Source organism: Xenorhabdus sp. SGI246 (genome assembly GCF_040838225.1).
GTDB classification, from domain to species: domain Bacteria; phylum Pseudomonadota; class Gammaproteobacteria; order Enterobacterales; family Enterobacteriaceae; genus Xenorhabdus; species Xenorhabdus indica.
In genome coordinates this window covers 1-57,671 of record NZ_JBFPEZ010000039.1, presented here as the reverse complement: position 1 = coordinate 57,671, position 57,671 = coordinate 1, and the positions used below count along the sequence as shown (strand labels likewise).

Genomic DNA, 57,671 nt, shown 5'->3' with positions numbered 1-57,671 from the left:
TTCATAATGGTAAATTTGTTGCCAAAGAGCGCGTTTTGCATCCCCATCAAGGGATAAATCATTTAATGCAGGGCTTCTCAAAGAAATCCCCTGTATTGATAAGGTAATATCAACCCCCAACAGCCAGCATGGGCAGTGGATTGATTCCGAAAGTAACTCAACGTCTTTTGTCGTGATGCAATAAACTGATGAGACATTAATCCCCATGGCTGTGAAAATATCAGCAAGTAATGAATGACTTAAGTCAATGTTATCATGGCTAATGATCAACAGACGGGTTGAGTCAGGGATGAGGACAGATAATTCACCTCGCAGGGTCGCAGGGCTACGCAAAACCCATTGGGTAATGCCCAATCGAGTAAGTGATCTGTCACGCTTTGTCATCGTGTTTTATTCCATCTGCCATAAAAAATAACAGGTAATATATACCTAGTAGATTTCAAGTTACAGTCAACAAAACGGCAACTTGAAAGATGAAAGGTATATTATCAGAGGGCTTATCTCTGCGCCAATCAACACGGCATCTCAGATTTGCCCACAGATAATTATTACTAAATAAAGATTTATAAGGAGCTAATCATAGATGTCAGTATTAACACCGGCCAGTGAGGTTATCCTGCGCCATCAAGAGCAATTCAGCTCCCATCATCTGCTTTTTGCTGGTGACCTTCAGGATACTCTGGCAACGGAAATTGAAGCTGCAAGTGTGCGAGTACATACTAATCAATATCATCACTGGCAGTCGCTGATCCGCACACTGGGTGATAATGCCTCGTTTGGTCTTACGGCGGACAGCATATTTGTCAAAGGATGTGATACGCTGATTTATTACTGGCCCAAAAGCAAGCATGAAGCACGTTTCCAACTCCGCAGTCTGTTTTCCATCCTGCCTGTCGGAACCGATGTTTTTATTGTCGGCGAAAATCGCAGTGGTGTCCGTAGCGTTGATAAGCTGATGGAAGGTATTGCCACTTTCCATAAAATAGATACTGCCCGCCGTTGTAGCCTTTTTTACGGTCAACTGGAGCAACAGGTTCAGTTTGATCAGAACAATTGGTGGAACAGCTATCAAGTCGGCGATGTCACCGTCAATACATTGCCCGGCGTATTCAGTCAGGATAATCTGGATGTTGGCAGCCGTCTTCTGCTCTCTACGTTTGATACACCGATTTCTGGCAGCCTGCTGGATATCGCTTGTGGCTCTGGCGTCTTAGCTACGGTGTTGGGTAAAAATAACCCCGGCTTGTCACTGACACTCAGCGATGTCAATGCAGCAGCTCTCACATCCAGTAAAGCGACGTTGAAAGCAAATAAACTGGAAGGGAACGTCATTACCAGTAATGTTTACTCCGCTATCGAAGAAAAATTCGACTGGATCATTTCCAATCCGCCATTCCATGATGGCCTGAAGACAAATCTGTCAGCGGCTGACGATATGATCCGCATGGCCCCCAATTATCTGAAATCTGGTGGTAAGCTTCGGATCGTAGCCAATGCTTTTTTACCTTACCCTGCGCTGCTGGATAGCGCTTTCGGTAAACACGAAGTGATTGCTCAGACAGGTAAATTCAAAATTTATCAAGCCACCAAGAAGTAACGAATCAATTAACCATTGCCCTTCCCAAATGGATGGGCAATACCAGCATGTTGTTTTTTGCATCAATCATGCTTTCTTCCGATAAATAATGATTGACGTCAGCCGTAAAATCTCTAGAATGCGCCTCCATGCTATCTGTTTAAGTGGTTATCTGTTTAAATAGTATCTGAATTTGCGAGGGTGGCGGAATTGGTAGACGCGCTAGCTTCAGGTGTTAGTGTCCTTACGGACGTGGGGGTTCAAGTCCCCCCCTTCGCACCACTGTTAATATTTATCTGCTCATCTCTTATCTGTTTCGTACTGTCTGTCTGTTTTTTCCCCCGTTTCTTATTTCGGTTTTATCCCTGTGATACATCTCATCACTACTCTCAAAAATGAAAGTGGCCTAAGCAACGCAAGCCAGCAAACAGGCTACACGTCACAACAATCCCATCGCATTACGTATGGTAAAAAACAAATCGGTTTGATCCGTTAAACCAACAACATTGGCTGCATAAGGCCCATAAGCGGCAACACGTAATTGTGTTCCGGTATGATTTTGTTCGTCTTTTTCTGAATTGCCATAGCTTACCGTGATGACTGCACCATCTTTGGTAATCAATGAGCGGGTCAGTCCGGGGGATTTAACATCGGGTTCAATAATCTGGCTGGAATGGGCATGATCAGCCGTAACAATAACTAAGGTGTCTCCATGTTGCTTTGCAAATTTCAAACCCACTTGTACAGCATCATCTAATGCCACTGTTTCCCCAATTTGGGCACAAGGGTTAGCTTTATGATCTTGTTTATCAATCGACGCACTTTCCACCTGTAAGAAGAATCCGTTCTTATTAGTTTTCAATAAATCAATCGCTTTTTCGGTCAGTTGTGCCAATGTGGGTTCAGCAGAATTGCGATTAGTGTTAATTTTACACTTCACTGGCGCTTCATTAATGTTGCCATGATAAACCGCTTTTGGCCCTTCCCAGATCACAGCCATGTTGCCATCATTGAACAATCCCAACAGGGGTTTTTTCTGATTAGCCTCTTGAATACCATTTAATGACTTTATATCTGTTACCCATTGATACCCTTGTTCCAGGGCTTGTTGCTTCAGAATTTTTCCTTTATTAACGCCGAATAACGATTGTTGTTCAAAACTTTTAGCACCACCCCCCAAAGTAATATCGGGACGCACAACTAAAAGCTGTTCTGTGATAGAACCTTTACCACCGTTTTCTAAAGCATCAATAGGGCATTTTTCCGAGGTTTCTTGTGGCCCATAGCATTTACGGTTTGTGACATGAGCATACAGCGCGGCAGGTGTAGCATCCTGAATTTCGGCAGTCGTAACATTTCCTGTCGCTTTTCCGTTTTTCTTTGCTAACTCCAGTAATGACTGATGCGCTTTACCAAAAACATCAATGCCCAACGCACCATTATAGGTTTTCGTCCCTGTTGACCACGCAGTGGCAGAAGCCGCAGAATCCGTGACATAGTTTGGTTTCTTTGTTTTTTTATTCAGAGAGTAATGAGTGTATTGCCCAGTAAAAGGCAGTGCATCGATTCCCTTAAAAAAACCACCAGCACCTTGTGAATAATTGCGGGCTAATGTGATTTCAGAATCCCCCATACCATCACCGATAAACAAAATAACATTCTTCGCTTTCTTATTATTCAATGCTGTCTTAAGAGCATTCGTTTGGTCTTCGGCAAGACGGCGGGCACCGCCGAACTGGGTTATATCTCCATGAGCTAAACGGGATTCTGCCACGATGTTATCTGTATTACTGGCTCGTGCAGATAAACAGGTTCCTGACATGAATATAGCGATAATAAATAGGGTAATAGTAAGAGATAGCAAGCTTTTTGTGTAATTACGGAAGGGTATGTGGCAATAAAACATAGAGTGTTCCTTACTTTCAGGGAAATTAAACAAAACACCATGAATATGAATTTATTCCCCGAATAGTGAACACTTAATATGACATTACTGTGAAAGGTTAATAACACATTTATGACAATTTCTTACAATATGTCTTGTAACTCTAGGCATACCTGCAAATTGCAAGAAATAACCTGGCGATTAGGCTCGATATTTTTCAGGTTGCCTCATTGACACTCTCAGTGAAACAACCTGAAATCTGTTAGATATAAATGCCTGTTGCTATCAGTACCGCATCATGACCGATTTCAGTTCTGTGTAATGCTCAATGAACGCCTTACCAAACTCACGACCAATTCCTGAGGCTTTCATACCACCAAATGGAACTGCGGGATCAAGGAACGTGTGCATGTTAATCCATAAAATACCCGCCCGGATACGCGGGATCATGCGCATTGCCTTACTTAAATCGTTTGTCCATAAACTGGCAGATAGGCCGAATGGCGTTGCATTCATCATGCCAATCAGTTCTTCCTCATTATCATAACTGAGGAAAGCCCCTATTGGGCCGAACGTTTCTTCTTTCATTAATGTATCTTCGGCACTTTTCGCACGGATCACGGTTGGCATAACAAAGAAACCTTTCCCCTCCAGTGCACGTCCACCATATATGATTTCATTTCCTTCCTGACGTGCTTTTTCAAACAGAGACAGAATTTTTTCGTAATGCTCTTTGTTTGCCAAAGGTCCCATCTCTGTTGTTTCATCAAGGGGAGAACCAATCTTCATTGCAGACAAACGTTCAGAAAGTAACTTCAAAACCGCATCCATGTGAACTGAGGGAATATAGAAACATTCCGCCGCCGCACAAATTTGCCCCTGATTGACATAACCCGCTTCTAATACTCCTTCAACAATTTTCTCGACGGACATATCCGGCAGGAAAGCCGCTGCATTTTTGCCACCCAATTCCAGCGTCGTACGGAGCAAACGACCATGCTCCATGGCAGATTTACCAATCGACATGCCAACAGGGACTGATCCGGTAAAAGTGACCTTATCACATAGCGGATGGGCGAGTAGTTCCGCACCCACACCAGCACCAGAACCATTGACAATGTTAATCACACCATCAGGAATTCCGGCTTCTTTCGCCAGTTCTGCTACACGCAGCATAGTTAAGGGAGTATATTCACTGGGTTTCAGAACAATCGTACAACCACAAGCTAATGCCGCTCCCAGTTTCCAGATAGCGATCATAATCGAGAAATTCCATGGAATAATCCCAACTACCACACCAACAGGCTCACGGCGGGTAAAAGCGGTATATTGCTCCCCTTTGAACGATGGCAATGAAACATTCAGTGTTTCACCGCTTATTTTGCTCGACCAACCGGCAAAGTAGCGCAAGTATTCAGTAGAAGTACCCACCTCCAGCATACGTGATAACTGAATGGTTTTTCCTGAACACAGACTTTCAAGCTGGGCAAGTTCTTCACTATGTTTTTGCAGTAAATCTGCCAATCTAATCAGGCAGTTGCCACGCTCCATAGGAGAAGTTTGTGCCCATGAACCATGAAAAGCCGTTGATGCCGCTTCCATAGCGGCATTAACTTCTGCCTGACTTCCCCGGCTGACGGTAGCAATCACCTCATTAGATGCCGGGTTGACGACCGAAAAGGTTTTTCCTTTCTGACCACGAACAGCTTGTCCATTGATATAATGGCCATGAGAACGTTGCAAAAAAACTGTAACGGACTCTAGCAAAGTGATTTCACTCATTATATTTCCCTCTTGTCAGTCTGAAACCTGAGCATTGACACATGCCATATAGTGTTTAACGAAGCGTTCACTGGTGATTTCCCACAAGACTTCAGTGCCTTTCACTGCAAACCATGAGTCACCTTCATGGTATTCAACCATAACCCCCGTTTTGACATCCGTCAGTTTCACTGAGCCTTCATAAACTGTTGCCATTTCATCAAAGGGATAAACCATCTTAAATTTCCCTTTGGTACAGGCAAAAATACCGCAAGTCAGGTTATCCGTTGGCTCTCCGTGTATCATTGCACTGCTTGCCTGTGGATCGCCTTCTACAACAATAGAGCCAAGATGGGTGACACTACCAATCGGCATTAGTTCAGGAAGTGCTTTATCTAACAATAACGGCTTTATCATGACTTTTACCTTTCAGAATTTATTGTGCAAAAAAGTTCATGTGCAAAAGATAGTGAAAATCGAAAAATCAATAACACTAACGGCGCCCTTTCCAATAGCCTGACACTTGATGCCAAATCTTTCCGGTAGAAAGAATCAAATGCCTCAATTTATCTTTGCCGATAATATTAGAATGGGGGATAGAGCTTAGCAGTGAATAGCGCTCAGAGCCTTCACTCATACCTTCTGCCAGTATCTTGCAGATAATATGACTTGGCGTCACACCAAAACCGGAATAACCTTGGACGTAGAACACATTGTTATGTTTTGGCAAGGAACCTATTTGCGGGAAAAGATTGGCGCTACAATTCATAGGTCCACCCCATGCTAATTCAATTTTCACATCTTTCAGGTAGGGATAAACATCCAGCATCCACTTGCGATTCCATTCTTTTAAATCCGAAGGAATATATTCGAAATATCTTGTCGCACTACCAAATAGCAATCGGTTCTCTTTGGTGACCCGGTAATAGTTGATAACAGGGTTGATATCACTATATGCTCCACGGATCGGGCTGATTTTTTCTATCAGTTCATCTGAGAGTTCTTCTGTCATTAACTGGAATGCGTAAGTATTAATCGTTTTTTTGTAAATGGTTGGTTCAAGACCATTCAGAAAAGCATTGCACGCCCATAGCATTTTGTTTGCCCGCACAGAGCCCATTGCTGTATGAACGGTAACCCTTGGGCCATATTCCACACTCAAAACCTGGCTATTTTCAAAAATTTTGACACCATACTCTGTGACCGCTTTGGCTTCGCCCAACAATAGGTTCAATGAATGAACATGCCCTCCGCCCATATGTTTCAATGCAGAAGTGTAAAGATTTGAACCAATGACTTTCTTAACTTCTGAACCAGTATAAAGTTCAATCTCTTCATCAGGACTAGCTTCCCGAAATCCTTTCATCCAGCCACGCAGTGTCCTCTCTTGTCGGGAGTTACACCCCAGGTAACTATAACCCTGGCAGAAATCCGCCTTAATATCATATTTGGCGATCCGGTCACGAATAATTCCAGTCCCCATGTTGCTGATTTTAAATATTGTCTCCAGACCTTTCTTACCGACATGGTGTTTAATCCGATCCAAATCATGACCAATGCCAGTCATAACTTGCCCGCCATTGCGCCCCGTTCCACCATATCCCAGAGTCATTCCTTCCAAAATCGCGATATTGGTAATGCCTTTTTCTGCCAGTTCCAGCGCTGTGTTTATACCAGAAAATCCACCACCAATGATAACGACATCGACATCCAGATCTTCTGCCAATGTAGGGAAGCGAAGGTCATATTTTTTGGTTGCTGCATAGTATGTTAATGAATCGATCTGATTGTTCATATTACACCCCGTGAGCATCAGTCCTTTCCCTGATATGCCTGCCAACAGTTTTCTATTCAGGGACGCGTATCGCATTTATTTAAAATCGTTTATTCAAGTAATATTTGTTATTCAATTGAATAACAAAAGGATACGAAAATAAATTATTAATCAGTTAATAAAAATAAGAAAATCTCATCCAAAAACATTTACCCTACATATGAATCACATGCATTAGGAATGCTCAAATTATTTGTTATTAGTGTGTTAATTAAATCACAATAATTAAAGTTATTATTAATAAGTTATGATTTTTATCATGTTATTTTGTGATGGTCGGTAGAAGAATTTTTACTGATGGTGAATTATTCTTGATATGTATATTTGAGTACCGTAATTTTTAGGCACCGTAAAAGGAATAAATATGCTTCCTAAGAAAATTATCCTCGATTGTGATCCTGGTCACGATGATGCCATTGCCATGCTGCTTGCCCATGGAAACCCCGATATCGAACTCTTAGCTGTGACGACCGTTGTTGGTAACCAAACCTTAGATAAAGTTACCCGTAATGCGCTTTCCATTGCCCATATCGCTAACATCCACAATGTTCCGTTTGCTGCGGGATGCCATCGCCCACTGGTAAGAGAGATCAAAACTGCACCTGACATTCATGGTGAAACCGGTCTGGATGGCACTGAATTACCTGATCCTGTAATAAAATTGGATCCCCGACATGCAGTTGATTTGATCATTGATATCATCATGGAACATCCGCCTAAAAGCGTGACGTTAGTTCCAACGGCGGGTTTGACTAATATCGCCCTTGCTGCCCGAAAAGCGCCCCACATTGTTGAAAGAATAAAAGAAGTCGTATTAATGGGAGGTGGTTACCATATAGGTAACAGAAGCGCTGTTGCTGAATTTAATATCTTAATCGACCCTGAAGCTGCTCACATTGTTTTTAATGAAAAATGGCCACTAACAATGGTCGGATTAGATCTTACCCATCAAGCTCAGGCAACCCCAGAAGTGATTGAGGCAATCGCCCGGATAAAAACACGTTCAGCTCAGTTCGTATTGGATGCACTGGAGTTTTATGGAGAAAGTTATCGGATATGGCAAGGCTTCAAGTATCCTCCAGTCCATGATCCCTGTGCAGTTGCTTATGTCATTGATCCTACGGTTATGACTACTCAAAAAGTCCCCGTAAATATCGAGATGACAGGAGCTTTAACGACAGGTATGACAGTCGCTGACTTCCGCGCACCTCCCCCAGAAGACTGTCATACTCAAGTCGCCGTAAAGCTGGATCAAAACAAGTTTTGGCAGATGATCATTGATGCCCTAAACAATATTGGGGAGACAGCGCTCTGATAACATCATGCACTATATTCAATATCACCTTTGGGCATACCATTCACGAAGCCCAAAGGTGGTTTTACGCCACAGAGTTTAGACAGTCTCTTCTCATGACTAATGAGATAATTTGTAGAAATTTTAATTAGGAGTGACGGAAGTCTCAAAACTGAACAGTTCATTCAACTCAATTTGCAATCCATTCGCAATGACATAAATAATTTCTAGGGTAGGATTTCTGACACCACGTTCAATGCCGCTGACATAAGTTCGATCCAAGCCACATTTATCGGCAAAAGCCTCCTGCGACATCCCAGCTTCCTTTCTGAGATATCTAATTCTTTGTCCAAAAACGGATTTGATGTTGTTCGATGTTTTCATCCGATAAGTATCGATTCATGTTACTTATCCGACCACGGACTATGAGTCACATTTAAATCTTAGTTATGTTATTATATGTGACTCATAGCCTACAATTAATTCATTTCTTTTTAATTGAAAAATGACAGGTAACAGGAGAACTTAAGAATGGAAAATAAAGATTGGCATTCCGCTGATATCATCGCTGAATTGAAAAAAAGAGGCACAACATTATCAGAAGTATCACGTACTGCCGGGTTAGCATCATCAACACTTGCCAATGCTCTACAACGCCACTGGCCAAAAGGAGAACGTCTTATCGCAGCCGCATTAGGACTTACACCGGAAGAGATATGGCCTTCTCGTTATGAGAAAAAATAAGCAAAGATGAGACCCAGCATTATGCTGGGTTCATTGACAAATCATCAAACCTTACTGACAATCAACTGGTAAGTTTCAGGCCAATAATACCAACAATAATCAGGACAAGACTCAATATCCGGGCAAAATTCGCAGATTCCCCCAATACCATGATACCGAAGATCGCAGTACCTACAGCCCCAACTCCTGTCCATACTGCATAGGCAGTTCCTGCTGGTAAGTTTTTCATGGCATAAGCCAGTAATCCTACACTGACACTCATCGCACTGATAGTGATTAGACTCGGAACTAAGCGAGAAAAACCCTGAGTGTATTTCAGTCCCACAGCCCACACAACTTCAAGTAAACCCGCGATGAGAAGTATCAACCAAGACATGCCTTTTCACCTTATCTCTAATGGAAAATTATCCAATGAAAAGCGGGGCCGTCCCCAATCAGATGGCGTTTATCCAGGTCGTCCCAGATAACGATTAGAAATGCAACAGAATTATAACTATCAGATCAGAGAGTCGCAACGTGTAACAAAATCGAGTACAACAAAAAACCGCAACCTCTAGACGAAGAGGCTACGGTTTTTTTAAAATAACGATACGCGATTATTTAACGCGGGAAACGTATTCGTTAGAACGGGTATCAACTTTAATGACTTCACCAATCTGTACAAACAGAGGTACTTTCACTACCGCGCCAGTACTCAGAGTAGCGGGTTTACCACCAGTACCTGCGGTATCACCTTTCAGGCCCGGATCAGTGTCAACAATTTCCAGTTCAACAAAGTTTGGTGGAGTAACAGCGATAGGACGGCCATCCCACAGAGTCAGAATACATTCTGCCTGATCGATTAGCCATTTAGCATTGTCACCAACGGCTTTCGCATCCGCAGCTAACTGCTCGAAAGTTTCGTTGTTCATGAAATGCCAGAATTCACCGTCGTTGTACAGGTAAGTCAGGTTGATATCCATAACATCCGCACTTTCAACAGAGTCTGTTGATTTAAAGGTTTTTTCCAGCAGTTTACCAGAAATCAACTTACGAATACGGACGCGGGCAAATGCCTGCCCTTTACCAGGTTTAACAAATTCACTGTCAAGAATAGCGCACGGCTCGCCATCTAACATGATTTTAAGACCTGAACGGAATTCATTGGTACTATAAGTAGCCATGGAGATCCTCTAATTTTTAACGAAATGGCTTAGCCAAAAATGGCACACATTATAACCCATATTCACTCTGCCAGAGAAGTCTGGCTACAACAACTTACGGATGTTATTACTGATCCCAATGAGTTGTTGCAACTGTTGTCCCTGAGCACGCACGCCATATTAAAAGAAGGCAATGAAGCGCGGCGTCTATTTCCTTTACGTGTGCCAAGAGCATTTGTATCACGAATGAAAAAAGGTGATCCGCGAGATCCCTTATTATTACAGGTTTTGACTGCACGAGAAGAGTTTGATACTCCAACTGGTTTTTCTACTGATCCATTAGATGAACAACATCCAGTGGTTCCCGGATTGCTGCATAAGTATCGCAACCGTGCTTTATTACTGGTCAAAGGAGGCTGCGCGGTAAATTGCCGTTACTGCTTCCGACGCCATTTCCCTTATCAAGATAATAAAGGTAATAAAAACAACTGGCACGCAGCACTTAATTATATTGAACAGCATACTGAACTGAATGAAATTATCTTCTCCGGTGGTGACCCGCTTATGGCGAAAGATCATGAACTGGATTGGCTAATTACTCATCTTGAATCTATCCCGCATATTAAGCGATTACGTATTCATACCCGCTTACCTGTCGTCATCCCCGACAGGATCACTCTTTCATTATGCAATCGCCTGGCACAATCAGATTTGCAAGTGGTTATGGTAACTCATATTAACCATGCAAACGAAATTGATGATACTTTTCGCAATAGCATGATGCGATTGAAACAAGCAGGAGTAACGCTATTGAACCAGAGCGTCATATTGCGTGATGTAAATGACAATGCCGATACTCTGGCAGAGTTAAGTAATGCGTTATTTGATGCGGGTATTTTACCTTACTATATCCATGTGCTGGATAAAGTTCAGGGGGCTGCACATTTTCTTGTCACAGATGAAGAAGCAAAATCCATTATGAGAGAGTTACTGTCTAAAGTCTCCGGCTATTTGGTTCCGCGTCTGACAAGGGAAATAGGAGGAGAACCGAGTAAAACACCTCTGGATTTAGGCTTAGGGCAGCATTAATTCATCAAGATGATGTTCAGTCATCACTGATTCAACAAACTCACCGTCGAAAATATGTCATAATGGGCAGTGCACAGAAATTCAAACGATCAGGTCAATTATCGTGTTACAAAACGTTTTTCTGGACATTGCCCAAATTGCATCATGTTCTTTTGTTGTGCCTTCTTACTGATACCTAAGAACATTTATAGACTTGTCCAACCATTTTGCTATCAAGAGGAACAAAGCTACCCAACAAATTTTCTGATGGGCTATTTGCACCATAAATAACATTTCCCCCCATTGCAGCCGCTTTATTACGTAAATCATTAGCTGCACCACGCATAGAGCTGCTCTCATTACCAACACCATTGAACCAGTTGCTCTGAGTACCCGTCACTTCACCTAACCGCTGACATTCACTACCCGGCTGAGTATCCACAAAACGTACATTAGAGCCAGCGGAAGTTAATTGATTATTCGTTGTGCAACCAGCCAGCAGCAGTACTGACATTCCGAGCAAAATTTTAATTCGCATTTCTTCCCTCATCGGTTATTGGAACTTATACCACAATGATAAATATAACCTTTTGTATTTAATTAAAAGCAAAAAGTAAAAAGGCGAGTAGATATTTTCTGCTCGCCTTCAAACTTTTATACTAATGGACAGGTAATTCCATTATCAGGATGAACAGCACTACATCATACCGCCCATGCCACCCATACCGCCCATGCCACCAGCTGCGCCTAAGTCAGCTTTGTCATCTTTTGGCAGATCAGTGATCATCGCTTCAGTCGTGATCATCAGACCAGCAATAGAAGCTGCGAATTGCAGTGCAGAACGTGTTACTTTAGTTGGATCCAAAATACCCATTTCGATCATGTCGCCGTACTGTTCAGTTGCAGCGTTATAACCGTGGTTACCCTGACCTGCTTTCACGTTGTTCACAACAACAGATGACTCTTCACCCGCGTTGTCTACGATCTGACGCATTGGCGCTTCCATTGCACGCAGTGCAACACGGATACCTACGTTCTGATCTTCGTTGTCTCCAACCAGATCTGCAATAGCTGCCGCTGCGCGAACCAGAGCAACACCACCACCAGCAACAACACCTTCTTCTACTGCTGCACGAGTTGCATGCAGAGCATCATCAACACGTGCGCGTTTTTCTTTCATTTCAACTTCAGTTGCTGCACCAACTTTGATCACAGCAACACCGCCTGCCAGTTTCGCTACGCGCTCCTGCAGTTTTTCACGGTCATAGTCAGAAGTTGACTCTTCGATTTGTTGACGGATTTGGCCAACGCGCGCTTCAATTGCACTTGCTTCACCTACGCCATCAATGATAGTAGTCGTGTCTTTGCTGATAACGATACGTTTTGCCTGACCCAAATCTTCCAGAGTTGCTTTTTCCAGCTCCAGACCGATCTCTTCAGAAATCACAGTACCATTAGTCAGAATAGCGATATCCTGTAGCATTGCTTTACGGCGATCACCGAAACCTGGTGCTTTAACCGCTGCAACTTTTACGATACCACGCATGTTGTTTACAACCAGAGTAGCCAGTGCTTCGCCTTCAACATCTTCAGCGATGATAACCAGAGGCTTGCTCGCCTTAGCTACGCCTTCCAGAACTGGCAACAGTTCACGGATGTTGGAAACTTTTTTGTCTACCAACAGGATGTATGGGTTTTCCAGCTCAACAGAACCTGCTTCAGGTTTGTTGATGAAATAAGGAGAAAGGTAACCACGATCGAACTGCATACCTTCAACAACGTCCAGCTCGTCTTCCAGACCAGTACCTTCTTCAACGGTGATTACACCTTCTTTACCGACTTTATCCATCGCTTCTGCGATCAGTTTACCTACGGTTTCGTCGGAGTTTGCAGAGATTGTACCAACCTGTGCAATGGAAGTGGAATCAGAGCAAGGTACGGACAGTTTCTTCAACTCTTCAACCGCAGAAATTACTGCTTTATCGATACCGCGTTTCAGATCCATTGGGTTCATACCAGCAGCAACTGCTTTCAGACCTTCGGTGACGATCGCTTGAGCCAGTACAGTTGCAGTGGTTGTACCGTCGCCCGCTGCATCATTAGCTTTAGAGGCAACTTCTTTAACCATCTGTGCACCCATGTTCTCGAATTTGTCTTCCAATTCGATTTCACGTGCTACAGAAACACCATCTTTAGTAATTACAGGTGCGCCAAAAGATTTATCCAAAACAACATTACGGCCTTTAGGACCCAAAGTCACTTTAACTGCATCAGCCAATACATTCACACCACGCAACATTTTGCTGCGAGCATCATTACCAAATTTTACGTCTTTAGCTGCCATTGTGTCTTTCCTTTAAATTCGTTCAATTAAGAAGATCTAAGCGTAGTTTTTTCAATTACGCTTCAACAATTGCCAGAATATCGCTTTCAGACATGATCAACACTTCTTCGTTATCGATCTTCTCTGTTTTAACACCATAACCTTCGTTAAAAATAACGATATCACCCACTTTAACATCCAGCGCTTTCACATCGCCGCTTTCCAGGATGCGACCATTGCCAACAGCCAGAACTTCACCACGGGTAGATTTGCCCGCAGCAGAACCAGTCAGAACGATTCCGCCGGCAGATTTTGATTCAACTTCTTGACGTTTGACAATAACGCGGTCATGTAATGGACGAATTTTCATTGATAGATCTCCTATAAATAAAGTCCATATCAGGTAAGAGAATTGATACCAGAACCCAATAGAACCAGTACCATGAAGCTACAAATTGGGGCATATAAGCAGTACTTCAAGGGGGGATAGCAAAAAATATTTCACTTTTTTATTACCCTCTGAAATTTCAGACAACACAAGCCAAAATTATTTCTTGTTGTAACTATCATCATGGTGTTTTTGGTCATCATGTTTTTGATCATCACGAGTAATAGTATAGGAGGCATCATCTTGCTTACGCTGATACTCTCCTTCAAATGTTTGCCCGCGACCATTATCCTGACCATTTCCTCTACGGACATTCGTGCGGTACAAGGTAATATGTGGCAGTAATTTTGCTGTCAGTAATTTTTGCACGGGAGACAGCAACAACAATAACCCAAGAAAATCGGTAAAAAAGCCGGGGAGCATTAACAGGAATCCGGCTATCACTAAAGAAACACTTTTAACGGCTTCTGCCGCTGGGCTTTCTCCGGCAGCAATTTTCTGCTGCATTGTCATAAAATTTTTGATTCCCTGATTACGGACAAGGGAAACACCAACACAAGAAGTCAGAACCACCAATAACAGGGTTAGCAAGACCCCGACTTCAGAAGCAATGCGGACGAACAGAACTGATTCTATATAAACCAACAGGCATATCAGGATAAGAGGGAGCCAGCGCACGTTGTTCTCCTTTAATTGAGGCATAGTTTAGTTGAGGTATAGTTTAATTGAGACATAGTTGAGGCAACCTAAAAGATGAAGGGAATAAATTGGCATTTTCATCCGATTATAAATACAGTCTTCTTCCTTATGACCATGTTCATTAATAATAACTCTCCAGATGATACGTCCAGATAACATAGTGTGGGGATAACAATAACGGTTTTCAATACTTGTCCCGCTTGACTTTTAAGCTGAGTAACCGTGACCTTAATCACACATATGCCATTTCATTAAATAAAATCGTACTATAAAGTGATCCAGGTTCAAGGCATTTCTAACAAATCCAAATATGATCGCGCCAGCAATTTAGTGGTAATTAGTTAATATCACAGCAATTGCTATCGGCAACATTATCTCAACAAACACATAACAAACAGTAAAAACGTATCCAATCTTAAGAAGGTTCTCATGTCAAACAACATTCGTATCGAAGAAGACCTGCTAGGTAAACGTGAAGTCCCTGCTGAAGCCTATTACGGTATTCACACTCTACGTGCGATTGAAAACTTCTATATCAGCGACCGCTCCATCAACGACGTACCTGAATTCATCCGTGGCATGGTAATGGTGAAAAAAGCGGCAGCGCTGGCAAACAAAGAGCTCCATACTATTCCCGGCAAAGTTGCAGATATCATTGTCAAAGCCTGTGACGAGCTGCTCAACACTGGTAAATGTATGGATCAGTTCCCGGTTGACGTTTTTCAGGGCGGTGCAGGCACCTCACTAAACATGAATACGAATGAGGTATTGGCAAATATCGGTCTTGAACTGATGGGGCATCAGAAAGGTGAATATGAGTACCTGAACCCTAATGATCATCTGAACAGAAGCCAGTCAACCAACGATGCTTATCCTACTGGTTTCCGTATTGCTGTCTACAACTCAATCATGCAGTTGATCGATTCTATTGAATTATTAAAAGCAGGCTTCGACAAAAAAGGTATTGAGTTCGATGACATTCTGAAAATGGGCCGTACTCAGCTACAAGACGCTGTGCCGATGACTTTGGGTCAAGAGTTCCGTGCTTTCTCTATTTTATTGAAAGAAGAGACTAAAAATATCACCCGCACAGCGGAATTGCTATTGGAAGTCAACCTCGGAGCAACGGCTATCGGTACTGGTCTGAATACAGCCCCCGGCTACCAGAAACTGGCTGTGGAAAAATTGGCAGAAGTCACTGGTCTGCCTTGTGTACCCGCAGAAGACCTGATTGAAGCAACTTCCGATTGTGGTGCTTATGTCATGGTTCATGGAGCACTGAAGCGTCTGGCAGTAAAAATGTCCAAAATTTGTAACGATCTGCGTCTACTCTCTTCCGGCCCACGCGCTGGTCTGAACGAAATCAACCTGCCAGAATTGCAGGCAGGCTCTTCCATTATGCCAGCCAAAGTGAACCCAGTGGTTCCAGAAGTTGTTAACCAGGTTTGTTTCAAGGTTATTGGCAACGATACCTGCATTACCATGGCCGCAGAAGCAGGTCAATTGCAATTGAACGTGATGGAACCAGCCATTGGTCAGGCAATGTTTGAATCCATTACGATTCTAAGCAATGCATGCCGCAATCTGGTTGAAAAATGTGTTAATGGTATTACAGCCAATAAAGATGTATGCGAAGGCTTTGTCTTTAACTCTATCGGTATCGTAACCTATCTGAATCCATTCATCGGTCACCATAATGGTGATATCGTAGGTAAGATCTGTGCAGAAACAGGTAAAAGTGTTCGGGAAGTCGTTCTGGAGCGAGGGCTACTGACAGAAGCACAATTAGATGATATTTTCTCTGTTGAGAACCTAAAACATCCGACTTATAAAGCAAAACGTTTTGATAACTAATTAAATGATTATAATAACGAGTTCGTCTTAATTTTTAAGGCACGCTATTCCAACCGGAAGCGTGCCTTTTTAATTGGCAGCAAACACAAATTATTAACCATAGATTTTCATAAAATCAAATAAATGAAGGAGTATGCAACATGTTAGCCGTAGAATTGGTTATTGTTCTGCTGGCCATTTTTCTGGGGGCAAGATTAGGGGGAATAGGCATTGGTTTTGCAGGTGGGATTGGCGTTTTGATCCTTGCCGCCATTGGCGTCAAACCAGGCAGCATTCCATTCGATGTTATCTCAATTATTATGGCTGTTATTGCTGCAATATCAGCTATGCAAGTGGCTGGAGGACTAGATTATCTCGTCCAACAAACCGAAAAATTACTGCGCAGGAATCCAAAGTACATCACTATCCTTGCACCTATCGTCACTTACTTTCTGACTTTATTTGCGGGTACGGGAAATATTTCACTGGCAACATTACCTGTTATTGCAGAGGTCGCTAAAGAACAAGGCATCAAACCATGCCGCCCACTCTCAACCGCTGTTGTCTCTGCCCAAATAGGGATCACCGCTTCTCCGATTTCTGCGGCAGTAGTTTATATGGCCTCAATGATGGAAGAACAAGGTGTCAGTTATATTCATTTGCTCATGATACTGCTGCCAGCTACGTTTTTTGCCATCGTATTAATGTCATTCATTGTTTCATGGCTTTTCGATTCCAAACTGGCCAATGACCCTATCTATCAAAAACGCCTTACTGCTGGCTTAGTAGAAATGCGGGGCTCTGCTCAGTTCCAAATTAAACCTAGGGCAAAACTGTCTGTTTTGCTGTTTTTGTTAGGCGTTACTGGCGTCATTATCTACGCAGTTATCAATAGCCCTAGTGTGGGGTTGATTGAAAAACCGCTGATGAACACCACCAGTGCGATTCTGATTATTATGTTAAGTGTCGCAACCATTATCACCGTTATCTGCTCCACCAATACTGACGCCATACTGAACTCAAGTACTTTTAAAGCAGGAATGAGTGCTTGTATCTGTATTCTGGGAGTCGCATGGCTAGGGGATACTTTTGTTCAGGCCAATCTTGCTTGGATCAAAGGAACTGCGGGTAATCTGATTCATGCACAACCGTGGTTATTAGCTGTTATTTTCTTCTTTTGCTCTGCCTTACTTTATTCACAAGCAGTTACAGCCAAGGCATTGATGCCTATGGCATTGGCTTTACATGTCACACCATTGACTGCAATTGCTTCGTTCTCTGCGGTTTCCGGTCTATTCATTCTGCCAACCTATCCGACACTGGTTGCAGCAGTGCAAATGGATGATACCGGAACCACCCGGATTGGACGCTTCGTTTTCAATCACCCGTTCTTTATTCCGGGAACAATTGCTGTTGGATTAGCTGTAGCATTCGGTTTCCTATTTGGAGACATGGTCCTGTAATTTTCACACCTTGCTTAGTGTCAGCTCAGGGGCTTAAAAAGCCCCTGAATATTTTCTTTCTCATATTTACTACCAATAAACTTTCCTGAAAAAAACACCGCACTGTTTTAATATTAGGCAAGCAGCCTTTTGCCGTGGATCTCATCGGTAATAGCACTGATTTTGGTAACAGTACTGATTCTGGTAAATTTTCCCCATCAACCCTATAAAAAACAGGCAGGCAAAAGATATCTTATGATGAAACGTATTCTCATATTGTTTCTACTATTCAGTGCATTAGCTGCTTCTCCCATGATAGCTAACGCACTGTTTGAGCGCCCCGGACAGACTTCATATCTTCCCGTTGAACAAGCATTCATGTTTGATTTTCAGCAGAAAGGGACCCAACTCACACTGAGCTGGGACATTAAACCCGGTTATTACCTCTATAGAAAACAGTTCATCATCACACCAAACCAACAAGCTACCTTAGGTCATATCGATTTTTCCAAGGCGACAGCTCATGAGGATGAGTTTTTTGGCAAAACCGAGGTCTATTTCCAATCAGCACATATTTACATCCCCATTCTTGCTGCAACAAATGACTCTACTCTTCAGGTCTCTTATCAAGGCTGTGCAGAAGCGGGATATTGCTATCCCCCGGAAACACTTACCGTACCACTGCGTGCTGTCATTGCTTCCTCTTCACCAAATGTTTCTTTGAATGAACCTCTACTATACAAAGAAATACTCCCCAAAACTCATGAAGTTCCCTTTTCACCGTTATGGGCGTTATTGATTGGTATTGGTATCGCATTTACGCCTTGCATTCTGCCTATGTACCCGCTGATTTCCAGCATTATTCTGGGGCAACAGAGACCCGAAAGCCTGAAACGTATTTTCTGGCTGGCGATGAGTTATGTGCAAGGAATGGCTATTACTTATACTGTATTGGGGTTTATCGTCGCTACGGCAGGTTTACAATTTCAGGCCGCGTTACAAAATCCTTATATTCTGATAGGGCTATCTGTACTGTTTATTCTACTGGCGTTATCGATGTTTGGGACGTATTCACTACAACTCCCTTCTTCTGTTCAAACACGTCTGGTGAACTGGAGTAACCAGCAGAAAAGTGGCTCCTATTTGGGGGTATTTATTATGGGAATGCTGGCAGGATTGATTGCCTCTCCCTGTACAACCGCCCCACTTAGCGCCATCTTACTTTACATTGCCCAAAGTGGTAACACCGTGCTTGGTGGCCTGACACTTTACCTTTATGCACTGGGAATGGGGTTACCACTCATCGCTGTTACTTTATTTGGCCACAAATTCTTACCCCGCAGCGGCCCATGGATGCAATACGTTAAAGAAGCATTCGGCTTTATTATTCTTGCACTACCAATTTTTTTACTGGAAAGGGTCTTCGGTGAAACCTGGGGAATAAGATTGTGGAGCATGTTGGGTGTAGCTTTCTTCAGTTGGGCTTTTGTGTTAACACTCAACAATAAAAATGGTTGGTTACGTACCCTACAACTCATTCTACTAACACTGGCTTTAATCTCGTCACGCCCCTTGCAGGATTGGGTATGGGGAACTCAGGCTACAGCACAACAACAAGCATCTTTAAAATTTCAACAAGTCAGCGATTGGCAGGAATTGAGCCAAATTCTGGCTGAAAACCGCCATAAACCGATAATGTTGGATCTGTACGCAGATTGGTGTGTGGCCTGCAAAGAGTTCGAGAAATATACCTTCAGCGCCCCACAGGTGCAAAAACAGTTAAACAACTTCCTTCTGTTACAGGCTAATGTCACAGAAAATAGCCCCAATCAGAAAGAATTGTTGCAAAAATTGAAAGTACTTGGGCTTCCCACTATTTTGTTTTTTGACTCTCAGGGAAAAGAACTATCCGATTCACGGGTTAATGGATTTATGGATGCAGAACGTTTCAACCGCCATTTACAACATCTATACCCAATAGACTCCCAATCGGGATCAACAAGATGAAGAGTAAACAGAAATCATTTAAAAGGAGAACCGCTGTGCAACGTGAATATGTGCTTAGTCATAGTCTGAACTTACTTGAGCAACATGGTCTGTCAGCAACATTGGAGACACTTTTAACTCCCCTCAATATTGATATTAACCACATAAAACATTTCTGGCCTGATCGTGAGGCCCTGTTCTACGATTGTCTACGCTATCATAGTCAACAAATTGAAGCCTGGCAGCGCCACATCTTGCTGGATGAAACCTTAAGCCCGGAGCAAAAATTATTGGCCCGCTATGATACACTAAAGGAAAAGGTACGAGAGCAGCGCTATCCCGGCTGTTTATTCATTGCAGCTTGTGGTGCTTTTCCTGATACTGACCATCCGATTCACCAACTGGCTGAGTTACAAAAACAGAATTCTTTTCACTATACGATCGGATTATTACAACAAATTGGTATCGAAGATAGTGAACAGGTTGCCAAACAGATGGAACTTATCCTTGAAGGCTGTCTCAGCAAGCTATTGGTGAAAAGAGAACTTGAGGTTGTGATTACGGCAAAACTACTGGCTCAGGATATTCTGATCATTGCTAATTGCCGGAAAAACGGTGCTTTGAGCTGATAAAAAGCAGCCAAAGCTGAATAATCACACCAGAACAGTATAAAAATACATCCAATAACTATTTTTCACGTTTTTTTCGTAGAAAGTCGTTGACGGATTGGAGCTAATACGGTTTAATGCGTCCCCGTTAGCCCGGATAGCTCAGTCGGTAGAGCAGGGGATTGAAAATCCCCGTGTCGGTGGTTCGATTCCGCCTCCGGGCACCAAGATTTTAAAGCTAATTTGTTGAATACTATCAGGTAATTAACAAATAAGTTAAAATTTAGGGCTGTTAATTCAATGTTAAACAATTGATCGCACTCGTCTGCATACTCAATGTTTAAGAAAGCCGTAAATAAAGAATACAGGGTGCCTGCATTTGCAAGCACTCTTTTTTTTCATTTAAGGTAATGATTTCAGTAATTGATTCTGATGTCAAGTAAGGGAAAAACTTTACGGGATGCCAGATCGGTATTAGCCATTTTTCATACCATCGATATTGATGCAGGGCCGTTCACTAAGACCTCCACCTCCTAATCCTGTCTGAGACCTGCCCTGTCTTTTTTTACCTGATATTCTTACACCGAAATATCCAGATATATCGCCAGTTCATTCTCCAGCGTTTTACCCGCAATTTCCATATCGATATCAATATATTCCAGGGTGGTTGCCAGACTACGATGGCCCAGCAAACACCTGACCAGCTGCAAATTACGATCCGGTGCTTTCATCAGCTCTGTCGCCAGTGTATGACGAAAACGGTGAGGGGAAACGGCAAAACCACACTCTTTCGACAACCGGTTAAAGAAAGAACGGATATGCTGCCTTTCTTTATCCTGATCATACCGGTAACGGCTCATCCGTCCATGAGCGTGCAAATCCAGACGACTTAAATCAAACAGCGGATCATCGTCTTTCGCCCCGCAGGCTTTTGTCTGTTCAACCAGTTTCGCCAAACGGGGTTTAAGCTGCCGGATCATCGGTATCCGCCATTCACTGTGGTTTTTACTGCCCTCGACACGCAGAACAATATAATTGCTGTCCAGATTGATATCCCGCAACCGCAGGTGCAATAGCTGATTCTGGCGCATCCCCGTTAACCGGAACGTATCCAGTACCGTCAGCCAATATCCGGTCGGGTACAACGCACAGCGCCCTCCCCGGGGAGTCACCTGCATACGCTCCTCTTCCTCATACTGTCCCATCAGCAGATAGAGGCGGGTTATCTGGGATTTACTCAGGATTTTCTTTGTCTTCTTCTCTTTTTTCACTGCCGCCTCGTTAAACGGGTTTTCAGTGAGTGGCAGCAGTTTTCTTTCCATCACGAAATTAAAAATCGCCCGCAGGTGCGCCACCTTATTGTTCCAGGTGTAGCTCGACTGTTTTTTCTCAGTCAGAAGATGACGCCGCCACCGCAGTACATCGCGGTGAGTCACCTGTTCCGGCAACACCGTATCCCCCATAAACCCGATAAAAACCCGGGTCACCTTGCGATAACTCCACTCCGTAGCCGGTCGCAGCATATGCGAGAAAAAATATTCTTCCAGTAATTCATCCCAACCCATTTTTTCCTCATTATTGAACATTATAGTTTCCTTAGTGTGTCAAGTTGTGTCCCGGTATAGCCACGTCCCGTTAATAAACTGAAAATTAATTAACACGTTGAATTATTTTATTTTTCATATCATGACCTTTTGTACATTGCAGAAACAAGGCATTCTGACGCTGATACAGGGCGTTTGAACAATTTCAAATCGTTATTGTTATCATTTGTATTATTTCCCATCAGAATTTCACTCCGGTGTCTGAAACAAGGACAGTAATGTCCGGGTATCATCGCGAGTGTCGGGTGCCGGGACGGTTATTGGTGTGACAAGCGGAGTAACCGGAGCGGGTGATGGATGAGCGGTAGTCGTTTTCACTTCAGCAGATTCAACCGGCTTCAGCAACGGCGACTTCACCTGCTCAGCCGCTGACTGAAGCAGTAAATCCGTCAACGGGACAGAAGAAGGAGACCCGCCAAGATGCAACATCAGGCATTGCCACGCACCGGGGACTAAAGACAGCCAGGTGACCGCTTCCTCCGGTAACAAACGGGCAGCCAGCAGCGTTTTATGAGAAACAGACAGCTCAGACAGTGAGGTATGAAACCGGAAGCGGAAACGGCGGGCTGGCACCCATAGCCCCGGCAGCCAGGGGTGTCCATCATCCAGTTCACCTTCCAGTTGCCGCAACAAAGGCAGGTGGTAAAACAACGCCGCCCAGAATACCACGGCCTGCCACAACACGCTCTGCGCGGCCTGTGTTTCCGGCGCCACGCCGGGTGGCAGCATGTGCCCTTTCGCCAGCCGCACGGCACAGGCAGTAAATTGCAGGGTCAGATCAATAAACCCGCCACGATAAGACCAGATGCCCTCTGGTGTGGCTGGAATATGCTGTACACGGGCGCATAATTGCCGGAGCGGTTCCAGATAAAACTGCTGATACAATCCTGTGGGCAGCGCACTGTTTTCCCACAGTTGCCGGAGAGCCTGACAACGTTCTGCGTTTGCCAACAGTGCTTCCGCTGGCTGTGGCCGGAAATATCCCCGATTGTCGCGAAGGGTTTCCGGTTGTTGTCCGGGTGGTTTTGATGGTGTCATCGGCTGGCGGGTAAAATGCGATTTAAAACGTGTAAACATCACTTTTCTCCTTTTCAAGTTTGGCTCAGTGTCGGTGAATCCCACGCTTAAACAAGGAGAAACTCTTTTTGCGAAAATGAAAATTGTTTGTATGACTTACACTTAAGCGTAAAAAAAGCGCCCCAAAAGGCGCCATGAGTCGGAAGCAGAGTCAATGTGAAAAAAGGGTCATGCGGCTTGTTCATAGGCCTATAAACGCTGTGACCAGTTCCCCAGATAATGGGCCGGTGTGTATCGGGTTCGTTTACTGCCGCCATCATACAGAGCATCACCGATAGTGACCGCCGCCGGAATACCGGTCAGGGAAAGCTGGATATACGCCATCACCGCCGCCAGCGGATCGATATCAATCGCAGACACCCACATACTGGACAACGGATCATGTCCCTGCTCTCTTAATACCTCGGCGGCCGCCAGCATCATACAGGCCGCACCACAGCAAGGTTCGTGGAAAGTGACAAACGGCTGGGTCTGCAACAAGTCAGACACCTCATTCAACTGTAATTGTGCCATCACTCTGGCCACACTCCAGGGCGTAAAGAACTGCTGAAGTTCCTTATTGCCCAGTTCCAGCTGCATAAACACACTGCCGAGAAAATCACAGGGTTCTTCCGCCAGTGCCAGCACGGTAGTTGAGAACAGTTCCACAATCCGGTCAATATCTTCCCGTTCGTATTTGTTGATGGTTTTCAGATAGAACTGCTCCAGTTCCTCACTGAAACAGTATTTATTGTGAATGGCGGCCATTGTACAGTTGCAAAAATCCTGAAAAACCCGATAACGGGGACGGTAACGGGCGGTTTGGTTAAACAACGAAATAAAGTCTTTTTGGTAGTCAGGGCGAGAGGCCATAGCGTATTTTCCTGATAAAGAAAAAAAGAAAACACGCCCCGAAAGGAGAATGTGTTTCCCCTTTCGGTTGAAGTAAAGATAAGTGGATACTGCTTTGAACAAAAGTTACTGCCCGACGGCAAGCGCAGGTAATGCCGGTGCCGGTTCGGTTTTGTCTCCGTTAACCAGATACAGTGCCGGACGGTTTTCGTGCCCGGCCTGCCCGTTGTGGCTGTCCACATGCTCACCCTGGTCATAGCAGTCATAGCCTTTGAGGCTTCCTGTCGGGTCGCTGTACCAGTGGCGGATTTCACAGTCAAACACCGATGACAACCCGCCCATCAGTTCCGCTGAGGGCGGTGCCCATGGCGTGTCAAAACGTACCGTCAGACTGCTGACATTGCGACGTTCCCAGCGGACATGATGACCGAACGGCCATTCCAGCCCATAGTGCTCCTCATAGAACTGCGCCGTGGTGGCCATCCCTTTCAGTAAACCACTGTTGCCGTTAATCTCCGTGGCCAGCCGGGTCGGTCGTATCATCAGCATATCGCAGGGCTGGGCGGCCGTCGGGTAAACCGCCAGCTTCTCCCAGCACGCGCCGATATCGAGGCTATCAGACCAGCCCACCACGCCGAACCAGTCGGTATACTGGCGGGTCAGCAGGCGGACGATAATGTCACGCGCTGATGCCGTCACATTCTCCCAGCGCAGCAGGCTTAAGCCCGACTGGCGGTATGCACTGTCAATCCGCTTCATGTTTTCTGTGGTTAGCAACACATTATCCTGCAACAACGCCAGCCATTGCTCAAATGCCAGATTCTGCGCAGTCGGCGCTGCCGTACCCCGTACCAGTTCCGGATAAGGCATATAGTTAAGCGGTTTGGTCGGTTTCAGTATCCCTGCACAGCCAGCCAGAAACAGGCGTAAGCTCTGCAATACAGCCTGACGGTAACGGGGGAATTCTTCCCCACAGACCCATTGCTGCATCACATCGATACAGACGGATTTTCCGGTGACTTCCAGTTGATTGGTGACCCATTCTGCCATGGTTAAGTTCCTCACTTGAATGATAAAAATAAACAGGAGGCACTGACCCATTCGGGGCGCAGTTCCTCCCGATGGGATAGATTGAAAAAAGGGTTACAGTTTGTCTTGCCCGAAGAGCAGGGACGCCAGACCGCTGTCAAAAATGACTATCAGTTCATCGTGGATACCCAGATAAGGTGTACTGCGTGGAATAACCTGCGTGTTCAGCCGGGTTAAATCGTGTTTATCCACCAATTCATTAATGGCTTCCGATGGTAGGACACCACGGGTTATCATTTCCGCCACGGTATCGGTTTCACCTAATGCTGTATCGTTCAGGCTCAGGCCAAAATGCCGTTTCAGCAGCGCGGCGGCAATCATCTGCCAGACCGTTAAACGTAAAGGTGCCATGGTGATACCTCTCCTTCACACGCTGACGGTTGTAGCGTGCCGGAGAATATCCTGCACTTCATGATGCTGCTGATAATCGGGCGACACCACATGCAGCGACAGTAAATTTGCCTCATGCCACAGGACCCGCGCCGCTTCTGCATTCTGCCAGCTCAGTTCAAACGTGGCCGACTGACACAAGCGCCGTTGTTTCTGCGCCAGCGACAGACGTTCTGATGTCACTGTGACCGGCTGTGCCCAGACAATCTCGTCATAAAAGCGGCCACCGAGTACCTTGTTATCTTTGGCGTCATAAATCATGACGGTCAGGGGAAAAAAAGCCCGCCGGCACTGGGTGGAGGGAATTTCCGGTAGCGGCCAGTCCCCCAAAAGATGGATGACTTTCAGCCGCTGTACCGCTTCGGTGACCGAGTCGGTCTCACATACGGTCAGGGTTTCCTCCCGCAGCGATTGAGGCCGTTGGGGATGCTGTATCAGGCCGGTGACCTGTACGGTAAAAATGGCTTCCTGCGAGGCCGGTGTCATGCTTTCCGGCGCAGGTAAAAAAATCGGGTTCATGGTGTGACTCTCCTTGATTTAACGTCAATAAAAGACAACACCCACCCAATACGGGAAGGTGTTGTCGGCTCCCCGGTCAGGCGCTAAAAATGAGAGTTAACAGCCTCATGGGCTGATAACGTCAGTGGTGATTATGGTTGTTATGGATAAGTGACGAACGGATGATTTCTTCTTTGGGCTGTAACGCGAGTACGGCGCGTATCAGTTCGGTTTCCGGATGGTGTAGCGCGTATTCCCGCAGTTCGCAGAACCGGAATGCATCGGCATTCGGCTCATCCAGCTCGGCGATACGGGCAAACACAATCGCGGTAACAGCCAGACCGAACGCATCCGCAGACAGCGTGGCCGTCAATGTCGTCTCCGGCAGATAAACCGAATAGGTTTTTGCCGCGGTGGGTATCATATACGTCAGGGATCCAGACACGTTCCGGCTGCCCCACTGCTCAGGACGATATTCACCACACAACTGTGAGGCGGTATTCGCCAGCAGGAAGCCCAGAAACAGCCGTTCCAGCGGAGTTTTGTCGGGAAACACAACCGACAACGCAAGACTGTCCAGCATCATCAGTTCATGATTTGGCATCACGTTCTCCCTCTAAACCCAACGCCGCCCGGATATATTGCGCCTGAGGATGTTGCAGCGCATATTTACGCAGGGTGTAAATCCGCTCAGCGTATCCGTCCGGCTCCATCAGGGCTGTCAGATAACCCAAGACGTTCAGGGTCACCATCAGCCCAAAGGTATCGGCGGAAACTTTGCCTGTAAAATCCGTCGTCTCCACATTAAAAACAGCGAAATCCGACCGTGCCGGCACGAGATAGGCGATACTGTCTGACACTTTCCGGTACTGCCATCGGTTAAATCGGTCATCATCACAAAGCACCGCAGCGGCTTTATTGAACGGGTGCTCCAGCAGCATCCGCTCCAGCGAACTGGTGTGCGGAAACATGTCAGCAAAAGGGGATAATTCAGCCGCATGCACCGTGGCCGAGGGGATATGTTGTTGCATGGTATTCTCCTGATAAAATAACGGAGAACACCCACCCAATAGGAAATGTGTTCCCCGTTGGGTGACAGGCCGGTTGGCCATCATGGATGTGATTAAGAAACCTTCATCGTCATCAGACTGACGATATCTGCTTCCAAAGGGGCGCAGATGTACCACACTGTCGTGTACTCCCTTGCAGGCTACGGGAGTGTGAGTGTCGCTGCCCGAAGGTGATCCTCACAAGCGACCGGATCATCAATAAGTCTGATTACGCTAACCAATGGAAGCAGTACAATCAAGCGGTAATTCATTTTCTGATACTGAAAATAATGTCAGAAACGTGAAGTTACTCACTTGAATTGATTAGAGTACACTCTACCAACTCCAATTTCAGTGTATAACCAGATGAGCTAACTCGCTTCTGGATAAAAGAGAGTTAGTTGTATCAAATAAAACTCGAACTGAGCGAGATCTAATCAAACAAGTCGGCTTAGTACTACAATCGTAATCGACTCTGTAATCATAAGGCTATCCCGACGACGATAATGACATTGTTGTGCATAGTATTGGTGTCGTCGTCGCCAGTTTGACCAATTTAAAATCTGTTCGACTGCCTCTCCCGTTTTTTTCATCAATTTTGATAACAGGTTACGCAGTTCCGGGATGCTCAGGGCTACCAGCCCCGCCGATGTTTTTCTCCCGTATCCGTAAAACCGCCAGAACCGCATAGCCAACAGCGATAAGGTTATGTGCCGATATCAACTGTGCCATTGCCGCACTTCATAATGATCTAGGCCACATTCCCCCTTCGTTTCCTCAAAACCACTTTCAATTTCCCAGCGACGACCTGCCACCTGAATCAGGGTTTTCAGGTCAGCCAATGCTCTGTGGGCATAGACGATATAATAAGCCCGCTCCTGTTTCTCATCCCGGCCGCACCAAACCAGTAGATAATGACCATAATCCCGTTCTTCCTCATTGAGTTACAAACGCCAAAGCGGCACCCGAACACAGTCGTACCAACGCTCTCCCTTTGTCCACAATCCTGTCGACTCTGGTATACGTAGATCCTTGCCACCACACGCTTTCATTTTTGGAGATCGCCAATACAAACGGTTGATATCGGGATTCCAACCAACACCGCAGGCGACGGTCTTGACCATAAACCGTATCTTCCCGTGATCTACTATTAGGAACAGCTATTTAGTTATATGAGGTGAGTCCTTATATCTCTCTACGTTGTGGGGAGATATAACACGCATCTTGAAGTTGAATTGGTATATTTTAGAAATCGTGATGGAAATGTAAAATAAAACTATTACTTAATAATTAGAGGATTATGAGGATTTAATTTATTTTCTTGGTTTTATTAATTTAATGTTTATATATTGATGTGTATATTTATTATTATACATGTACATTTATGAATGCAAAATGGCTCATGAAGTTGGAGATCATAAAGATCTGTGGAGAACTTTATTTAATTAATATTAAATAATCAATTAAACATACCCGTAAAAAATAAATTGAGTTGCTTAATGATTATTTCATTATAAATATTAAAGATATAAAAATTATATTCGATTCTTTCCAGATAAATGCTCCACAAATTTTTATGCTCTCAAGCTAAGCCTATAAAGGAAGGTAAAGATGCCCATCGAAAGAATAAAAATGCTCAGTTGCGAAGTGTTTTTTGAGAGGTATATGCGTAAGCACCGGCCTGCCATTATCACTGATTTATTTGCAGGGCAACCCTTGGCAAGGGTAAAAACCAAAGCAGATGCCGTCAAGGTCTTCGCTGATATTCAAATACCACTGGACGACAATTATGATAGTGCAATAAAAATTTCTGATATCAGGGATCATTTAGATAGTCGTTTATCACAGCACTATAAAATGCATGAAGAAGATGCAATCCCAAAATATCAAGGTTCCAGAATTTCTTTATCTGATTATTTTCAAGTGATTGAAGGTCGGAAAAACAGGGATATAATTAGGGTAGCTTTTTTAACTGATGAGGCTATGCAGAAATCATTCAAAATACCTGAAGTATGCTTCCCCCAAGCAGGAGAAAGTCAAACCTTGCTCAATCATAACTTCATTGGCGTAAAAGGTAGTTTCTCCAATATTCATTTTGATAAAGATGGCTTGCATGCATTCCTTTATTCAATTATAGGGCGAAAACGATTTATTCTATTCCCTCGAGAATCTACTTCTAAGCTAGCTCCCTTTACTCAATTCAGCAGTTGGTCACTACAAAATTTCAGCGATGAGGATAGAGCTGGATTTTTAGAATATACAGGCGGCGAGGAGATTATATTAAATCCCGGAGAAGCAATATATTTCCCACCTTATGCTTGGCACTATGCCGATTACTTAGATGATTGTTGGAGCTTGAACTTGCGTTTCCGCCGTAAAGATGAAATTACGGATTTACTTAACTGGACGTTCCCCGACTTATATAGCAAAGAGTTAGGTCACTTATTGTTGGACGAGAGAGTAGACGAAAGCACCAAAGCAGACATTCTCTTTAGGCTGGAACAGGCATTTGTAGAGCAGTTTATCAATGGTTCAGAGAAAGCTCTCCATATGAGGCTTTTAGCCAAACAATTGGCCAATGAGTATGGACATGCTGCCAGCAGCTTCCTCTATTCGATTGATTTCGAAGAATATATACCATCACCATTAGCTGAGTGGACAGATTTCGATCATCCCACTCGTCCGAGTTTTTTATAAAAGTATTTATCGTAAAAATGACACGCTAAAGATAAGCGTCTTTTGTCCATACAGCTAAATAATCCAATAATATTAAGGGAGAGAGGTATGTTAAGAAGTTGGCTTTGCTCTTCAGCTTTAAATGGAAAATTAGTTGAAAAATCAGAAAATTACAATGCAGATGTGATTCATTTTGATTTAGAGGATTCAGTTCCTCTTACCCAAAAGGAGGATGCAAGGAACTCTTTGTTGAAACACTACCCAATCGACCACAAATTGCCAGTGGCAATCAGGATCAATAGTCTCGACACTGAAGAAGGATTGAAAGATATCTTGTTTTTGACCGAACGCTCCCTCCAACCTGATATTGTGATTGTGCCAAAGTCCAGCATTGCTCGTGATGTGCCGCTAATAAGCACTTATTTTAAAAACAGCCTGATATTTTCTGTGATTGAAACCATCGATAACTTTTTCGAATTACGTCATCTCAATCACCGGCCTAAAGCTTTAGACGGGGTCATTTTTGGGGCAGCGGACTTTGCCGTTGATATGGACTTAAACCCTCAGACGTTAACTAACGAATTATCTTACATCAAAGCGGAAATCAGTATTTGTGCTAAGAGGCTTGGGCTACATGCTATAGATTCTCCCTGTTTCTCAGTGTATGAACACGATATGTTGCAGTTGGAAATCGAGAAGGCGAAAAAACTCGGATACACAGGGAAAATTGCCTTACACCCGAACCAAGTTTCTACCATAAACAAAGGTTTTTCTATCTGTGAAGAGAGTAAGGCCAAAGCACAGTCGATCGTATCTATGCTCGAGTCGAACAATCAGCGATCTGTGGCTATGGATTCAGAAAAAATGGTTGGACCGCCACATCTCAAGTATAGCAAGAAAATATTGTCCGGGAGAATTCGATAGAGTTGTATTAATCAGGAATAAAATTATATGGAAAACAAACCCCTCAGTATATTGGAGGCCATCGGGCCACAGAGATATCGTGAAAGTCATGGACTCTATTTTGATGACTTCAAAGTTGGGGATGTGTACGAGCACAAACCTGGGCGTACTGTTACTGAAGTTGACAACATATGGCAATCTCTGATCAATATGAATACTCACCCTTTGCACATCGACAATGAGTATGCAAAGAAAACTGAATTTGGTCAGACTTTGGTATCCAGTCTTGTCACTTTTTCCATTATTGGGGGGTTAAGCCTCGCCAGTACTAGTGCCAGAGCGATTGCCAATCTGGGTTGGAAAGAAGTCAAATTGAGTCATCCGGTTTATGTTGGCGACACCTTGTATGCCGAAACGACTATTTTGACCAAACGCGAATCGAATAGTCGTCCGGGCCAAGGGATTGTTACAGTACAAACCCGAGGACTGAATCAGAATGATATTGAAGTGTTGTGTTGGGAACGGAGCTTTTTAATTCCACTACGTCCATGCAAGGATTCATGATGTCTATTCTAAATATTGGTGCCTTCGGTTGGCCTTTGTTGCCGGAGCTGACTGATCTTAAACCATTAATATCTTATTTCAAAGAATCATTTTCTAATGGTAGAGCTGAGGCTGCACGGGTACCGGCAAGATCGATGATTATAAAGCAAAGCCCCTTTTCGGCATTTGGTGCTATGCCAGCATATTGCCCTAACAGTAATTTGTTTATTACAAAAGTAGCCACTTTGGTAGTTAATGGAGAGAAAAAAGGCAATTCGGTAAATGCCATTGTCAATGTTTTTGACGGTACTACAGGAAAACCATTGGCTTTGCTAGACGGTGTCCAGTTGACCAACTTAAAGTGTGCAGCAGTCAGTGCCATGGTGACTGATATTTGCGCGTCCGATGATGCCAATAAAATGGCGTTAATTGGTTGCGGCACTCAAGCTTGGCAACAAGTATTAGCGGTTATGGCTGTCCGTCCGATACGCCAAATACGGTTGTATGGAAGAACTTCCAGCAACACCTTGGCATTTGCAAAGAAAATTGAAGAGAAATTTGGTTCTAATATTAAAGTTCTTATGCCTGCATCTGTAACAGATACTGTAAGTAATGCAGACATTATCTGTACTGCTACAACTTCAAGATTGCCGCTATTTTCTAATGTAGAGCTTACTGACCACGTTCATGTTAATTGCATGGGGGCGCATACATGTGACTCGCGTGAAGTTCCAAATACGCTTTTGCAAAGCGCCCATGTGATTGTGGAGGATCTTGATACTGCAGTGGCTGAAGCGGGAGAGTTGCATCGTGATGCTTTAACATTGACTAAAATGCTGACATTCGACAGAAACAAACTAAAGAACACTGCAACCGTTTTTAGTTCCGTCGGACATGGCTATTTGGATCTATTGGTGACTGCTTATTTATTACAACAATCTCAGAATCCGTAAGAAAGGAAGGTTAAATTGAATTTTTATACCCTGAAACAAATTGTGGAAACGGCGCGACAAGGCTCACCTTTTTACCGCTCACTTTATGAAAATCTCGGTACGGAATACCAGCTTGAAGATTTACCGATCGCTTCTTTCGATAAAGTGATGACAGCGGTACACGATGATTTTTCGGCCTTATTTGCCAGCGAACAACCTTACGGTATGTTCTATACAACCTCTGGTACCACCGGAAAACCCAAAGCAACTTTGTTTGGTCGTGATGAATGGCGCACTGTTAATCGCTTGTTGGCTGAAACACATTGGCGCAATGGCCTATTACAGGAAAAAGATATAATTCTCAATCTATCAGAGCCTGGTAGTGCATCATTTATGGCAGTGCATCATGTTGTAGATATGTTTCCGGGGCGATGTTCGGAAATTCCCTTAGGCTGTGATCGTGATTTCGAAGAAATTATTTCCTTGTATCAACATTTCAATGCCAATGTGATTACTGGTATGAACCCCACGTTTTTGGGGTTGGCTAGCCGTTTATTGGATACTACAGGACCAGATTTGAATATCACACGGCTATTAGGTGGAGGTGAAAATCTCTATGGTAGTCAAATGGTACTGCTTGAAGAAGCGTTTCCGAATGCAACGCTGTACCCGTTTCTTTATGCTACTACCGAGGTTGGCCAAGTAGCGTACAGTAAAGTGCCTACTCGATACAACGAATACATTCCTTTCAAGGAACTGTGTACTATTGAAATCATTGACCCTGAAACTGAAGAAGTTATTAGGGAAACAGGAAAAAAAGGCACTTTGCTGGTTACCAGCCATGTTCGTTTACAAACTCCAGCTATTAGATTGGATACAGGCGATGTGGCTCAGTGGCTGGATGATCCAACGCAACCAGAAGCTCGTTTTTCACTTCAAGGACGCCGGTTTGTATTCGAACATACGTTAGCTGATACTGTAATCAATAAAGATATCGTATTCGGAATTATCGACCAACTAAATACGAAATTGAACATTACTATGTTTAATGTAGAAATAGGTGGAACCTCAACGCAACCTGAATTGAAAGTCCTTGTCTCATTACACCCACAGTCGATGGCCCCGCCAGAATTGAAAGATTTGGTTCTGAGTGCCATGGAAAAAGAGTCTCCTGCGCTTTTCGAAGCCATCCAAACTGGAAAAATTCGTCAAATTATCGTCAATCAAGTGACGCTTTCTCACTTTGAATTAGCAACCAAAAGAAAAACTCGTTTCATTATTGACAATAGATATTAAAACTTTGTTATTCATAATGTTCGAAGTTAAGTATAAATCGTGAGGATATTGACCGGGCTTTATTTTTACCCAAACTGTGGACGGAGGATCGATCCCACTGTTCCAAGCTTAATCATATAAATAATAGGTGATTTTTATGGGGCAATACTCAAATATCGGCAAAATGGTTACTTCCAGTCTGGTTAGTTGGCGGAAAGCCAATGAACATGGTTTGACAGGCATCAGAACTATAGATTACAAGGGTAATAAGCTAATTACGGATGATGGCCATGAGTTTATCAATATGTGCTCTTGCTCTTACCTTGGCTTGAACCGGCATCCGAAAATCATCGATGGTGCAATCCGCGCCCTTGAGCAGGAAGGCACGATGAGTACTTCAGTTTCACGAGCACGGATTGCTCCTAAGTTGATGATCGAAACCGAGCAACTTATGTCCAAGGTATTCGATGCCGAAATCATTTTGACTACTTCTTGTTTTACCGCTTCTGTATCAGTTTTACCTTTGTTGGCTTCAGGGCAAATGACTGAAGGAAAAAAACCTTTGATGATTTTCGACCGAAGCTGCCATTTCTCCATGAATATTCTCAAGCCTAATTGCGGTAATGAAACCGAAGTGGTTACTTGTCCACATAACAGTATCGAATTTATTGAGCAAGCCTGTAAAGAAAACGATACCGTAGCATATGTTTGCGACGGCGCTTATAGCATGGGTGGCAATGCCCCGATTGAAGAACTAATTCGATTACAAAAAGAGTATGGCTTGTTCTTATACATCGATGATTCACACTCCATTTCCGTATACGGCGAACGAGGCGTCGGTCTAGCACGTTCATTTTTTAATAAGTTGAATGATCGAACTGTTATTGTAGGCTCTCTCGCCAAAGCGTTCGGCGCCACAGGCGGAGTGATAATGCTTGGCAGTAATAAATATCGTGAAATGCTCGACTATTGTTCAGGTCCACTGGGGTGGTCACAAATGATTAATGCTCCAGGATTAGGTGCAATCAAAGCTTCTGCACAGATCCATCTGAGCGATGAGTTGCCCAAATTACAGGCACAATTAGGCGAAGCCATGTCACATTTCGATCGTATAATTCCAAGCTCCAATGCTGGTAACGGCCTGCCTATACGAGTTATCGATTTGCCATCGGTAGATGATGCAGTTGAAGCATCAGCTCGCTTGTTCCAAAAAGGCTTTTACTGCTCCGCTGTGTTTTTTCCAATTGTAGCTAAAGATCGGCCTGGAGTCCGGGTTATGGGGCGCGCTAACATGAGCAATGAAGACATTGAATCCTTCTGTAAGGCACTAAAAACGATTTAATTTCTATTGGGTTAACCTCTTAGGCTACATAGATGATGAACGAAAGCAAACAAAGTGCTTTGATGCTATGGCTGCATATGGAAGGCGGGGAGAATGCACTCTTTAACCATTGGCACAATCAAGAACATATTCCTCAGCGTATGGAAATACCGGGATTCTTGTCGAGTCAGCGCTACTATTGTTCACAATCTGGCGAATACCTATGCTATTACCGCCTGCAGAATCAGGGTGTGCTAGAAAGTGAACTGTATCAGAAACAAAACGAAATGGACCCAAGCGATCTTGCTAAAAGGGTGGGCAAACATCTTCGCTTGGAAGAGCGAAAAGTCGCCGATCTGCTTTGGTCCGAAGGCGATGCTACTGGAGGCGCAATGGTTACAGCTCGATTGTCTATCGATGCTTCACAGCTTCCCACTGTAAGTGAATTGCTACATGTTGAGCTAGCCGACTTATTGAAGAACGATGCCATTTGCTCCGCGTGTTTGTATCACGATACCAACGTTAACCAAAGCGGTAATAACCTGATTTTGATGGTGGAGAATGCGAATGGTTGTCAACATGATGACATAACCGAGCTTGTGACCAAGGTTCTTGAAAATCAAAAAGTAGAGTGCGAAATGATTCAGTCTTATCAACTACAATACTTTTTGAGTAAGTAAAGTAATACCTAGTGAGTCACAGTGTGCGCACCACCTACGATATGACCAGAATATTGTTAGCCATCATGGCAAGTCCGTTTTGGCTAAATTACTTTTCATTTAGAGAGCAAGCGTTAGATTTTAGCAACTAAGTTTTCTGTTAGTTGATTAGTCTACTTAACAACACCGATATTCGGTTGTCTCCATATAGCAATGATGTAAAAATTTTAAATGAGGATAGAGTAAATGATCGACTACAATAATTTAATTGAACGAATCACCCTGCCTACTGCAGAGGAATTTGAAAATAGTTATATGAAAACGGTAACGCCAGTGGTTATTACCGATTTATATTCAGGTGAAGAGATCCGAGATATAACCTCCCGTGATAAAGTAATTGAGCATTGGGGGAATATTCGCATCCCTGTCCAAGATGAATATCTAAAGGCCTACGAAGAGCATACAAAAAAAACAGGAACCTTGCGGGATAAAGACTCCACTCTAGAAGACATGGCGACCATGACAATTGCTGAGTACTATCGCTATGTCGATGAAAACCCGAATGAGAAGAAAATGTGTATCGAGTTTTCAACTCCAGATGCTATCCGTAAATACTATTCTGTTCCAGAAATGTGTATCCCTCAGGAAGGAGAAAGCAACAGCATAGTTCAGCAGTGTTTTGTTGGTAACAAGGGCAATGTGGCCAACATTCACTTTGACAAAGCCGGACATCACGGCTTCCTCTTCCAAATTTTTGGCAGAAAACGTTTCATCGTATTTCCTCATTCCGCCGCTAAAAAATTGCTGCCTTTAACCCAAACATCGGGTTGGAAGTTGCAGAACTTTACCGAACAAGATCGCCAGGATTTCTTGCGTTTCACAGGTGGAAAAGAAGTGATTTTAGAGTCAGGTGAGGCCATGTTTGTTCCAGCATACTGTTGGCACTATGCTGACTATATTGAAGATAGCATGGCAGTACGCGTTCGATTCCGCAGACCCAATCACTTTACCGAGCTGTTGAATTTTATGTATCCGGATATGTACACCCAGGGCATCCTTCACAAGATAGCCGATCCAATAAAAGCCAATAGCGAATATCGCGAAGTGCTTGTTCGGCTAAAAGAATGTGCAGAGCATCACTACAGCGACGGTAAGCAAAAGGTTCACGCTATCCGAGAGTTGACCAAGAAAATTTACTTTGAGTTATATCCTGAAGAACCGCACGATAACTATTCGTTGGATTTAGAAAAACACTTTCCATCGTTGTTACCGCATTTCTTAGACGCCGAGCATCCTGACCGACCTATTTACCAATAAGGAAGTAGAACAAAATCTATGAGACGGCCGATGTATTTTCGACCATGCTGCTCAGGGATATTTTTTAAGGAGCCATTTTATGAGCCAAACGACATTATCCAGCGATATAAGTAATGCCTCCATCACCAAACAAGTTGCCGAACAATACGAATCGTTTCCGTTTCCTCCGGTCTATCGCATTGAACAAGAAGACCCTGACCGCAGTCTGACCGCCAGTTTCAATCTAGATTTCAATCTGAGAAAAGAGGCACAGTTGAAACCAGGTAGCAAAATATGGGTCCCCGGGTGCGGTACCAGATGGGCTGTAATGGTTGCCTTGCAATTTTCCGATTGCGAAATAGTGGCCAGTGACCTGAGCTCTAGTAGTATCACTTTCCAAAACCGTTTGGCCCAAAATTTAGGGATCTCCAATATTACTTTTAAGCAGGAAAATTTGTTAGAAACTGAGTATACGGATGCGTTTGATTACATCAGTTGTGTCGGCGTATTGCATCACTTACCTTCTCCGCAAAATGGATTTAAAGTTATCCATAGGGCGCTCAAAGATACTGGCATCGCTGAGATCATGGTTTACGATTATAAGAACCGTCAGTATTCAATCAAAATGCTAGAGATTCTAGCCTTACTAGACCCTAAAAAGACCCTATCCAGCCCTGCCCGATTTGAGCTAGCTGTATCTTACCTGCGAGCTCTTAACGGTCATGCTAAGGTACCCAAAGAGTTAAAGCGCGTGCTGAAATATGTAAATGAGCGTCCGGGGTTTGCGCAGGAGCTGGCTGATTTTATCTGCAACCCTCAGGAACACTATTACGATGTAGACAGCTTGCTAGAAATCTTGGATCAAGCTGATTTGCAGGTGTTCCGTTGGAAGCAACCTCACTACTTTTCACCAGATAAGATGCTAGAAAATGAACAGTTGTGTTGTCAAGTCCGGCAGTTACCATCGGCAGCTCAAGCTAAACTTGGCAGCCTTATGAGCGATCCGTTGCTAGAAGTCTATGTCAGCAAAAAGGGAGTTAAACTTAAAGCTGATGAAGAGGACATGAGAGAAGTATCAGAGTCGTTGGTTATCAAAGCAGCCACGACCATACACAAATATCACGTCAATCCGGATGGATCAATTGACCGCGAAGAAACTCTGGTCAAATACAAGGTACGCGATGGCCATTTCTTATTTGATGCTGGAGAGCGCCGTCCTGCGGTTTTGTATTACGGACAGGCGCTAGATTGCGTGACTGAAGAGCCTAGACAATGGTTGAAATTGTGCGACATGCAACAGAATGAACGATTGACAACGGAACAGATTTTGCGAATGTTGGAATTGACTGAACAACCTATAAAAATAGCTGAACTGTTGGCTTGCATGAATCGTGAATTTGGTACTCAGGGTATAAATATTGATGATGTCAAAGAAACCTTGGGTACACTGTGCAGAACACCTTTCAGACTATTCACTGTGCAATCTAAATAGCGGTTCGGAATACCGCTATACTTTTGCCAGTCCATGTTCGCTACGGATTATCGTTGCTATGATTGGGGTTTAGGAGCAACAGAACACAAATGATGGTTAAGAGGCTAAATAGAGTAGTCAACATACGATAAAACAATGAATTGAATGCTACCAATCGATATGGATTGAAATCTAGCCAAGTTGAGTATAGGTGATTTGGCACTCGTAGAGGGATGGCTAAAAATGGGACTCTGTCGCATTAAGCCGTATTTGGGTAACCTATCGATTTTTTGTTGAGTGTTCTACCGATGTGCATTATCCGAAACGCGTTCAAACGGCGGATCTCCCCAATGCTGGGCTTTAAAAATTTCAGACGGGCTCAGATCCTGTTAGCGGGTATTGAATTGGTTTGTATGTTGCGTAAAGGGCAATATCAGCAAGAGCCGAAGCATCCCATATCACCCGCAGCCTTCTTTCCATTCTCTCGTGATTTCTGCGTTAATGCGACAGAACCGGGTAAAATTAATTAATTATTTTCTCAAACAGAGGGGGGACGCTTTTTGCGACCGGATGCTTACTTATTGCAGGTGTGGGTAATTGCCAGGTTAATGTTTCATTGATTAGGCCAAGTATATCTCTCATAACTATCATCTTCTCAGGAATAACAGGGTAAAATAGCCGTGATGTGACGTCTAGTGAATAAAAAAGTACGGAAAGCGTCTCATCCAGTTGAAGTTTATCACCTTGCTTAAATAAATCCCACGGACGAGTGTCGTTAATAAATTTATTCAGTTCACGGACGAACTCTAGCGCCTTTTCATACGCCATTGAAAGCTTCATTTCATCAACTAAAGGCATCATTGAATCAAAGGTTTGCGCAGCAAGTTTTATTAGGAAATGATGCTGTAATGTTTGTTCTGACAGTACAGGGGGCATGCCGTTACTGTATTTGTTAATCATGGCTACTGTGCGGGAAAGTAGGTTTCCGATATCATTAGCCAAGTCGTTATTTAACCGTTGCTGAATAACTTCTTCACTGATAATGCCATCCGAACCAAAGCGAAGCTCTTTAATCAATGTGTATCTGAGAACATCGCTGGTGTATTTTTCCACTGCATAAAGTGGGTCAACGCCATTTCCCAGAGACTTACTCATTTTACGACCATCGCTTCCTAATAAATGCCCTGAGACAAGAAGGCGTTTATAGGGAGTAAATCCCAAGGCTTTACACATGCTTAGCCAAAAAATAGTATGTGTTTTTAAAATGTCTTTACCGATGATATGATTTGAAGAATGCCATAACGCCTCTACATCATCAGGATCTGCATGATGAATGGCGGAAAGATAGCTCAAAAGGGCATCAAACCAGACATAAGTGACGTGATCGTTATCCCAGGGAATAGGGATTCCCCAAGACAACCTTTCCCTTGGCCGTGAGATGCTCAGGTCTCCGATATCATCATTCAACATCTGTAGCACTTCATTAGCGTACTGAGGCGGGGAGATTAAATCAGGGTGATCGGCCAAATATTCTTTTATCCAGCCCTGATATTTTTCCATGCGGAAGAAATAATTTTTCTCTTTACGAATTATAGGTGGATCTTTATCTTCAGGAACTTTTCCATTGACAAGTTCTTTTTCAGTAACAAACCGTTCCTGGCCAACGGAGTAAAGCCCTTCATATTCAGCTGAATAGATATCGCCAGCATCATATAGTTTTTGTAATAATTTTTGCACAAAATCTTTATGGAAATGTGATGATGTTCTGACAAAGAAAGAATAGTCGATATTTAATACCTTCCAAGCGGAAATGAAATGCTCAGCATTTTGCTGGACAAATTCTTCATTCGTTATGTTTTGCGCCGCAGAAGCTTTTGCAATTTTCTCACCGTGTTCATCTGCGCCAGTCAGAAAAAAACTCTTATATCCAGCCATTTTTTTTATACGATGCATTACATCTGCATGAATGGTCGCATAAGCATGCCCCATATGAGGCTTGTCATTAACGTAGTATATTGGAGTGGTTATATATGACTTCATAGCCGTAGAGAAATCCTTAGGTTTACACCGTCGATAACGTTTAGCTATCGGGGGAACCAGACGATGAATCCAGCGAGAAAACGTGGAATGATCAACGTTAATACCCCGTTCAGCCATTATTTCTTCTAAATGATGCAAATGACGCAAGCTCAATGCGTAGGCCAGATAACAACGAACATACTAAGCGATGATATCAACAGGATAATGCAGCCATTTGAACGCATTTCGGATAAGGAGCATCGATAGAACACTCCACAAAAAAATCGACAGATTACCCGAACACGGCTTAATACGACAGAGCCGATCCGCTCGTTTGGCACACTGTGTTAGATTCACTATATTTAATGCATATAGGCTAGCCCCTGTCAACCCGCACACCAATCAAAATATGTTTAATAATCAGCAATTCTCAATGAAAAAATTTCTCTTTTATTTACATGATATTATGAATAAAAAATAAAAAAGTTTTCGCGCTATTTAGTGCCATTCCAGATAGAGAAAATCGGCATTCTTTTTTTATTTCATGTGGTTATAAATTTCAGCTTGCAGTTATTCATTGAGAATTTCTGTTTAATAATTGTTAGAATTGTGCATGATATGTTGAAAAAGTGAACTGGGAGCACTCTGCGCACTCTGCAATGTTGAGGCAAGTTGGGGGTTGTTTATTTTTCAATCCACTGTAATCCAGAAAAAGGCCGTCGTTGGGCATTTTTGCCAATTTTAAACAAGGTAAAAGTCAACGCGACTGGCTTCAACAAACCAACGTTTCAACAAACCAACGTTATAGGATGTTAAAGTCGAGCATCGCGTTAAGTTAATTAATGTTTTTATCTTATTTGCGGAAGCGGCATCCTTTATGACCTGTATAAAACTCTAGGCATCAGCGAAATTCCCTGACTACTGTTAGGGACGATTGGTCTTTTTACGCTAGCCGGAATCTATTACCAATTTCTGGCACCCAGAGTAAAAAGCATTAAATTAGAAAACTAACCTTCGAAAAATTAGGCAGGATGAAATGAACTTATCAGGTAAAAAGGTGATCGTCACCGGAGGAAGTCATGGTATTGGAGAGGCAATAGTCAGAAGATTTTCTATCGCCGGAGCTGACGTATTATTTACCTATAAAGATTCCGTAGCTAAAGCTGCTGAACTCTGTGACATACTCAGCAGTGAAAAAGGCAAGGTAACTTCATTACAGTGTGATATGTCGGATATCAGCTGCTGTAAAGAAATACTTCAACATAGTGAGAAGACTCTGGGTAAAGTCAACACCTTGGTCAATAATGTTGGTACTCTCACCCGTGACACATTTCTTATCATTGATGAAGAAAAATACGATCAGGTTCTTGATACGAATTTGAAGATACCTTTCTTTCTTACCCAGCTGGTTGCAAAGCGCATGATAGAACATGACATATTTGGAAATATTATTAATGTTTCTTCACTTAGTTCCAGACTTTGTCGAAGCCGGGTAGCACATTATCAAATAGCCAAAGCAGGAATGGAAAATCTCACCAAAAGCGCGGCATATGAGCTTGCGGAACATGGAATAAGAGTTAATGGTATTTGTCCAGGCTTAACAGCCACTAAAGCAAACCAGGAGCAATGGGAAAATCAGCCTGAATTATGGCAACAAAGAGCGGCTAATATTCCTCTGAAACGCACAGGATTACCTCAGGATCATGCCGGAGCTGCATTGTATCTGGCTTCTGATGAGGCCTCCTGGGTCACGGGTGTCACCTTGGTTATTGATGGTGGCATGAGCTTATATTGATTTATAAGTAATCAATTACTGGTGGTAATTAATATGGCTCAGTCGCATTAAGCCGTGTTCCGGTAACCTACAAGGGTTATGTATGAAATTTTGGTAGGCTAATTTTGGTAGGCTAAAATTGCTTAAATAACAGCGCTTCCATATAGAGCATAAATCTACGGGTGCCTCGTTTTTGCAACACTCATTTTGATGAATTTTGGGCTTGCTTAAATCTATCCGGCGTCATTATAGGCAAGAAGCCTGCGCCTCAATGAATTTCGCGCCTGATGAACCTTAAAAGTGTGTCAGCTTTAAAGAGCCAATTTTTATGTGAAGCGGCTTCACAGATAGCTTCAGCATCAACAAAATCATTCTTGTTACTTTTGACGAAAGGACGAACAAACTGCGGTGAAATCAGCTTGGCCTCATGCCCCAAATCAGCGATCCGCCTTGCCATGAAATGTGAGCCAGCACAGGCTTCCATCACCACCGTTGCCGGAGAGCAGTCAGTTAAGAATTTCATCAATTATTCAGTTTTATTGCACTTACCATAAAACCAGATAATCTATAAGTCAGTACACTTTTATTTATTCACCCTCAGTCTTCCGGTAATACACCTGTCGGATATAGCGCCCCCTCCCATCACCATGCCCTAAATCCATCGACACCAGAGCTAACGCTTCCCGCTCACTGAAACCCTGCGCTTTGTAATATTCACCGGATTGCTGCGCAAAATGGTAACGCATACTGTGTGGGGCATTATTACCCGTCAATCCTGCGCTTCTGACAATATAGCGGTAACGGTCTATGGCCTGAGTGATCGTGGGTTTATCAATCAGTTTGCCGCTACGTCCTACCTGCTCTCGCTCTGCATAGGCAATGGCATTTTGAAGCGCAGCCCGATCCAGTATGGTCGTCTGTCTAGGCCGTCCCCCCTTCGTGCCAAACACTACCCTCACGGCGGTATGGCCGTTTTCCAGTGCTTTTTTCCAGGTCGCTAACGATTTGTAGGCTTCCACGGCTTCTTTGGTACGCAGTCCCAACACATAGGCCAATTGCATCACCGCCGCCACACTCCGGTCTTTTTGTTCGACCTGCTGAAAGGTTTCGCTGAATGCCGCCGGTGTCAGCGCCGTTTTCGTTCCCTTGCGGCTCATATCCGCGATACCTAAAGCCTGATTGCTCAGACGGGGATTCGCGGTATCAGCCAGCTTATGCTTGCCGGCCTGCGCTAAAATGGCTCGCAGCACAGACATCTCATTTTGCAGTGTCCGATGACTGATATGGTTGGCCTTACGCTCAGCAATATAGCGCTCGATATATTTCACCTTCAGGCTATCCATTTGCCGGAGTTTGATCCCATTGTTTTTCAAATAATCCAGGAAGTACCGGGCAATCCGCTCACGATCCGCCACCGTGGCAAAACTCCCGCCCGCCTGTCGGGCATGAGTAATAAAGGCTTTTCTGAACTGCTCAACCTTTGAACGTGTTGAGTTCTGCGCCATCCGCACCTTCCCTGTCACTTTTCATTTCTTATGCTTAAAAATTCTCTGCGTGTCGGTTCAGGTTCACCGTTCCGTGGTACGTCAGACAATGTGTAGCAGAGCGAGGTTGTGTTGAGTTATTGCAGGAGATCGCGGCGTGCTCAGCACGGCGATGGTATGCTCCCCGTTCAGTGCCTGATCTCATCAGGATGAACGCCTCATTATCTTGACGTGTCGTATCTCCTTTTTTACTGCATCAGCCTGTTGCAAGGCAGTGGGTTGAAAACCAGATCTAGCGGTTGTTCGTTAATCAAACAGAATGTCATTCAATGACCTATTTTGCGTGGTTTCACTGAGTAATTCGGGATTCAAATCGGTCGTAAAGCCAGACCGGACGTGCTCTGGACGTTAGCCGCTTTGCGGCGTCACTTGGTAATCGCTTCGCTTTAACGCAAGTGACGCCGCGCAATTTTCGGGACGTTTACCGTGATAAATATAAAATGCAGGTGAATGTTATACCGGTTAAAACAGTATCGTTCAGCATGAGACAGAGAATGTTCTGCGCTATCGTGTGGTAAGCCGGTTTCATGTTGAGACCGGGAGACTTCCATTGCCAGACGAGATTTAGGTGTCTAACAATATCTGCTTCCAAAAGTGTGCAGATGTACCGCAATATTTGCACTCCTTTTCGGGCTACAGGAGTTTTATTTCGCCATCCGTTAGGTGATCCTTGCAGGCGAGAGATCGTTGTGATAACAGTGATTAATCTTACTGTTCAGTTCTAGTAAGGTCAATATACAACGTATTGAATATCATTTTATTTTTCCATGCCACGGCTGTAGTACTAACATAGAACTCCATTATCTGCCCCCTTACAGTCCTAATCTCAATCCGATAGAGTGATTATGAAAGTACATGAATGAGCAGGTACGCAATAATGTTTATTTCCCGGATGCAACCCTATTCCGTAAAACACCCCTGCATTTTTTTCATGTCACGCTGCCACAAAAAGCAAAAGAACTCGCTACCCGTCTGACGGATAATTTCCAGACGTTAAAACCAGAATCTTCAAGTTAATTACGTATAGACGGGTAAAAATAACAAATTAAATTTAGGATGTTGCTTTAGCCATTCCCTGACTTTCCGGCTTTTGTGAATACCATAATTATCCAAAATCAACGTGATACTTTTGGCTTGGCGATACTGACGATTAATTTCCTCTAACATATTGATAAATAAATCAGAGTTTTTCTTTATACCACCAACATAGGTCACTTGACCTGTTCGGGCATCAAGGCAGCCTGCAAGGTAGTGTTTTTGGTTTTTCCCCGGTGTCATCACGCGTTTCTGTTGCCCTTTTAGACACCAGTCTGCCCCAATTTTAGGATTCAGATCGATATCGACTTCATCTTCATAAAAAACAGGATGTTGCTCTGATACCTTGGCTAAGGCTTCGGTGATTTTTGCCATTTTTTCGTCATACTCAGGATCAGGCTTTTTGACGGTAGGTGCCGCTCTTCGCCAGACAATACCTACCTGACAAAAGTAACGATAAAGCGTACTTTTCGACAGAGATAACCCTAATAATTCATTGATTATATGAGTGATAAGTTCAAGACTCCAGCGTGAACGCACACAGTCAAAGTCCTGCGGGGAGTGTGATAATAAGAATGACAGCAAGCTAAAAATTGGGGCTAAATTCCATCGGGCAGGCCTGCCTCTCGGTAAGTTTTTTAGTCCTTCCAGCCCATATAATGTTAACCAATTTATCCAACGATGGACGGAAGAACGTGAACAATGAAGGGTTCTGGCGATGTGAGAAACGGTCTGACTTTCATGTAACATTAAGAGTGCCATGAGTCGGCGGGCATAATCTTTATCCCGAGTTTTATGAATAAATTTTTTCATCTGACAGCGTTCACTTCGTGGGATAGGTGCTATGATTCGCATCACTCAGTCCATTTTGGGATTTTTTTGATTTGGTGATTAATCAGATCGCAAAAATTGGACTGATTTCCCTCCAAGTGATCTACTATTTTGAAAGCTTATTTAATCCAGCGAACACTGTTCACTTTTCTCGTTCGGGATTTAATTAACTGGATGGAAAAATATTTAGAAGTATCTTATAATCGTAAAGCTTTCTAATTTAATAGAATTAAGATCATTTTAATAAAAATATTATAGGAATAATCTATGACAAAAAAAAATGAACTGGAAATGAGAAGAGAAATTCAGTCGGAAATATTTAATAGCTTAATACAACCCGAAAAAAAAATTGAAAACACAACATTTTATGACTGTGAATTTAAAAATTGTAATTTTAGCAACTCTACACTTAAAAAGTGTAAAATTATAGATTGTAAATTTGAAAGCTGTAATCTAAGTTTAATAGATATAGACAAAACCATATTTAATGATGTGGAATTCTATGAGTGTAAAATGATTGGAATAAATTGGGCAAAAGCAAATTTTCCAAAATTTTCATTTGAATCTCAATTAAAATTTGAAAAGTGTAAAATGAATGACTCTTCTTTTTACGGTTTGATTTTAAAAAATTTAAATTTGATAGAATGTAATGCCCAAGGTGTAGATTTCAGGGAGGGAGATTTTAGTTCGTCAAATTTCATTTATAGTAATTTATCAAGGTCTTTATTTAATAATACTAACTTAGAAAAAACTAATTTCAGTGAAGCTCAAAACTATATCATAGATATATATAAAAATAATATCACAGGTGCAATATTTACTCGTTTTGACGCTTTAGGGCTATTAGACTGTTTGGATATCAACCTGGTCGATTAATAGAAAATAAGTAAAAATCTACCTTCATAGAAGGTGGCATTGATTTCGCCCCAGAGGGGCGTACTAAAATCCCTAAAAACAAGCCTATGCCGCTACCGTTATTTTAAAATCTAAAAAACAATAAGGCAGAGCCAAAACCTGTTGCTGACCACCTCCTCAGGAGGTGGTGTTCAGTTATGAATCAAAACGGTAAGTGTCAAAAAACTGACCTTACCGTAAATTAAGTATATTAAATAAACATATTTAATCCAATGGTTTATTTTTTAAAAAAATAATCCACTAATATCAATAAGGTTTTTTTCTTGGTTTGATTGCTGTAAACGAAAAATAAGTTCTGATAATTCGAGTATTGTTGGTGACTCAAAAATTTTATTCATTTGGAGTGTAATATTAAATACACTTTGTATTTTTGATACTAGATGCATCACAAGTAATGAGTTTCCGCCAAGATCAAAAAAACTATCAGACAGTTCAATTTTATTTAAATGTAATATTTGCCCAAATATTTTTTCTAATTGCATTTCTATATTTGAGTGCGCAGAAATATTTTTTCCATATCTCATTGCGTTAACATCAGATGTTTGTAAGCTAGATCTATCAAGTTTACCATTGGGTAATGTTGGAAAAATATCCAAAATTTTATATAAAGATGGAACCATATAAGATGGCAAGTGTTTAGACATATATAGAGAAAAATCAGTAATATCAATTGAATTTTTGTTAAGTAACAAAAAAGCTACAAGTTTAGTTGGATTTAAACTAGGTGGCCAAGCTACAATTACTGCCTGTTTTACACATTCATAATTATTAGCAATAGATTCAACTTGACGTACGTCTATTCTGTGCCCTCTAACCTTTATTTCAAAGTCGTTACGCCCCATAAATTCCAGTGACCCATCATTTAAATAACGAACTAAATCACCTGTTTTATAAAGTCTAGCACCTGGCATATTGCCATATGGGTTAGCAATAAATTTTTGAGCGGTAAGTTTAGGTTGACCAAGATATCCTAAAGCCATACCTACACTGCACACATGCAATTCTCCTATAACTCCTATAGGTACTTGACGTAATTGCTCATCTAAAACATAAACTTTAGTATTCCATATTGGAAAACCTATAGGAACAAAACGACTACCAGTTCTAAAATCATAAGGCGCACAATAAGTCACATCATTTAATTCTGTACAACCATAATTATTCCATATGCTAACTTGAGGTAGTTGTGTCATTGTTCTATCTTTCAAACTTTGTAATAACGGTTCTCCTGCAGTAATCACATAACGTAACGATTGTAATAAAAATTTCTCAATTAATGCATAATCAAGTAGTGATTCTAAATGTGAAGGAACCAAGTAAAGTCGAGTCACACTCCAATAATTTATTATTTTTGACAATGATTTTATGTCCTTAGTTAGCACATCACTTGCTAATACTAATGGAATTCCTTGGAGTAGACCACTTAATAATTCTTTTACTGATACAGCAAATATAATTGGAGTTTTTTGTAATATAACTTCTGACTCACTAAATGGCATACGTTCCCAGGAAGCTTCAATCCAATTATGAAGTTGTGCGTATGGGATCATAACTCCCTTTGGTTTTCCCGTTGATCCTGAAGTATACATGATACAGGCAATTTGAGATAAATTGATAATATCTATTATATCTAAGTTATTTTCTGATAAGGTGGATAGTTCCATATTAAAAAAAACACCATTCTTATCTAAGTCTAATGTTAACTTATTCTTTTTAATTTCTACTATATCCTTTGTAAGGAGATCAGTAGTTAAAATAATTTTTGGGCAAACATCATTAAAGATATGGTTTCTATAACTTAATGGATATTGAGGGTCAACAGGAACATAACAAGCACCAATCTTTAAAATAGCTATTAAACTTATAACTAATTCAACAGATCTTTCACAATAGACGGCTACTCTTGTTTCTCGTTCTACTCCCATAGCTACTAACCATCTAGCTACTTGATTAGCACGCGAGTTGAGCTGTGAATAACTCAATATTTTGTTATAAAGTTTGTTAGAATCCATCATAGTAGTTCCGATACATGATGGATTATCAGAATTATGTATTGATTGCAATTCGAAATATTTAATTAAACTATATTTTGCTATTTTATTTTCTGACTCATTGATTAAAGTAAATAATTTTTTTTCTTGATTACTTAACATATTTATATTTTCAATGAAAAAATCAGGTAATAACGCCAAATACTCAAGAGCTAACTCATAATGTTTTACCATTCGCTTAATTGTTTCTTCAGTAAATAAATCTGTTGCATATTCTATAGTTAATTCTAATGAATCTGAATGCTCATGGAATTTCCAGTTAAGTTCATGCTCAGTAAATTTATCTTCATTGAAGATAATTTCATTCAAAATAAGATCTTCTGACCAATTTATATTATTATATATTGGAGAATTATCTAAGCAAATAATTACTGGCACCAATGATCTATGGTTATTATTTCTTTTTTTGCTAGATTCTTCAATTATACGCTCAAATACTAATTCTTGATGTTCAAAGCTACATAATGTTACCTTATGAATTTGTTCTAATAACTGTTTAATTGTTAATTTTTTAGAAAAATCTAATCTTATAGGTAGTATGTTGGTAAAAAAACCCACTACATCATTTAATTCTTCACATTTTCTGCCTGTAACTGTCGTACCAATGCAAATATCATTTTTTTTACTATATTGATATAATACTATAGTTAAGCTAGTCATTAAGCCTATAAATAAATTCGTATTGTTTGATAAACAAAAATTTTTAACAATATTTTTTAATTTGCATGAGTATGAATAATGATAAGTGCCTGAATGCCACACTCTAGCAGAGGTATGTGCATGGTCATAAGGAAGGGATAAATTATTTTGATAACCAGAAATTTGTTCATTCCAATATAATATATCTTCAAGACGGTTTTTTTTTTGTTCTATAGCAATATAATCAAAATACTGAAAAATTAAAGGAGGTAATTCATTTTTTTTATTATTTGATATAGAGTAATATAATTCACGCAAGTCTCTAGTTATTATCTTTATAGATAAGCTATCTGCAATTATTTTATGAATACAAACTACCATTATATGTTTTGATTTATTTATACGCAATATACTAAATTTAATTAAAAAATTATCAATTATATCAATGGGATAATTCGCATAGTTTTTTATATATTCAATAACATTTTTTTCTTTTATATCTTGTACGGAAAGTTCAATGGATACCTTATTTTTTATATTTCGTATTAGTTCTATTTTATTTTCATGAATCTTAAATGAAGTTCGCATTAATTCATGACGCTTTATCAATAAAGCAATGGCAGATTTCATATTATCAATAGAAAAATTAGCACCATCGAAGTGCATGGAAAATGAAATATTACAATTACCTCCATATTCTTTTAAATAATTATGGGAAAACCAAATACGTTTTTGTACGCATGAAATTGACATGTTATCTCTTATGTTAAAACTTTGTTGTATAGAGTTAAAATTATTTTTCATAAAAATTCCATTTAAAGGTCAGTCAAATATTTGTGATGTTGTGCTATTCACAAAATGGCACATAATATATCTTATCAAGAAAATAATCTTTGTGCTTTTTTGAAAATTAAATTTACTTCAAATAATAGGTAGAACAAGTAATTTAAGGCTGATTTTAAAATTAACTTATCATTTATTAATATTAATTTGAGAGCTATTTAAAATACTTTCTTATCATTATATCAATGAATAACTTTAATGCCGGCATCCTAAGTTAAAAATAAAAATTTCAATATAAAATAATTTCATGTAAATAAAAATATCATTTTTTACAATGCCAAATAATAATTTTATAACACTAAGAAATAAACCGCCGTTAAATATTTAACTAGACGGTTTATTTTAATTTATATCAACGTATTAGTTGATTGTGATTTTTTATTTATATATTTCAAATTGGCTAAACAAGTTGTAAGAATAAAAATATATTATAGTTTTAAACTAAACTTTCACGAAATGATTTAGGTCTCATATCAACCCAATTATTATTTACATAAGACAAGCATTCATCTTTGCTCCCTTCAAAAACTTTTTCCCATCCTATTGGAATATTTAGTTTTGATGGCCAGAGTGAATATTGTTCTTCATGGTTTATCAGAGCAAAAAAAATATCGGTATTATTCATAATTTAATTCCTTAATTAATAATGATTAAATAATCATATGAAACTGACTAAGGTTGATAAAAACCAAAATTCATATAATTTATATCTTAATTATACTTTTATAATTAATTGATCTCAACAAGAAATTAACTTAAATTCATTAATAACACTAATAATGTTGACGATTATCTAAAAAATCTAATATAACCATTCATGTGAAAATTTCAAAATAACTTGTTTTCATAAGAATATGATTTGTTTTTTATTTGTTAAGTGCTTAAGAAAAATGAATTACAAATTGATCACCATAACTTTCCAGGTGGTGTCGTCATAAAGTTAATTGTGCGATAATGTTTCCTATTCCATCAAAAGAGTCGATTAATTATGAGTACACCTGCACACCGCCGCCACGATATTTCAGATCACATTTGGGATCTGCTTGAACCTCATCTACCAGGACGTAAAAGCGCTTGGGGACGTGTCGCTGAAGATAATCGACGTTTTATCAATGGGGTGTTTTGGATTTTACGGACGGGGGCACCTTGGCGGGATCTGCATCCTGATTATGGCGGCTGGAAAAATACCCATCGTCGTTTTTGCCACTGGAGAGATAACGGAGTATGGGAAAAGCTGCTCGAACAATTGGTTAATGATCCCGATTTCGAATGGTTAATGATTGATGCCAGCCATATTAAAGTTCATCCCGATGCGGCTGGAGCAAAAGGCGGCAATCAGGAGATGGGACTTACAAAAGGGGGCTCAATACCAAGATCCATTTGGCCGTGGATGCACATGGTATGCCGGTCAGAGTTGTTATTACAAGCGGTACCACAGCGGATTGTTCACAAGCTGAAGCTGAGGCCTTGATTGACGGATTTGATGCCGAGCACCTCTTGGCAGATAAAGGTTATGATAGCAACGCGATAGTAGAAAAAGCGGAACAACAAGGTATGCAAGTTCAGATCCCCAGTCGAAAAAATCGAAAAGTTGCCAGAGAATACGACCGTGAGCTCTACCGGCACCGCCATTTGGTTGAAAATTCATTTCTTCATCTTAAACGCTGGCGTGGTATAGCAACGCGCTATGCAAAAAACAGCGCGTCTTTTCTTGCTGCGGTACAAATTCGTAGTCTTGTTCTTTGGTTAAATATTTCATGACGACAGCATCTAGTAAAGCATGTAGTCCATTGCATCCTGAGTCCAGATGATAAAATGTCACCAGTGATATTTAGCCTGTTGCCAGGCGATTTCAATCAGATTCAGCTCCGAGCTGTAGTCGGGAAGATAAAATAAAAGCAGATTGTACTCTCGTAATCAGCATTTCTGATTTTTTCCTCTATCCCATGGTGAATACGTGTATTATCCAGCACTAAAAATGTCAGGCGTTTATCGCCCTGTTTTGCTACCTGCTCTAAAAAATCAATCACATCAGCCCGCGTGACACTGCTTGATATTGTCTGGTAAAACAGTATGTTGTCCGTGTAATTTAACGAACCCAAAACTGACCGTCTGTTATGCTTTTGAAGTTCAGTCTCGTGGTGCTTATCCCGTGGACTCTATCCATACTGTACCGGAGAAGACGTGGAAAAACCGGCTTCATCAAAATAGATCAGATGGTAATGGCCTAACTGTGCTCCGGCCTTAATCTTATTCAGCAAAGCGGATTTTTTAGCAAACTCCATTTCGTGCACTTTTTTTAACGATAGGCGGGTTCTTTTATAGGTGAGCCCTTGCTTTTTCAGGGAATTCGCCAGCGTTTCAAACGTGCAGTGCAGGAAACCATGCTTTGCTTCAACACATTGGGCTATCTTGGCGAATGTTAGGGATTCTGTGCAGGCGGCTTCGACCACAGTGGTAATCATTTCAGGCGTCATGGCGAGATACCGGCCTCCGGCATGCCCACCTAATAATCCAGCTATCCCTGAATTTTGCCATGTATGACCTAGTTGTATACGCATTCAACTTCAAGCTGCCAATTTACAACACTATATGAAACCTGATTTTTCCCGGCGAAGCGGGGAGAAATCACACGCATCTTGCAATCAGATTGGTATAGATAACCAGGAGACTGTATCCTATCACAGCAGTGATCTGGGACGGCGTGACACCTCTGGTAAGCATGAGCAAATCCGTTCCTCGCGTACGGACGTCCCAGTATAGGTGATTCAAAGCCAGTTGTTGCAATGTAATTAGTTCAGGCTCAGAAAGTATTATCTTCGATTTCATAATAATAGATGGAAAATCGGGTTATCGTGGTATTGATTATAAGTGCACCAGAGAAACCATTTGCACTACTGCTATGCCAGCTATCAGCTCATCATAGAGATAAGTTTGCAGATAGTTTTCCTAATCCACTTAACAATAATTCAGATAATTTATCTTATTAATTTAATATCCATTTAAAGACGCAATGTTTCGATGAGCATAACTCAATCCACATTATGGCTCCTTAGTGAGTGGATTGAGTTTTTCCAAATTTAAACTCTATACTTTGTTTTTATAAAAAGAAAAATTAATTTTTAAAGATAAAAATAAAATTACAATACAAACCAAAATAAAATAAATCAGCACATCTTGCATTGCATTTAAATAATAAATGGAATCATTAAATCCACTTTTTTTGATATGAAAATTTTCACTAAAGAAAACATTAGATGTAAAAGCTACTCCAATTATTGCTCCTATTTGCTGTAACACTTGCAAAGAACCAGATGCTGCTCCCATATCCTTCGCTAACACTGTTCTTGTGATTGTTTGAAAGAGAGAAGAAACTAGCATACCATTACCTACTCCACCTAAAAAAAGGGAAATGATAATATAAGGACAATTACCAAATGACTCTATTTCTTGAATCAAGAAGTACAGAAAAATAAAACTAAAACAAAAAAGAGTTGCTCCAGTTATTATTTTAAATTTTAAATTAGAAATAAAAACATTCACCATAATTGCTGCTGCAACACCAATTGAAAAAAAACTTATCACTATAGCAACTTTCATTGATGAATAAGATAACCCTTTTTGTAAAAAAATTGCCAAAATAAATAAAAATCCTTGCAAAATAAAAAATAAAAATAAAATAGACACTCCACCAATAAGATAATTTTTGTTTTTTACGAGATATATAGGAAATAAAAGTGGATTTCGTTTTTTGTCTTGAAAAAACTCCCATTTAATGAATATTAAAAAACACAAAAAAGATAGTGAAATTAAAATGAAATACCAAGTAGGCCATCCATTTACACTACTTTCTATTAATGGATAAATGAAAGAAAAAATAGTCATTGTCATTAATAAAATACCTAAAAAATCAAGTCGAAAATTATTATCGGACTTAGATTCCGGGATATATTTAAATGAAAATAAAATAATAATTAAGCCTATAGGTAGATTGATAAGAAAACATAGTCTCCAACCTAAACCAAAGGGATTTACATGAAGCAGTATACCGCATAATATTGAGCCAAAGATAGCAGCAAATCCTGCTATAAATCCAAAAGTAGAAAATATTCTTGGCCGTTCATTGGGGGTGAATATTGTTACAGCAATAGCAAGTATCTGTGGTGTTAACATTGCCGCAGTTAACCCTTGTAATGATCTTAGTGCAATAAGATCATTAATTGTACTAGATATTCCACATAAAGTTGAAGTAATAGTAAAACCAAGTAACCCCAAAATAAATATTTTTCTACGCCCTACAGAATCACCAAGACGACCAAAAGGAATTAATCCTATAGCAAAAGCTATAATATAACTTGTAACCACCCAAGATAACTGTTCTTCTGTATTTTCAAAATAACTCTGTAAACTAGGTAATGCTACATTTAAAATACTGGCATCAAGAATAGTCATAAAATTAGCCAGTAGAAGAATTATCATTACTTTCCATCTAAACGGCACACTTGGGCTACTAGATTCTAACACATTGTTATTCTTATTTTTCATAAACTCAAAACTCCATTAATGCCAAGTCTTTATAATTCAACAAGTTATTTAAATTCAATTTTCCACTCCCGGTTCTAGGCAAGCTTTTAACTAGAAAAAATGAATGTGGATATTGAAATTTACCTAGCTTACGTCTACTTAATTCATGTAATTCTTTTGATAATTTAGTCATAGATACTAACTTCTCATATTTTTCATCCAAAACTATAAAAGCTCTTGTTCTGTCCAATCCATATTCATCTTTTATGATACATACAGCACAATCATATATATTTGGGTGAGATATAATTACCTTTTCCATCATTTGTGGTGAACACCAACAACCATTGATTTTAATAACTCGACCAGAACGACCAACATAATAAAATCTTTGACGATAGTCTGTAAAAAATAAATCATTAGTATTTAGCCAACCATCTATAAATGTCTTTTCATTTTGCTCTGTGCTGTTTAGATATTTTTCGGTAAGAGTGTTTCCTCTAATCCATAATGTTCCAACTTCACCGATACTGCAAATACTACCGTCCTCTCTTCTTAGTTCAGCAGTAAAACCTGGCACTAAAGTCCCTGTGCAATTTGGTAAGATATTTCCTAATCTTGATGAAATAAAAGTGGAAATTGCTTCCGTCATACCAATACCATCCAATACAGGAACACCAAGTTTATCTTTTAAATTAAATAATAGCTTAGATGGTAAAGCTTCTCCAGCAGATATACATAAACGCAACTTCGGAAAATTAATATTTTCATCTAATAATGATAACATTAATTTGTACATTATTGGAACAGCCAATATCACACTAACATTGTATTTATCAATAAGCTGAAGCATATTCATTGATTTTGAAAGAGGTGTGGCTAGAATATGAGTTGCTCCTGAATATAGTGAGATTAGAATATTATTTAGCCCATAGGCAAAAAATAAACGTGATGGGGAAAAAACTTTATCATATTTTTTAATCTGTATGACATAGCGAACATAATTCTGGTTGCAGTTTATAAAATCCCCATGAGAGTGCAGCAATGCCTTAGGTGTTCCTGTTGAACCAGAAGTAAATAGCATTACTGCTGGCCAACTATGTTTAAGCATAGTTATTGGATATATCTTTGTATGATTAATAGCAAACGTATTTAATATAAATTTATTAAGTTCAATACATTCGCAATTAGCTATGTCTTTAGCTATCATGCATGCTTCTGAATTACTGTAAATAAGTAATTTAGGATCTGCTGCATTTAACATCACCATAATATCTTGTTGAGATGCATGATAATTGATAGGGCAAAATATCCACCCACCCATCATACAACCAAGCATAACAGCTACACTTGTACAAGTGTCAACAGCAGATAAAGCAATGACATCTCCTTTTTTATATCCTCTATTAGAAAATTCATGAGCAATATTACTAGCCATACTAAATATTTCTTTATAATTCATAGTGATTTTATTTTCTGGATCTATTATTACTGATTTAGATTCAAGATTTTTTTTATCAAATATATAATGACATAAGTTAGTATTGTTCTTTGATTCAGACTGACAAGCTATATGTTCAGAATGAGAAATTATATTAGAACATAAATAATTCCATGAATCTTCTATTTTAGGAAAAGTTTTTAGATGAGTTTCTACTATTTCCCCTTCTCTTCCTTTTAGGGCTTTAATTTTGATATTAAATTTATTTACTAATTCTAGAAAATCGTCGGAAGTAGATTTGTTTTTTTCATCGTCTGTTAATTTAGAATAAAATAAAACATCTAAAACGCCTTCAATAAAAGATAGTGATTTGTTAATATTTAATAATGACTTGTCAGTAATTATGTCTATATCATTGCATTCTAAACATATTCCTTCAATATATATAATTTCTGATGATAATGCATTTCTAATATATCCATATTTAGCAATTCCGTAAAGATCTATAACTATACTTTTACATGGCATTTCATTCCAATTTATATCTGCATCTGGCAACAATACCAATATTGCTATGTCATTACTCTTTTTAGTCGTAGGAGAAATAATACACTCACCATTCAAACTACATATGAATTGTTGATAATTTGATGTATTTTTTCCAATTATCTCTATTGCAGGATGTATTTTATTGTTAAGTTTGCTAAATATATATCCAATAATCTCTTTAAATAACCAGTTAGCAACCAAATTACCTTTATATATATTTGGTGGATTTTCATTTTCTTTATTTAATTGAATGTGCAATGAGTTTGAAAAAACAATTTTTTCATTATTTCTAATATGAAATAAGTAATTATTATTTATAACATCATGTTGACTAGGAGTATAAATTGATACAACCTCAGCTGATTTCCCCTTTATCGTAAAATATTCTTTACACAAGATAAAAGATTTCAATTTTTGTGCTAGAAACGAAGAAATTTTCTCCAGTTGATCTTCATTCATAGTCACTAAACTCGTATCATAATAAACTAAATTTTCTTGATTTTTAACATTATCTAATAAAACAAAATTATAGTCTAAAAAATCAAAATGCTCATGCGAATTAAATTCAACCTTTTTGAGATAAGGTATGTTGTTTTTTTGTTTAAATTTCAATAGTACATTTAAAAACATATCCGTACGATATTCATTAAGAATATATAATAATGAATCTAGACTATCATAAAGGCAATCAATTTGATTATTCTTCCATAATTTATTTATATCAATAAAAATTGATTTTGTTGTATAACATGCAACAATAGATGATTGAATTTTCAGAAAATCACGAATTAAAGGAATTAATCTTTTTTGTCTATCTAATTCACGTAAAAAAACACCAAAACGATCATATTCATGTGGATTATCTAGTCTATAAGATAGATTTATTTTTATATGATTATTTTTTTCTATGAAATTAAAGTTCAAATGAGAATATTTAATTCCCATTTTCGTTAATCTAGGAAAAATTTCTGTTTCAATCAAAACTTGATTATTTATTTCTTTATAAGAAGAGCTCATTATGTATTTTCTCTTAATGAAAATCAATTTGTAATTTATTTTACGTCAGGAATTACTAACAGTGTTCAATTTAATGCACAATAAACCAAATTAAAATATAAAAAATTGAGAATGATTAAACTAATTTTTTAATATAATACCATATATAAAAATTATTCAATATCATATGAGACTATTTTCAGATGAAGCCTTTTCTAATTAAAAGGCTTCATCGTTTTAACACAATACTAAACAACTTATCCTTTCAGCATAAAAAATCTATCTAACACTCGTTGATGATGCTGGATAAGGC

Annotated in this window: 53 protein-coding genes, 2 tRNA genes and 5 pseudogenes (2 of these 60 only partly in view); 24 read left to right on the top strand and 36 right to left on the bottom strand. The window is 40.8% G+C overall.

Features of this window, described 5'->3' with window-relative positions; genetic code table 11:
- Positions 1-5: the beginning of a ribosomal protein S18-alanine N-acetyltransferase gene (gene rimI, locus ABLA85_RS09270; protein ID WP_367963374.1), read on the bottom strand. The gene continues 445 nt to the left of window position 1, outside the view; 5 of the gene's 450 nt are visible here — the first part of the coding sequence; its start codon is at positions 3-5; the stop codon falls past the left edge of the window.
- Positions 1-384, bottom strand: partial view of a DNA polymerase III subunit psi gene (locus ABLA85_RS09265; protein WP_367963372.1) — the 5' portion only. It extends 27 nt beyond the left edge of the window; only the first 384 of its 411 coding nucleotides appear in the window; the start codon lies at positions 382-384; its stop codon lies off the left edge, out of view. The genes rimI and ABLA85_RS09265 overlap by 32 nt, the downstream gene beginning before the upstream one ends.
- Positions 385-583: 199 nt before the next feature.
- Here ABLA85_RS09265 and rsmC point away from each other — a divergent pair, with 199 nt between their 5' ends.
- Positions 584-1,597 (top strand): 16S rRNA (guanine(1207)-N(2))-methyltransferase RsmC, encoded by a 1,014-nt coding sequence (gene rsmC / locus ABLA85_RS09260; RefSeq protein WP_367963371.1) that lies wholly within the window; start codon positions 584-586, stop codon positions 1,595-1,597.
- Positions 1,598-1,771: 174 nt separating this feature from the next.
- Positions 1,772-1,858 (top strand) — tRNA-Leu (locus tag ABLA85_RS09255).
- Between the two features lie 157 nt (positions 1,859-2,015).
- Here the strand turns inward: ABLA85_RS09255 and phoA are convergent.
- The 4 genes from phoA to ABLA85_RS09235 form a co-directional block, all read right to left on the bottom strand.
- The gene (gene phoA, locus ABLA85_RS09250) at positions 2,016-3,482 is read right to left on the bottom strand and encodes an alkaline phosphatase (RefSeq protein ID WP_367963369.1); all 1,467 of its coding nucleotides are present in this window, start codon (positions 3,480-3,482) and stop codon (positions 2,016-2,018) included.
- A 264-nt stretch (positions 3,483-3,746) separates the two neighbouring features.
- Entirely contained in the window at positions 3,747-5,243 is a 1,497-nt protein-coding gene (locus ABLA85_RS09245; RefSeq protein WP_367963367.1) for an aldehyde dehydrogenase family protein, read from the bottom strand.
- Positions 5,244-5,258: 15 nt separating this feature from the next.
- Complete coding sequence (locus ABLA85_RS09240) at positions 5,259-5,639, bottom strand: cupin domain-containing protein (protein WP_367963364.1); 381 nt, start codon at positions 5,637-5,639, stop codon at positions 5,259-5,261.
- Between the two features lie 76 nt (positions 5,640-5,715).
- Positions 5,716-7,017 (bottom strand): NAD(P)/FAD-dependent oxidoreductase, encoded by a 1,302-nt coding sequence (locus ABLA85_RS09235; protein ID WP_367963362.1) that lies wholly within the window; start codon positions 7,015-7,017, stop codon positions 5,716-5,718.
- Positions 7,018-7,420: 403 nt separating this feature from the next.
- On the opposite strand from ABLA85_RS09235, the gene ABLA85_RS09230 reads away from it, so the two are divergent.
- Positions 7,421-8,371: a nucleoside hydrolase gene (locus ABLA85_RS09230; RefSeq protein ID WP_367963360.1), complete on the top strand. Its 951-nt coding sequence runs from the start codon at positions 7,421-7,423 to the stop codon at positions 8,369-8,371.
- Between the two features lie 123 nt (positions 8,372-8,494).
- Here the strand turns inward: ABLA85_RS09230 and ABLA85_RS09225 are convergent, their stop codons facing one another.
- The gene (locus ABLA85_RS09225; protein ID WP_072032531.1) at positions 8,495-8,734 is read right to left on the bottom strand and encodes a helix-turn-helix domain-containing protein; all 240 of its coding nucleotides are present in this window, start codon (positions 8,732-8,734) and stop codon (positions 8,495-8,497) included.
- Between the two features lie 147 nt (positions 8,735-8,881).
- Between ABLA85_RS09225 and ABLA85_RS09220 the strand changes: the two genes are divergently transcribed.
- The gene (locus ABLA85_RS09220; protein ID WP_038260439.1) at positions 8,882-9,094 is read left to right on the top strand and encodes a helix-turn-helix transcriptional regulator; all 213 of its coding nucleotides are present in this window, start codon (positions 8,882-8,884) and stop codon (positions 9,092-9,094) included.
- Between the two features lie 61 nt (positions 9,095-9,155).
- Here the strand turns inward: ABLA85_RS09220 and sugE are convergent, their stop codons facing one another.
- Both sugE and efp read right to left on the bottom strand, forming a co-directional pair.
- Entirely contained in the window at positions 9,156-9,470 is a 315-nt protein-coding gene (gene sugE / locus ABLA85_RS09215; RefSeq protein ID WP_367963358.1) for a quaternary ammonium compound efflux SMR transporter SugE, read from the bottom strand.
- 220 nt (positions 9,471-9,690) lie between these two features.
- Entirely contained in the window at positions 9,691-10,257 is a 567-nt protein-coding gene (gene efp / locus ABLA85_RS09210) for an elongation factor P (RefSeq protein ID WP_047683220.1), read from the bottom strand.
- Positions 10,258-10,296: 39 nt separating this feature from the next.
- On the opposite strand from efp, the gene epmB reads away from it, so the two are divergent.
- Positions 10,297-11,325 carry an EF-P beta-lysylation protein EpmB gene (gene epmB / locus ABLA85_RS09205; RefSeq protein ID WP_367963356.1) on the top strand — a complete coding sequence of 343 codons (1,029 nt, stop codon included), beginning with the start codon at positions 10,297-10,299 and terminating at the stop codon, positions 11,323-11,325.
- A gap of 175 nt (positions 11,326-11,500) precedes the next feature.
- On the opposite strand, the gene ABLA85_RS09200 is transcribed toward epmB, so the two are convergent.
- From ABLA85_RS09200 to ABLA85_RS09185, 4 genes are all read right to left on the bottom strand, one after another.
- Positions 11,501-11,842: a DUF4156 domain-containing protein gene (locus ABLA85_RS09200; protein ID WP_367963355.1), complete on the bottom strand. Its 342-nt coding sequence runs from the start codon at positions 11,840-11,842 to the stop codon at positions 11,501-11,503.
- A 159-nt stretch (positions 11,843-12,001) separates the two neighbouring features.
- The gene (gene groL / locus ABLA85_RS09195) at positions 12,002-13,648 is read right to left on the bottom strand and encodes a chaperonin GroEL (RefSeq protein ID WP_367963353.1); all 1,647 of its coding nucleotides are present in this window, start codon (positions 13,646-13,648) and stop codon (positions 12,002-12,004) included.
- A 55-nt stretch (positions 13,649-13,703) separates the two neighbouring features.
- Positions 13,704-13,997 carry a co-chaperone GroES gene (locus ABLA85_RS09190; protein ID WP_099137326.1) on the bottom strand — a complete coding sequence of 98 codons (294 nt, stop codon included), beginning with the start codon at positions 13,995-13,997 and terminating at the stop codon, positions 13,704-13,706.
- Between the two features lie 177 nt (positions 13,998-14,174).
- A complete protein-coding gene (locus tag ABLA85_RS09185) occupies positions 14,175-14,693 on the bottom strand; it encodes an FxsA family protein (RefSeq protein ID WP_367963351.1) in 519 nt (172 codons plus the stop codon).
- Positions 14,694-15,143: 450 nt separating this feature from the next.
- Between ABLA85_RS09185 and aspA the strand changes: the two genes are divergently transcribed.
- The 5 genes from aspA to ABLA85_RS09160 all read left to right on the top strand — a co-directional run bounded on the left by aspA (position 15,144) and on the right by ABLA85_RS09160 (position 20,810).
- A complete protein-coding gene (gene aspA, locus ABLA85_RS09180; RefSeq protein WP_367963349.1) occupies positions 15,144-16,568 on the top strand; it encodes an aspartate ammonia-lyase in 1,425 nt (474 codons plus the stop codon).
- Positions 16,569-16,708: 140 nt separating this feature from the next.
- Positions 16,709-18,010, top strand: coding sequence for an anaerobic C4-dicarboxylate transporter (locus ABLA85_RS09175; RefSeq protein WP_367963347.1), 1,302 nt, complete (start codon positions 16,709-16,711; stop codon positions 18,008-18,010).
- Positions 18,011-18,244: 234 nt separating this feature from the next.
- Positions 18,245-19,996, top strand: coding sequence for a protein-disulfide reductase DsbD (locus tag ABLA85_RS09170; protein ID WP_367963345.1), 1,752 nt, complete (start codon positions 18,245-18,247; stop codon positions 19,994-19,996).
- Between the two features lie 35 nt (positions 19,997-20,031).
- Entirely contained in the window at positions 20,032-20,604 is a 573-nt protein-coding gene (locus ABLA85_RS09165) for a transcriptional regulator (protein ID WP_367963344.1), read from the top strand.
- Positions 20,605-20,734: 130 nt separating this feature from the next.
- Positions 20,735-20,810 (top strand) — tRNA-Phe (locus ABLA85_RS09160).
- Between the two features lie 351 nt (positions 20,811-21,161).
- Here the strand turns inward: ABLA85_RS09160 and ABLA85_RS09155 are convergent.
- The 10 genes from ABLA85_RS09155 to ABLA85_RS09110 form a co-directional block, all read right to left on the bottom strand.
- Complete coding sequence (locus tag ABLA85_RS09155; protein ID WP_367963341.1) at positions 21,162-22,169, bottom strand: tyrosine-type recombinase/integrase; 1,008 nt, start codon at positions 22,167-22,169, stop codon at positions 21,162-21,164.
- Between the two features lie 207 nt (positions 22,170-22,376).
- Positions 22,377-23,264: a TraI domain-containing protein gene (locus ABLA85_RS09150; RefSeq protein WP_367963339.1), complete on the bottom strand. Its 888-nt coding sequence runs from the start codon at positions 23,262-23,264 to the stop codon at positions 22,377-22,379.
- A 189-nt stretch (positions 23,265-23,453) separates the two neighbouring features.
- Entirely contained in the window at positions 23,454-24,116 is a 663-nt protein-coding gene (locus ABLA85_RS09145) for an N-6 DNA methylase (protein ID WP_367963337.1), read from the bottom strand.
- Between the two features lie 105 nt (positions 24,117-24,221).
- Positions 24,222-25,145: a DUF1281 domain-containing protein gene (locus ABLA85_RS09140; RefSeq protein WP_367963335.1), complete on the bottom strand. Its 924-nt coding sequence runs from the start codon at positions 25,143-25,145 to the stop codon at positions 24,222-24,224.
- 93 nt (positions 25,146-25,238) lie between these two features.
- Positions 25,239-25,535 (bottom strand): TA system toxin CbtA family protein, encoded by a 297-nt coding sequence (locus ABLA85_RS09135; RefSeq protein WP_367963333.1) that lies wholly within the window; start codon positions 25,533-25,535, stop codon positions 25,239-25,241.
- Between the two features lie 15 nt (positions 25,536-25,550).
- On the bottom strand, positions 25,551-26,093 hold the full coding sequence (locus tag ABLA85_RS09130) for a hypothetical protein (protein WP_367963331.1): 543 nt from the start codon (positions 26,091-26,093) through the stop codon (positions 25,551-25,553).
- 121 nt (positions 26,094-26,214) lie between these two features.
- Complete coding sequence (locus ABLA85_RS09125) at positions 26,215-26,676, bottom strand: antirestriction protein (protein ID WP_367963329.1); 462 nt, start codon at positions 26,674-26,676, stop codon at positions 26,215-26,217.
- The gene (locus ABLA85_RS09120) at positions 26,663-27,103 is read right to left on the bottom strand and encodes an antirestriction protein (RefSeq protein ID WP_367963327.1); all 441 of its coding nucleotides are present in this window, start codon (positions 27,101-27,103) and stop codon (positions 26,663-26,665) included. The genes ABLA85_RS09125 and ABLA85_RS09120 overlap by 14 nt, the downstream gene beginning before the upstream one ends.
- 627 nt (positions 27,104-27,730) lie before the next feature.
- Complete coding sequence (locus ABLA85_RS09115; RefSeq protein ID WP_367963325.1) at positions 27,731-27,853, bottom strand: hypothetical protein; 123 nt, start codon at positions 27,851-27,853, stop codon at positions 27,731-27,733.
- A gap of 212 nt (positions 27,854-28,065) precedes the next feature.
- Positions 28,066-28,245 carry a hypothetical protein gene (locus tag ABLA85_RS09110; RefSeq protein WP_367963322.1) on the bottom strand — a complete coding sequence of 60 codons (180 nt, stop codon included), beginning with the start codon at positions 28,243-28,245 and terminating at the stop codon, positions 28,066-28,068.
- Positions 28,246-28,732: 487 nt separating this feature from the next.
- On the opposite strand from ABLA85_RS09110, the gene ABLA85_RS09105 reads away from it, so the two are divergent.
- The 10 genes and pseudogenes from ABLA85_RS09105 to ABLA85_RS09060 form a co-directional block, all read left to right on the top strand.
- Positions 28,733-29,818 carry a cupin-like domain-containing protein gene (locus ABLA85_RS09105; RefSeq protein ID WP_367963320.1) on the top strand — a complete coding sequence of 362 codons (1,086 nt, stop codon included), beginning with the start codon at positions 28,733-28,735 and terminating at the stop codon, positions 29,816-29,818.
- 87 nt (positions 29,819-29,905) lie between these two features.
- Positions 29,906-30,721 carry a CoA ester lyase gene (locus ABLA85_RS09100; RefSeq protein WP_367963319.1) on the top strand — a complete coding sequence of 272 codons (816 nt, stop codon included), beginning with the start codon at positions 29,906-29,908 and terminating at the stop codon, positions 30,719-30,721.
- A gap of 27 nt (positions 30,722-30,748) precedes the next feature.
- Positions 30,749-31,264 (top strand): MaoC family dehydratase, encoded by a 516-nt coding sequence (locus ABLA85_RS09095; protein ID WP_367963317.1) that lies wholly within the window; start codon positions 30,749-30,751, stop codon positions 31,262-31,264.
- A complete protein-coding gene (locus tag ABLA85_RS09090; RefSeq protein WP_367963314.1) occupies positions 31,264-32,196 on the top strand; it encodes an ornithine cyclodeaminase family protein in 933 nt (310 codons plus the stop codon). The genes ABLA85_RS09095 and ABLA85_RS09090 overlap by 1 nt, the downstream gene beginning before the upstream one ends.
- Positions 32,197-32,211: 15 nt before the next feature.
- On the top strand, positions 32,212-33,471 hold the full coding sequence (locus ABLA85_RS09085; RefSeq protein WP_367963312.1) for a hypothetical protein: 1,260 nt from the start codon (positions 32,212-32,214) through the stop codon (positions 33,469-33,471).
- Positions 33,472-33,607: 136 nt separating this feature from the next.
- Positions 33,608-34,792 carry an aminotransferase class I/II-fold pyridoxal phosphate-dependent enzyme gene (locus ABLA85_RS09080; protein ID WP_367963309.1) on the top strand — a complete coding sequence of 395 codons (1,185 nt, stop codon included), beginning with the start codon at positions 33,608-33,610 and terminating at the stop codon, positions 34,790-34,792.
- A 32-nt stretch (positions 34,793-34,824) separates the two neighbouring features.
- The gene (locus tag ABLA85_RS09075) at positions 34,825-35,451 is read left to right on the top strand and encodes a hypothetical protein (protein WP_367963307.1); all 627 of its coding nucleotides are present in this window, start codon (positions 34,825-34,827) and stop codon (positions 35,449-35,451) included.
- Between the two features lie 225 nt (positions 35,452-35,676).
- The gene (locus tag ABLA85_RS09070; protein WP_367963305.1) at positions 35,677-36,747 is read left to right on the top strand and encodes a cupin-like domain-containing protein; all 1,071 of its coding nucleotides are present in this window, start codon (positions 35,677-35,679) and stop codon (positions 36,745-36,747) included.
- A 79-nt stretch (positions 36,748-36,826) separates the two neighbouring features.
- Complete coding sequence (locus tag ABLA85_RS09065; RefSeq protein ID WP_367963302.1) at positions 36,827-38,218, top strand: cyclopropane-fatty-acyl-phospholipid synthase family protein; 1,392 nt, start codon at positions 36,827-36,829, stop codon at positions 38,216-38,218.
- Positions 38,219-38,529: 311 nt separating this feature from the next.
- Positions 38,530-38,727 (top strand): annotated as a pseudogene (locus tag ABLA85_RS09060) (hypothetical protein); the annotation flags it as partial.
- Here ABLA85_RS09060 and metG read toward each other — a convergent pair.
- Entirely contained in the window at positions 38,720-40,237 is a 1,518-nt protein-coding gene (gene metG / locus ABLA85_RS09055; protein ID WP_367963610.1) for a methionine--tRNA ligase, read from the bottom strand. The pseudogene ABLA85_RS09060 and the gene metG sit on opposite strands and share 8 nt — an antisense overlap.
- A 21-nt stretch (positions 40,238-40,258) precedes the next feature.
- A pseudogene (locus ABLA85_RS09050) lies at positions 40,259-40,477 on the bottom strand (IS6 family transposase); the annotation flags it as partial.
- 775 nt (positions 40,478-41,252) lie between these two features.
- Between ABLA85_RS09050 and ABLA85_RS09045 the strand changes: the two are divergent.
- Entirely contained in the window at positions 41,253-42,011 is a 759-nt protein-coding gene (locus ABLA85_RS09045) for an SDR family NAD(P)-dependent oxidoreductase (RefSeq protein WP_367963300.1), read from the top strand.
- A 310-nt stretch (positions 42,012-42,321) separates the two neighbouring features.
- Here the strand turns inward: ABLA85_RS09045 and ABLA85_RS09040 are convergent.
- The 3 genes and pseudogenes from ABLA85_RS09040 to ABLA85_RS09030 form a co-directional block, all read right to left on the bottom strand.
- A pseudogene (locus ABLA85_RS09040) lies at positions 42,322-42,483 on the bottom strand (IS110 family transposase); the annotation flags it as partial.
- A gap of 94 nt (positions 42,484-42,577) precedes the next feature.
- On the bottom strand, positions 42,578-43,495 hold the full coding sequence (locus ABLA85_RS09035) for an integrase domain-containing protein (protein ID WP_367963298.1): 918 nt from the start codon (positions 43,493-43,495) through the stop codon (positions 42,578-42,580).
- Between the two features lie 34 nt (positions 43,496-43,529).
- A complete protein-coding gene (locus ABLA85_RS09030) occupies positions 43,530-43,679 on the bottom strand; it encodes a hypothetical protein (RefSeq protein ID WP_367963296.1) in 150 nt (49 codons plus the stop codon).
- Positions 43,680-44,317: 638 nt separating this feature from the next.
- Here ABLA85_RS09030 and ABLA85_RS09025 point away from each other — a divergent pair.
- Positions 44,318-44,551 (top strand): annotated as a pseudogene (locus ABLA85_RS09025) (transposase); the annotation flags it as partial.
- 3 nt (positions 44,552-44,554) lie between these two features.
- Here the strand turns inward: ABLA85_RS09025 and ABLA85_RS09020 are convergent.
- Positions 44,555-45,424, bottom strand: a pseudogene (locus ABLA85_RS09020) (IS630 family transposase); the annotation flags it as partial.
- 243 nt (positions 45,425-45,667) lie between these two features.
- Between ABLA85_RS09020 and ABLA85_RS09015 the strand changes: the two are divergent.
- On the top strand, positions 45,668-46,276 hold the full coding sequence (locus ABLA85_RS09015; RefSeq protein WP_367963294.1) for a pentapeptide repeat-containing protein: 609 nt from the start codon (positions 45,668-45,670) through the stop codon (positions 46,274-46,276).
- Between the two features lie 263 nt (positions 46,277-46,539).
- On the opposite strand, the gene ABLA85_RS09010 is transcribed toward ABLA85_RS09015, so the two are convergent.
- Positions 46,540-49,809, bottom strand: a complete 3,270-nt coding sequence (locus tag ABLA85_RS09010) for an amino acid adenylation domain-containing protein (protein WP_367963293.1) — start codon at positions 49,807-49,809, stop codon at positions 46,540-46,542.
- A gap of 475 nt (positions 49,810-50,284) precedes the next feature.
- On the bottom strand, positions 50,285-50,473 hold the full coding sequence (locus tag ABLA85_RS09005; RefSeq protein ID WP_367963290.1) for an MbtH family protein: 189 nt from the start codon (positions 50,471-50,473) through the stop codon (positions 50,285-50,287).
- Positions 50,474-50,836: 363 nt separating this feature from the next.
- Here ABLA85_RS09005 and ABLA85_RS09000 point away from each other — a divergent pair.
- Positions 50,837-51,609 (top strand): IS5 family transposase gene (locus ABLA85_RS09000; protein WP_367963288.1). Its coding sequence is split into 2 segments (ribosomal slippage): positions 50,837-51,212 and positions 51,212-51,609, totalling 774 coding nucleotides; the frame shifts between segments, so codons are not numbered across the junction.
- Between the two features lie 57 nt (positions 51,610-51,666).
- Here ABLA85_RS09000 and ABLA85_RS08995 read toward each other — a convergent pair.
- The 5 genes from ABLA85_RS08995 to ABLA85_RS08975 form a co-directional block, all read right to left on the bottom strand.
- Positions 51,667-51,714: a hypothetical protein gene (locus ABLA85_RS08995; RefSeq protein WP_367963607.1), complete on the bottom strand. Its 48-nt coding sequence runs from the start codon at positions 51,712-51,714 to the stop codon at positions 51,667-51,669.
- Positions 51,711-51,950, bottom strand: coding sequence for a hypothetical protein (locus ABLA85_RS08990; protein WP_367963285.1), 240 nt, complete (start codon positions 51,948-51,950; stop codon positions 51,711-51,713). The genes ABLA85_RS08995 and ABLA85_RS08990 overlap by 4 nt, the downstream gene beginning before the upstream one ends.
- A 57-nt stretch (positions 51,951-52,007) precedes the next feature.
- The gene (locus ABLA85_RS08985) at positions 52,008-52,409 is read right to left on the bottom strand and encodes a hypothetical protein (RefSeq protein ID WP_367963282.1); all 402 of its coding nucleotides are present in this window, start codon (positions 52,407-52,409) and stop codon (positions 52,008-52,010) included.
- Positions 52,410-52,935: 526 nt separating this feature from the next.
- The gene (locus tag ABLA85_RS08980; protein WP_367963279.1) at positions 52,936-54,393 is read right to left on the bottom strand and encodes an MFS transporter; all 1,458 of its coding nucleotides are present in this window, start codon (positions 54,391-54,393) and stop codon (positions 52,936-52,938) included.
- A gap of 4 nt (positions 54,394-54,397) precedes the next feature.
- Positions 54,398-57,379 carry an AMP-binding protein gene (locus ABLA85_RS08975; RefSeq protein WP_367963277.1) on the bottom strand — a complete coding sequence of 994 codons (2,982 nt, stop codon included), beginning with the start codon at positions 57,377-57,379 and terminating at the stop codon, positions 54,398-54,400.
- Positions 57,380-57,671: the final 292 nt, after the last annotated feature.

Excerpts from the sequence above, each read along its gene's own strand:
- ABLA85_RS09090 (WP_367963314.1), top strand. The coding sequence starts at position 31,264 with ATGTCTATTCTAAATATTGGTGCCTTCGGTTGGCCTTTGTTGCCGGAG.
- ABLA85_RS08985 (WP_367963282.1), bottom strand. The coding sequence starts at position 52,409 with ATGCGTATACAACTAGGTCATACATGGCAAAATTCAGGGATAGCTGGA.
- ABLA85_RS09240 (WP_367963364.1), bottom strand. The coding sequence starts at position 5,639 with ATGATAAAGCCGTTATTGTTAGATAAAGCACTTCCTGAACTAATGCCG.
- ABLA85_RS08975 (WP_367963277.1), bottom strand. The coding sequence starts at position 57,379 with ATGAGCTCTTCTTATAAAGAAATAAATAATCAAGTTTTGATTGAAACA.
- aspA (WP_367963349.1), top strand. The coding sequence starts at position 15,144 with ATGTCAAACAACATTCGTATCGAAGAAGACCTGCTAGGTAAACGTGAA.
- ABLA85_RS09100 (WP_367963319.1), top strand. The coding sequence starts at position 29,906 with ATGTTAAGAAGTTGGCTTTGCTCTTCAGCTTTAAATGGAAAATTAGTT.
- ABLA85_RS09095 (WP_367963317.1), top strand. The coding sequence starts at position 30,749 with ATGGAAAACAAACCCCTCAGTATATTGGAGGCCATCGGGCCACAGAGA.
- ABLA85_RS09080 (WP_367963309.1), top strand. The coding sequence starts at position 33,608 with ATGGGGCAATACTCAAATATCGGCAAAATGGTTACTTCCAGTCTGGTT.
- ABLA85_RS09155 (WP_367963341.1), bottom strand. The coding sequence starts at position 22,169 with ATGTTCAATAATGAGGAAAAAATGGGTTGGGATGAATTACTGGAAGAA.
- ABLA85_RS09200 (WP_367963355.1), bottom strand. The coding sequence starts at position 11,842 with ATGCGAATTAAAATTTTGCTCGGAATGTCAGTACTGCTGCTGGCTGGT.
- ABLA85_RS09035 (WP_367963298.1), bottom strand. The coding sequence starts at position 43,495 with ATGGCGCAGAACTCAACACGTTCAAAGGTTGAGCAGTTCAGAAAAGCC.
- ABLA85_RS09045 (WP_367963300.1), top strand. The coding sequence starts at position 41,253 with ATGAACTTATCAGGTAAAAAGGTGATCGTCACCGGAGGAAGTCATGGT.
- epmB (WP_367963356.1), top strand. The coding sequence starts at position 10,297 with ATGGCACACATTATAACCCATATTCACTCTGCCAGAGAAGTCTGGCTA.
- efp (WP_047683220.1), bottom strand. The coding sequence starts at position 10,257 with ATGGCTACTTATAGTACCAATGAATTCCGTTCAGGTCTTAAAATCATG.
- ABLA85_RS09030 (WP_367963296.1), bottom strand. The coding sequence starts at position 43,679 with ATGAGATCAGGCACTGAACGGGGAGCATACCATCGCCGTGCTGAGCAC.
- ABLA85_RS09245 (WP_367963367.1), bottom strand. The coding sequence starts at position 5,243 with ATGAGTGAAATCACTTTGCTAGAGTCCGTTACAGTTTTTTTGCAACGT.
- ABLA85_RS09005 (WP_367963290.1), bottom strand. The coding sequence starts at position 50,473 with ATGAATAATACCGATATTTTTTTTGCTCTGATAAACCATGAAGAACAA.
- ABLA85_RS09230 (WP_367963360.1), top strand. The coding sequence starts at position 7,421 with ATGCTTCCTAAGAAAATTATCCTCGATTGTGATCCTGGTCACGATGAT.
- ABLA85_RS09150 (WP_367963339.1), bottom strand. The coding sequence starts at position 23,264 with ATGTTTACACGTTTTAAATCGCATTTTACCCGCCAGCCGATGACACCA.
- rsmC (WP_367963371.1), top strand. The coding sequence starts at position 584 with ATGTCAGTATTAACACCGGCCAGTGAGGTTATCCTGCGCCATCAAGAG.
- ABLA85_RS09010 (WP_367963293.1), bottom strand. The coding sequence starts at position 49,809 with ATGAAAAATAATTTTAACTCTATACAACAAAGTTTTAACATAAGAGAT.
- ABLA85_RS09110 (WP_367963322.1), bottom strand. The coding sequence starts at position 28,245 with ATGGTCAAGACCGTCGCCTGCGGTGTTGGTTGGAATCCCGATATCAAC.
- ABLA85_RS09125 (WP_367963329.1), bottom strand. The coding sequence starts at position 26,676 with ATGCCAAATCATGAACTGATGATGCTGGACAGTCTTGCGTTGTCGGTT.
- metG (WP_367963610.1), bottom strand. The coding sequence starts at position 40,237 with ATGAAGTCATATATAACCACTCCAATATACTACGTTAATGACAAGCCT.
- ABLA85_RS09065 (WP_367963302.1), top strand. The coding sequence starts at position 36,827 with ATGAGCCAAACGACATTATCCAGCGATATAAGTAATGCCTCCATCACC.
- sugE (WP_367963358.1), bottom strand. The coding sequence starts at position 9,470 with ATGTCTTGGTTGATACTTCTCATCGCGGGTTTACTTGAAGTTGTGTGG.
- ABLA85_RS09170 (WP_367963345.1), top strand. The coding sequence starts at position 18,245 with ATGATGAAACGTATTCTCATATTGTTTCTACTATTCAGTGCATTAGCT.
- ABLA85_RS09135 (WP_367963333.1), bottom strand. The coding sequence starts at position 25,535 with ATGGCACCTTTACGTTTAACGGTCTGGCAGATGATTGCCGCCGCGCTG.
- ABLA85_RS09070 (WP_367963305.1), top strand. The coding sequence starts at position 35,677 with ATGATCGACTACAATAATTTAATTGAACGAATCACCCTGCCTACTGCA.
- ABLA85_RS09220 (WP_038260439.1), top strand. The coding sequence starts at position 8,882 with ATGGAAAATAAAGATTGGCATTCCGCTGATATCATCGCTGAATTGAAA.
- ABLA85_RS09015 (WP_367963294.1), top strand. The coding sequence starts at position 45,668 with ATGACAAAAAAAAATGAACTGGAAATGAGAAGAGAAATTCAGTCGGAA.
- groL (WP_367963353.1), bottom strand. The coding sequence starts at position 13,648 with ATGGCAGCTAAAGACGTAAAATTTGGTAATGATGCTCGCAGCAAAATG.
- ABLA85_RS09105 (WP_367963320.1), top strand. The coding sequence starts at position 28,733 with ATGCCCATCGAAAGAATAAAAATGCTCAGTTGCGAAGTGTTTTTTGAG.
- ABLA85_RS09190 (WP_099137326.1), bottom strand. The coding sequence starts at position 13,997 with ATGAAAATTCGTCCATTACATGACCGCGTTATTGTCAAACGTCAAGAA.
- ABLA85_RS09120 (WP_367963327.1), bottom strand. The coding sequence starts at position 27,103 with ATGCAACAACATATCCCCTCGGCCACGGTGCATGCGGCTGAATTATCC.
- ABLA85_RS09235 (WP_367963362.1), bottom strand. The coding sequence starts at position 7,017 with ATGAACAATCAGATCGATTCATTAACATACTATGCAGCAACCAAAAAA.
- ABLA85_RS09075 (WP_367963307.1), top strand. The coding sequence starts at position 34,825 with ATGATGAACGAAAGCAAACAAAGTGCTTTGATGCTATGGCTGCATATG.
- ABLA85_RS09140 (WP_367963335.1), bottom strand. The coding sequence starts at position 25,145 with ATGGCAGAATGGGTCACCAATCAACTGGAAGTCACCGGAAAATCCGTC.
- ABLA85_RS09225 (WP_072032531.1), bottom strand. The coding sequence starts at position 8,734 with ATGAAAACATCGAACAACATCAAATCCGTTTTTGGACAAAGAATTAGA.
- ABLA85_RS09115 (WP_367963325.1), bottom strand. The coding sequence starts at position 27,853 with ATGGCACAGTTGATATCGGCACATAACCTTATCGCTGTTGGCTATGCG.
- ABLA85_RS09130 (WP_367963331.1), bottom strand. The coding sequence starts at position 26,093 with ATGAACCCGATTTTTTTACCTGCGCCGGAAAGCATGACACCGGCCTCG.
- ABLA85_RS09175 (WP_367963347.1), top strand. The coding sequence starts at position 16,709 with ATGTTAGCCGTAGAATTGGTTATTGTTCTGCTGGCCATTTTTCTGGGG.
- ABLA85_RS08980 (WP_367963279.1), bottom strand. The coding sequence starts at position 54,393 with ATGAAAAATAAGAATAACAATGTGTTAGAATCTAGTAGCCCAAGTGTG.
- ABLA85_RS09145 (WP_367963337.1), bottom strand. The coding sequence starts at position 24,116 with ATGGCCTCTCGCCCTGACTACCAAAAAGACTTTATTTCGTTGTTTAAC.
- phoA (WP_367963369.1), bottom strand. The coding sequence starts at position 3,482 with ATGTTTTATTGCCACATACCCTTCCGTAATTACACAAAAAGCTTGCTA.